The organism is Microbacterium sp. CH-015 (genome assembly GCF_049707015.1).
Taxonomy (GTDB): Bacteria; Actinomycetota; Actinomycetes; order Actinomycetales; family Microbacteriaceae; genus Microbacterium; species Microbacterium aurum.
Window position 1 is genome coordinate 54962 of the sequence record NZ_JBNAFJ010000005.1, and the last position, 57072, is coordinate 112033.

The window sequence follows — 57072 nt, forward strand, 5'->3', positions numbered from 1 at the left end:
CTCTGCCAACATCGCGCTGGACGACGCCCATGTCGCCGATACGGTGCGCGCGCTGAGCCCCTTGCGGCGTCGGGTTCGGCAGCTCACGCGGGAGGGTGTCGAGTTGGGTGCCTTCCGCCGGGACATCGCCCCACCCCTGCTCGCCGTCCTGGTGGAGGAGACCGCACGGGCCACCCTTCGTTCGCCTGACCTCTCGGCGGACGGCGCGGCGCCGGTCGTCGTTCGCGTCGTGCTGAGCGTTGTCGGCCTCTCGTGGATCGAGCAGGTCGCGGTGATCTCCGAGCACGCCGAGTTGGCGGTGGCGCTGACGGCGACCACTCCCTGAGGCGTTCGCGCTCTTCTGGACCGGCGCCGTCGCCGCGGCGACGCGGACGGGCGCGGCCCGGGTGGTCGTGGTCGACGCGCGCCGCGCGGTCTCGACGACGGTGCACACTGCACCTTCACCGCCCGCGAGGTGATGTTCCAGGTCGAGGACTCACGAGCCGCGGTGCTCGTCGGCGGTCCGATCGACGGGGTGCGGATCCCCACGATCGGGGCGGCGCACATGCGGCGCGTACCGGCCCAGCCGGTCGTCGACCCCGTCGTCGACTCCTCCCGCCTCGCGCTCCTCGTGTACACGAGCGGATCGACGGGCAGGCCCGAGGGCGTCATGCTCGATCACGCGAACCTCGAGGCGATGGCGACCCAGATGGCATCCCACTTCCAGCTCACTCCGGCCGACCACGCCCTGCTCGTGCTGCCGCCGTTCCACGTCAACTCGCTGTGCGTCAGCTTCCTCGCCCCGGTGGTCGCGGGCGCCCAGGTGACCGTGCTCGACCGCTTGATGTCGTGTGGATACGCGAGGGGCGCGTGATCGGCGTTGTGACGCTCCAGCCGTGCTCGTCCGATCCATGCCCCCGCGAAGCGTCCCCGGACGTCGTAGACGCGATTCTCGAGGCCCCTGCCGGCACGTTCGCTGACGTCGCCCCCGGCGCTGCCGTCGACGTGACCAGGAGCGCACCATGACCCGCCGCCCGCCCGCCGTCGCCGGCTACCCGGATGCCCGCCCGATCCGCGACGGCATCCGCCTGGCCGTATGGACCCTCCGCGGATTCGCGCACGGCGCAGCGAGGCGCAAGAGCAGGGCGGGTGCCCGTTTCTTCTCGGCTTGGATGCTTTTCATCGGTATCTGTCTGTTCCCGGTGATCGTCGTGTCAAACCTGGCCGGTATCACGCTGCGGCGCGGCACCCGGTATTACATGACGCCCGAGCGCGGGTAGGGCGGTTCGACGTGATCGGTGTGCGGTGACGTGCCGCGGGCAGGGGCGTGTTCCGGGCATCGCATCCCGGTCGTCCACTGGGTCCTCGGTCGTGCCGCTGGTTGCGGCGGTGGTCAGCTGGTTGCTGCCGGTGGTGGTGCGTGCGTGACCGTGAACAGGCGGTCGAACGCGGCCTGCCAGGGCCAGGCCTCGGGCAGGTGCAACGTGATCCGACGCGCGGACCGTGCGACGCGCGCTGGGATCGTGATCAGGGTGCGGCGGATCGTCGCGGTCGTCGCCCTCGCAAGCCGACCAGCGTGATCGGCGATGAGCCCGGCGGTGCGGGCGAGGTTGAATGCGATCACTGCGAGTACGAGCCAGGCGCTGTTCGCGGTGAACACCCCAGAGGGTAGGTGAGCGAGCGGCCCGCCCTTCAAGTCGGCATGGACTTGCTCGATGATCGCGTGGCCGCGGTGGGTCTTGTCCGCTCCGACGGTTCCCATCGACTGCTTGTCGGTGGTGGTGAAGAACGCGTGATGCCGGAACGTGTCGAACAGGGTCGGCTGGTCCATCTTGTTCGGGTTCAGGTCCGGGATGCGCCGCACCACGAGTCGTCCTTCGACCCGTTCGGCGATCTTCCGTGATCGGAACGCGACGAAGGGCACCTCGGCGACTTCGGCGTTCGAGATCCACCGGCCGGTGGCCTCGTCACGGATCGCGTCGGTGTATTCGATCGTCTCCCATCCGTCGTCGGGGATCGACGCGATCGCGGCCTTCACGGCAGGGTCCATTCGGACGGTGACCGATACGTCAGCGCCGGCGGTGATCGCGGTGCCGATGGTGGCGTGTCCGTAGAACGCGGAGTCGGCCCGCAGCAACGGGCGGGCATCGCTTCCGACGCTCAGGCGGCGGAGGGTCGCGAGAGCGTCGCCGACGATCCTGGCGGCACCTTTCGGGGAACCGGTCTTGCCCTGCCGGAGCCGCTGGGCCAGGACCACCGGTGCCGAGGTTGAGGTGCTAGCGGTGGCAAGCAACGCATTGAGTCCGCGGACGCCGGAATACCCGAACGAAGCGCCTTGCTTCTTGTACCCATGAACCTCGATGATCGTGTCGTCGATGTCGACCATCACCCGCTCGTGGGGCGAGACCTGCAGCAGGGGCGCGTCGCCGGTGAGGTTCACAAGGACACGGGAGGCGACAGCGTCGAGTTGACGAACATGCCCGAACCGGAACTCCCGCAGGAACGATCCCAGCGTCGACGGCGCATACGTTCGTTCGAACAACCGGCCCATCCCGCCGTGACGGAGCAGGTTCATGTCATCGAGCGAGTCCGCACCGGCCAGCATCCCCGCCACCAGCGCCATCACCTTGCCGCCGGCGTTGGCGCCCTTGTCCGTCGGAACGCTCAACCGCGACTGCGACAGCTGATCGAGGCCCGCGGAACGGGCGAGGCGGAGCATCGGGACCAGGCCCGCGGCCGACACAAGATTCGGATCATCGAACATCGCTGACACAGCAGCGGGAGCATGCTTGAATTGCACCTACGAGATGCCTCTCAGATCAGTAGAACAGAACCCTTAGCAAGTTCCATTCTCCCTGATCAGAGGGGCATTTCTGCGTCACGACACCCCCTCAACCTCCACTTGAATCCGTGGATCCAGGTTTAGATCGCGTCGGTGTCGTCGTAGTTGGGGGGTGAGGCGGGAGCAGCATGTTTGCGACCGCGGATGACGCCTATCTCGTAGGCGGTGACGGCGATCAGTGTCACTGCGAGCAGGGGCAGGGTGAAGTAGAGCATGACGATTGTGAAGCCTTGGAGCGCTTGGTGTTGCGTGGCCGCGAGCACGAGATAGACCGTGTAGGCGACGTAAAGGGCGATGAACACGGCGCCTTCCCATCGCCGGATGGTGAAGCCGGTGAACGCGATCGGCAGAAGCGCAACGGCGGCCGCGATCATGAGGGGGATGTCCAGCGCAATTGCGGGCTGCGCCACCGGGATTCCGGCCGGGACGAAGAGTGCGGTAAGGCCTAGGACGAATCCGAGATTGAAGATGTTGCTGCCGACGATGTTGCCCACAGCGATGTCCCGTTCCCCCCGTCGCACGGCGATGAGGGAGGTGGCAAGTTCCGGAAGCGACGTGCCGATCGCGACCACGGTGAGGCCGATGATCAGGCTCGAGACACCGAGGCTGGACGCAATGTTTGTCGCGCCGGAAACGAGCAGTCGCGCCCCCAGGACCAGCAGCGCGATCCCCAGCGCGATCAGCGCTGCCCCGATGAGGACTCCCTGCCACCGAGGGCGCACCTTCCTGTTCGGCGGCGAAGGGCTCTCCACCGCCGGGGGCCCATTCGGCTCTCCCCTGCTCACGGTGAAGCTCAGCACGATGTGACCGACGGCGGCGAGCAGCAGCACTCCGCCATCCAGCTGGGTGATCTCGCCGTCAAATCCGAGAAGAAGCAGCAGGATGGTGATCCCCACCATCACCGGGATGTCGAACCGAACCAGTCGCCGCTTCACCGCGAGGGGGAGCAGAAGCGCCGAGGCGCCGAGGATCAGCAGCACGTTGACGATGTTGCTTCCCACGGCGTTGCCGACCGCGAGATCGGGTTCGTTGTCGAGCACCGCTCCGATCGTCACGGAGAGCTCGGGTGCGCTCGTCGACGCGGACACGATGACGAGGCCGATGACGAGCGACGGGACGCCCAGCCTCGTGGCCAGCCCTGAGGCACCGCGCACGAGTGCCTCGCCGCCGCCGATGAGCACGACCAGTCCCAGCACGACGGACCCGATGTCAAGAGCATTCACGGGGGGCATCCTATAGTCTTGGCCCGGTCGGCGAGCTCACCGGTCATCCGTTCCATCCTTCATGTCGAGGTCGGCTTCGTCGCGTGCGAGGTCGTCGTAGCGAGCGTTCGGCGCCAGCGGCGCTCCGGAATGGTAAGCGGCCCGCCCGAGCGCGTATCCGCCGACGGGGGAGGTGATGAGCTGAAGCACGGCGGCGAGGATCACGGCGATCGCCGTCGGCCACGACGGTTCGACGAGGAACACCCCGGCGAGCACGAGGCACAATCCGAGCGTCGCCGCCTTCGTCACCGCACTCAGCCGCGAATACACGTCGGGGAAGCGCACCAGGCCCAGGGCCGCGACGACGAACAGCAGCACGCCCGCGCCGAGGACGATGTAGCCGACGACTTCGATGATGCCGGTGAGGTCGGTCATACGCGACTCCGATCGACCAGCCGGGCGAGCGCCACGGTCGCGAGGAACCCGGTGAGGGTGGCGACGATCACCGCGTCGAGGAGCGACGGGTCCTCCAGGCGCAGCGACAGCAACGCCACCGCCGCGATGAACGCGAAGAACACGAAATCCGCCGCCGCTGCCCGATCGACATCGCTCGGCCCGACGATCATCCGCCAGACGGCCGGGACGAACGTCGCCAGCATGACGAACAGCAGAACGTCCACGATCGTCACGGTCGCCCCCCATTCAGACGAACGGCACGGAGGAACCGCGCCTCGAGGTGCCTGAGTTCACGGTCCAGCGTCCGCGGGTCGGGCGCATACATCGCGTGCACGTACACCGTCACCTGCTGGGCGTCGCGCAACGCGACGACGAGCGTTCCCGGCGTGAGGTTCACCAGAGCCGCGAACACCGCGAGCTCGGCGGGCGTCCGGCTGTCTGCGGCGTACGCCAGGATGCCGGTTGCGAGACGACTGCGCGGAGTGAGGACATCGACGGCGACCTCGACGCTGGCGAGGACAACGAGCCAGGCGAACCACAGCGAGAACCAGAGCAGCCGGATGACGCGGCGAAGCTGTCGGAGGAGCGCAGTCATGGCGTCCGCACCGCCTCGATATAGGGGCCGAGGTCGACCAGGTTCCCGGCGGCGGTGGTGGACAGCGCGATCAGCCCCTCGCCGCCGACGCCCAGCACGACCGTCAGCGAGGCCAGGGCCACGGCGGGGAGCACCAGCCGATGCGGGATGCGGGCGGTGGCTGCGCCCGCGGGCGGATCGCCCCAGAACGCGCCGTTCCAGATCTTCAGCATCGACAGCAGCGTGAAAAGGCTCACCGCCACCACCGCCGCTGCCGCCAGGAATGCCGCGACATCCACCGCCGCCACGACGAGGAGGAACTTCGCGACGAAGCCGGACAGCGGCGGGATCCCCGCGAGCGACAGCGCCGGCACGAGGAAGGCCGCCGCGAGAAGGGGGGAGCGCCGAGCCATCCCTCCGACATCCCGCAGATCGCCGCTGCCGCTCTCGCGCTGCACGACCCCGACGGCCAGGAACAGCGCGGCTTTGGCCATCATGTACTGGATGAGGTAGAAGATGCTCGCGGCGAGTCCGGCGACGCCGAAGATCCCGAGTCCGAGCAGGATGTAGCCCACCTGACTGGACATGTGAAACGACAGGATGGCCCGCATGTCGCTCGAGCCGAGGGCGCCGAGGACGCCCACGACCATGCCGATCACGAGGATCGCTTGAATGATGCCCTCGAGTCGCTCGTCCGCACCGAAGGTGACGGCGTACACACGGAAGAGCGCGTAGACGCCGATCTTGGTCAGAAGTCCCGAGAACATCGCGCTCAACGAGGTCGACAGGTGGGGGTAGGACCGTGGCAGCCAGCCGTGCAGCGGGACCATCGCCGCTTTGCCGGCGAGGGCCACCAGCACTACGGCCAGCGCGGCTGCCGCTGTCGACGAGCGCTCCGCCGCGCCGGCGAGCTCGCCGAGGTTCACCGTGCCGGTCGCTCCGTAGACGAGGGCGATGCCGAACAGGAGCGTGGTGGAGATGAACAGATTGACGGTGACATAGACGCCTGCCGCCCGCAGCGACGGCCGGGAGGCCGTGCGGGTCATGAGCACATAGGAGGGCACGAGTGCCACCTCGACCATGACGAACAGGTTGAACAGGTCTGCGGTGGCGAATGCGCCGTACACGCCCCCCGACATCACCAGCACAAGCGATGCGAAGTACCGGTCGGTGTCCTCTCGAGCCGCGGCGGCGTAGAGCGAGCACACCAGGACCAGGAAGGAGGTGGCGGTGATCAGGAGCGCGCTCAGGGTATCGAGCGCGAACGGAATCGCCACTCCGGGTGCCCAGCCCGACACCTGGTGAGCCACCACCGATCCGTCCGCCGTGACCGACAGGCCCCAGGTCCCGTAGGCGAGCACGGCGAGCGAAGCGAGCCACAGCACCGCGCGGCGCGCCGGAAGGCTCGGCAGTGTCAGGCACAGGCCGGCGGCGGCGATCGGCATGCCGAGCAGGAGGGGGAGCAGCTCAGCCATCGTCACCACCGGGAGTGGCCGACGGATGCGCGTCGCGGTCGCGGTCGAGAGGCGGCGAGTCGTCGGCGGACTCGCCGGCCCCTTCCGTCACCGAGTCACGCGAAGCGCGCTCATCCGTCCCTGCAGCGCGTGGCGGCGTGTCGATGTCGGCGTCGCCGGACCCCTCCGCACCGGCGAGGGCGATGAGGTACACCGTGATCGCGAACGCGATCACGATGGCGGTCAGCACGAACGCCTGCACCAGGGGATCAGCGGTCGCCGCGGCATCCGCCCCCGGCCGCATGAACGGCGGCTCGCGCCGATCGGTTCCTCCCGCGGCGAGAAGCGCCAGGTTGGCGGCATGGCCGAGGAGGACGAACCCCAGGATGACCCGCAGCAGGCCCTTCTGCAGGACGAGGTAGATGCCGCCGGCGACCAGCACGGCGACGGCGAGGGCGGAAGTCATCGGCGGGCCTCCGTCGGAGCGAGTCGCTGGCCGACGGCCCGGTCGTCGAGGCGATCGAGGGCGGCGACCACGAGGCCGAGGACGCAGAGGTAGATGCCGACGTCGAAGATCAGGGAGGTGGTCAGCGTCTGGGAGAAGTCTCCGAGGACAAGTGTCGTCTTCAGCGGCCGGAGGAACGACCCGTCGATGAGGCCCACCAGCCCGGAGCCGACGCAGACGAGAAGGCCGCCCGCGAGCAGGGGACGCGAGAGCAGACGGGACGGCCGGCGTTCGGAGAGGGCGAGGCGCGCGAGCGCGACACCGGCGCCGCCGACGAGGGAGGCGATGAAGCCGCCGCCGGGATCGTTGTGTCCCCGCCACAGCAGGAAAAGCGACAGCGCGATCACCACGGGCCCGAGGACCACCGCGGCAAAGTGGAACGGCGTCGCGTTCCCGAGTTGCTCGGCGGCGAGCGGCAGCGCGGTGAGGCGGGGCGCCGGCTCGTCGAGGGCGGAGGGCGCCGGCCGGCGGGCGCCCAGCGCACCGAGCAGACTGAGAGCGGCGACCGCGATCACGGTCGCCTCGCCGAACGTGTCGAGTCCGCGGAAGTCCACCAGTATCGTGTTGACCACGTTGGTACCGCCCGAGAGTTCCGGCCCCTGCTCGAGAAGGAACTGCGCGGCGGGGGAGATCTCCCGTCGACCGGTGAAGGCGTACGTCGCGGCGAAGGCGGCGACAGCGGCGAGGGCGGCGATGACGACGGCACCCGCCCGGCGCCTCGCCGAGCTGCGCGGCAGATCGGGGGACATCCGCCGCAGCACCAGGATCGCCACCACGGCGGTCAGCACCTCCACGAGAACCTGCGTGAGAACGAGGTCGATGCCGCCGATCGCGACGAACCACAGCGCGATCCCGAGCCCCACGACGCCGAGGAGTGCGATGGCCGCGAGTCGGGAGCGCACCAGACACAGACCCACGACCCCGACGGCGAGCACGGCGATGACGCCGATGTCGATCGCCTGTGCCGTGCCGGGAAGCTCGGGACCGACGAAGCCTACGACGGGGGCGACCAGGGCCCCGGCGACGACGAGCGTCCCGATCGGGAAGATCAGGTGCGCCCCGGGGGAGGAGCTGCGCGACGGGGACGCGATCGTCGCGCCCACCGCCAGCACTCCGCCGTAGATTCCGTCGTAGACGGCCCTGCCGCGGACGGGAAGCGCCCATCGGTGCAGGAATCGATCGACGCGGTCGCGCTGCACGAACAGTGCGATACCGCCGCTGATCGTCACAGCGGAGAGCACGACGGGGACGGAGAACCCGTGCCACAGTGCCAGGTCAGAGTCCGCAACCTGACCGAGGGTCACCAGCACCGTGGCGTCGACGAGGGAGTTGAGGGCGCTCACACCGATTCCCAGCACGAGCCCGGCGACGGCGGGAATCGCGGCCGGGGCGAGGAAGCGCCAGTTCGGTTCGTAGAGTCGGGTTTGCAGGAGCGGCCCCGCGAACGCCCCCCAGAGCAGGCGGAAGCCGTACGCGAAGGTGAAGGTGGCCGCGACCACGGCGGTGAGGGCGAGCACCCAGCCGATCCCGGGCGGGACGCTGTACTCGAAGAAGGCGTAGTACGCCTCCTCCTTCGACACAAAACCGAGAAAGGGCGGGATCCCCGCCATGGAGAGCGCCGCGAGAGCGGTGAGCGTCGCCGTGACCGGCATGACCCGGTACAGGCCGGAGAGTTCACGGATGTCCCGGCTGCCGGCCTCGCGGTCGATGATGCCCACCAGCATAAACAGGGTCGCCTTGAACAGCGCGTGCGCGAAGGTGTGCAGTGCCGCGACCGCAAGACCGGCACTGTTGCCCAAGCCGATGAGCGCGATGATCCACCCCAGCTGGCTCACGGTCGAGTACGCCAGCAGGGCCTTCAGGTCGTGCTGCTTCAACGCGACGAGCGCACCGTAGACGGCGCTGACGAGCCCCACGGTGAGCAGCGTCACCGTCCAGCCCGTCGTGCCGGCGAAGACCGGCGAAAATCGCATGAGAAGGTAGATGCCGCCCTTCACGAGCGTCGCAGCGTGAAGGTATGCACTGACCGGAGTCACCGCCACCATCGCGTCCGGCAGCCAGAAATGGAACGGGAACTGCGCCGACTTCGTGAACGCCGCGATCATCACCAGAGCCGCGATCCATGGGGCGGCGGGCGAATCTCGGATGTCGTCCGCGCGATCCAGCACGCTCTCGAGCGACGTCGATCCGATCGTGAAGAAGACGAGCGCCACCGCCATGAGGAGGGCGAGTCCCCCCGCCGCCGTCACCACGAGGGCGCGCGTCGCCTGGCGCCGGCCTCGACCCGTTCCCCCGATCAGCAGGAAGGAGCAGATGGTGGTTGCCTCCCACGCCACGTACAGCAGCACCAGGTCGGCGGCCAGCACCAGCGCGAGCATGGCGGTGGCGAAGAGCGTGAGGATGAGGAAGAGGCGCCCGTGGCCCTGATCGTCGGACAGATATCGCGCGGCATAGGCCATGACGAGGGCCCCGACGCCGAGGACGAGCACCGCGAACAGCAGGCTGAGTCCATCCATGCGAAGGCGGATCGCGACGTCGAGAGCGGGAAGCCAGGGGATCTCGGCGGAGACGCTGCCGGTGAGCGCCTGGGGTGCGAGGAGGAGCAGAATCGCCAGGGCTGCGAGGAATGCGCCGGAGAGGGGATAACCGGCGTTGCGGCCGAACCGGCGGGCGAGAGGCATCGCGGTAAGCGCGGCGACCGTCATGATCGAGAAAGCGGCGAGGAGCAGCATCGCGGCGGCATCCTCCACTTCCGGTCGGCCACGGCACCCGCGAACACGTCACGGGAAGGTTATTGTATGAGAGGCGGGCAACTAAACGGGGGCAGTACCAGCGTTTCCCGGATTATCGCGCCCGACTCGTGACCAGTTCCGCTCCCGCGCGGCGGTGAGTTCTGCCGCCCACTGTTCGAGCACAGAGTCATCGGTGTACCGCTCAGCTGTTCGTCGTGCCGCGGTCCGCATGTCAGCGATTCGTTCCCGGGGCAGCCGCTGCAACCGGAGGATAGCGCGAGCGAGTCCCATCACGTGTCCGCTGCGGATGAGGAAGCCGTTGCGGCCGTGGTCGATCAGGTCGCGGGGACCGTACCGGATGTCGTACGCGATGGGGATGCATCCAGCACTCATCGCTTCAAGCAGCGCCAGCCCGAACCCTTCCGAGCGTGAAGTCATAAGGAGGAAGGATGTCTCGGCAAGACGCTCTCTTGCATCAGCCTGACCAACCAACCACCTGTCCGGGATTCGGGGGCAACCTCACGGTCATCAGGCGAGGGTTTCCATGTGTGCCACTCCGGTCTGAACTACGGGTGTGGGGCTGTTGAGTCTTGTCTAACCCAGTGGATGGCTGCGGACAAGAGGATGAACGCGAACACGCTGCAGTCGCTTCCGGGTCTGTGGACGACGGACAGCCGACCCCCAACATTGCGATCGACGAGCCTCAGCGCACGGATTTCGGCCTCGGTGCCGAATGGCGACCAGGTCATGCTGGCGAAGATGCCGTGACGTCGGCACGATGGAGTGGCGGCGGCGTGAGCCATCATCTCTTCCGGGCGAGTGCGTCTCAGGGTTGCTCCTCACTCGGGGGTTCGCGGCCAACGAACTCCTCGAGTCGAGCGGTGTCGGCGTCGGTCCAGCCGTCGGGCGGGATGACACTCCCCCACCCCTCTACATATTCCGTGGCGTAGACGTGCCCGAAGCCGGGCGGCGTGTCTAGCTGGAAGATCAAGTCGACCGCGGCATGCACGCCGGTCACGATCGGGTACCAACTCGCCGCCTCTGGTACGTCGAAACCGCGAGGTTGGTCCATCCATTCCGGGGGCCGCCAGAGTGCGTCGATGCCCCAGAATGGCACCGGGTCCGACGGATGCTGCAAGTACACGATCCTGGGGAGGGCCCACTGGCCCAGGTCTGGCTGGTCGGGGTCTTGGCTCAGGAACCGGACGGATCGCCCGCCGTCGACGATGGGTTGCCAGACCGGAGAACCCGGATCCCGCTCTTGGGTGAGTTGGGAGTGGATCGGGTTGGTGCGCTTGGCGCCGACGATCAAAGCCCCGTCGGCGCCGGAAAGGAGGTTGGCGATCGATGCCGACGCGTCCGCTCCGACGAAGGGAGTCTCGACCCCGACGGTCCCGAGGCTCTTGCCGAAGAGGACCAGCTGCGGCCTCTGATCCGGTGGGAGGCCCAACCAGTGCGAGTGGACTGCGCTGTACAGCGCAGACCCGGCCTCGATCTCCCGGCCGGGTTCCATGAAGACCGCGAGCAAACTGGGTAGAAACGAGTACTGAGTGGCCACGATGGCCGTGTCGCCGCGGTGCAACAGTTCAAGGGCGTCCGCCGCTTCGGGGATCATCCAACCCGTACCCGTCGGCACCCAGACGACCAGGACCTCACGATCGAACCCTCCGGCACGATCCAGCTCGCGGACCGCCAGCTCAGCCCGCTCAGACGCCGAGCCTGCAGAATCCAGACCCACGTACACCCGCACCGGTTCCGAAAGCTCGGCCACTGCGCCGTGGAACGCCTCGAGATCCTCAGCGGTTGTCGCCGATGCGACGAAATTGCGCCCCCAACGCCCCAAGGTATCCCAGGCAACTAACGACTCGCTGCTGCCGGACACCGATGCGGAGTCAGGCTGCTCTATCCCCTCGTCGGTACTCGCATTCGCCGACCCGTAGGTCGCATTCGCAAAGGCGACGATGCCCTGCCAGGCGGCCCAGCCAACGAGCCCGACCCCAACCAGGAGAATGGTCAGCCCCACCGCGGGTGCCACCGGAACCGACGGCAGCAAGCGGCGGCTGAGTCGCACAACGGCGAGCACGAGCCTGCTGATCAACCGCCCAACGACGACGAGCCCCGCTCCGCCGACGACGGACAACGACACCATCAGCACCGCGTCGAACGCGTCGACGGTCTCCATCCCCATGAAACTGCGCTGATCGTTCTGCCAATTCACCCACAACACAGCTCCGAACAACCCGCCGACCAGCCAACCGACCCCGAGGACGATCCAACCGATACGGCGAACGCCTGGCCCGGCTGAGCGGCCTCCGCCAAGGAACAGCAACCGGATGCAGAGTCCGACAAGCGCGCCGATCCCGTAGGCGATGGCAAGAATGACGGCATTGATCCCGACCTGCGCCGTCGGCGTCCGCGGGATGAGTGTCGGTGTCAAAGCCGGCAACCAGAACAAGAGCGCGATCAGCAAACCCCCGAATGCCGGCCGCCCCAGCACCCGGATTCGCCGCGCGACGACGTCGATGTCAGTGCTGCGCGACACCGTCTCCTCCTCGATCAAGGTCGGCCGTCGCACCCGGAATGGAGGGCCCGGTCTTGCCCGCCCGTGGGTGTCCGGTGAGCACGATCGGGGTGACGTCGGTATCGCCGTCGGTTAGAGAGGAAGGATGTCCGGTAGCGGAGGTCGTGAGTGCGAGCGGAGAGCGCACGGTCTCCCAGCAGATCTCTCAAGCCGTCATCAGACATGAGCGCGCTTGGCCGATTGCGAGTTCCACGTGCGCATCGCAACGACCTCCCATCCGTCTGATCGCCTTGACGACGCTGTCCGTTCGGACGCTACGAGCAACGGATTGAGTGCATCGTACCCGGCCGCGATCGGTCCACGCAGCTACGCAGGGATACAGGATTCGGACCCGACTACACCCGGAACGCGTTGAGTCACGAACCCTCATCTGACGACGGAGCACGCTACGTCGCGTTCGAGAACGCGGCCTGACGTCAGTGCGGCATGACCGCCGAGGAGTTGAGCGATGTCTGCGCCGCCGTCAACGACCGTAGGGCACTCGGCAGGGAGACGAGACCCCGCGTCACTAGGATTGCGCTCAGTCCCACCCACGCGGGGCTCCGTGATCATCCCAGCGATCGGGCGCTAATGGCTTCACGACGAGCGGCCGCCCAAAGGCGCCTTCGACAGACCCGGCGCTCGTTGGAGGCGATGGTCTCCGGTGAGCCACAGCTTCGCCTCGTTCAACCGCGATCGCTGCCGGCTATGTCGCCGCGGATCAGCCGCCTGGGCATACTCACCGGCGGGGTTGTGGCCCAGGGCATTGCCCAACTCGCGGCCTTCAGCGTGGCGTACTTCGGTGTGGTGCCGTCGCTGGTGAACGCCGTGATCCACCCCTACGAGGAGGCCGCCACGACAGAGGAGGTCGCCGTCGCGGTGTTTTGGTTCGGACTCCTCATGATCTCCCTCGGTTTCGTCGTCGTGATGAATCGCTTCGCCCGATACATGCATCAATGGTGGCTGGGCGAGGTCGCCAGTCGCGTCGCCGAGCACTACGACATCCCCTGGCCATTGATCGCGAAGGCGACCCGGTACAAGCCGCTAGCTAGAGGCCACTCGTCTTCTTTCCTGCGACCGCAGGATATGAGCGCCCCGTTCTTGTTGCTGACGCGCCATGCCAGCTATACCTGCCGTAATCGATCGTTTTCGGCGGCCTCGTCGACGTCGACGACCAGGTGCACGACACGCCGAAGAATGATCCGCCGAAACCCCCTGCCGAAACCGAATCGCGCCGGAACATCGGCAGTACCGTTTTCGGCATGGCACACGAAGTCGGCTACGCCCGAGTCTCCAAGCGTGAGCAGAACCCTGACGCGCAGGAGGCCGAGCTGCGGGCCGCCGGCTGCGAACGAGTGTTCATCGACCACGGCGAGCCCAGCCGCGTCGCGGACCGCCCGCAGTGGCTCGCCTGCCTCGACTACCTCCGGCCGGGGGACACCCTCAAAGTGCGACGGCTCGACCGCCTCGCCGGCAGTGAGCGCATCCTGATCGAGACGTTGCAGGACCTCGACGCCCGACAGGTGAACATCGTCAGCCTCACCGAGCCCATGATCGACACCACGACCCCGATGGGCCGCGCGCTCTACGGCATCGTCGCCGTGTTCGCGCAGCTCCGCGTCGACACGATCCGGGAGAACACGATTCGCGGCCTGGACTACGCCCGCAGCCAGGGCCGCGTCGGTGGCCGGCCGAGCGTGATGACGCCTGAGCGGATCGCGACGGCCAAGCGGATGCGGGCCGAGCAGCAGAGCTGGGAGAGCATCGCCCGGGTGCTCGGAGTCGGAGCCACGAGCGTGCGCCGAGCCCTCGACCGATAGTGGTATCTATCAGCCCCCTGATAGAATGGTCTATAGGAGGTGGTCGCCATGACGATCGCAGAGGTTCCGGCCGAGGCGCGTGCGGCAGTGCTCGCGCGTCGCCGGAAGGAGATGGACGAGCTGGACTACCGGCGCGAGCTGCGCCGCCTGGATCAGCACGGATACAGCCAGCGGGAGATTGCCAAGTGGCTCGGGATCGCGCAGCCCTCCGTACTCAGCGCGCTCCGCACCGCAGCGAAGGTGACGATGCCGGTCGACGGATTCTCCGGCGCGACGCCCTACGAGATTTGCCAGCGCTACGCCGCCGGCTTCATCGACCGGGCGAAGCTCGTCGACGAGCTCACGCGATTCCCGTACGCGAAGGGCGGCCAGACGGACGGGTATGACTCGCTGATCGTTGACCCTCCCGGTACGTGGTCGGAGGTCAGCGACGCCGTGCGTCGCGGGCTCATCGAGGATGACGTCTACGAGGAAGTGTTCAACCGCCGGCATGGCATCGAGCCGGCCGCTGCGCCGCACGCCGACACCAAGGCCGTCGCGGTTGACCGTGCTCGAGAAGTGGTCGCGAAGTCGGGCGGGGGAGAGATCCACGTGCACGGTCGCAGTGGCGGGGAGGTCAACGTACGCAGCCGCAACGGCGGCGCGGAGCACCTGACACACGGGACGGACGGCCGCATCGTCGACCGCAGCTCGACGACTTCCGACGCCCGCACCGCACGGAGGCTCTAGCGCGTGGTTTCCGATGCAGTCGCTCGCCACATGGACACGGTGCGCGAGCTGTCCAAGCCTGGACAGGCGCTCGCGCCCAATGCGGCCACAGCGACGACGAATAACCCCGCGTGGTGGATCGACGGCGAAGTCACCCCGTCGCGTCGACGGCTGCACACGCGCCTTCGCCCCGCAGACGTTCGTCGCGGCGATCGAGCGACACCGGCCGACGTGCATCGGCTCGCGGTCTTCTCCCAGCCCGCAGGCAAAGCTTCAGATAGGCTGAAGCTATGTTCTCGACCCCCAGAACCCTCTTCCGCACACTCGCCCTCGCCGAAGTCGTGTCATGGACGCTGCTCATCGCCGGAATCATCGTGCGGGCCACGACCGGGTGGGCGCCGGCGGTCACGATCGGCGGCGGCATCCACGGCTTCGTCTTCCTCTCGTACGGGGCGACAGTGGTGCTCGTCGCTCTCAACAACCGCTGGAAGGCCGGCCCGACGGCGGTCGCGCTCATCTCGGCGGTCGTGCCCTACGCGACCATTCCCGCGGAGCTGTGGGCCGACCGCCGCGGGCTTCTCGCCGGCTCTTGGCGCACCGATGCGACGGCGGATGCCGGAGTGCCGGCGTGCTGGTACGACCGGCCGCTCGCCTGGTTCCTCGCGCGCCCCGCGCTGCTGATCGGCGGGATCGCCGTCGCGGTCGTCGCCGTCTACTCCGTGCTGCTGATCGTCGGACCTCCCGGCGGCACCAAGGCCTGACGTCTCACTCGCGAGCGGGCAGCTGCTGCAGCGTCCAGGTGTTCCCATCGGGGTCGTCGAACGTCACGAATCGACCCCACCCCAGGTCCGCCACGCCCTCCGCGTCGACTCCCGCCTCGCGCAACTGCGCGAGCGCGGCATCCGCATCGGGAACGACCACCTGAATGGTGCTCTGCTGCCCCGGCTCGAGTCGGACCCGCGTCACGGTACGCCGGTCCTCGGACATCGCAGACCGGCGTCAGCGCGCGCGATCGGCGATCAGGCGGCGCGCTCGCGCACGGCGCGGGCGCTCGCCTCGGGCGTCAGATCGAGGCGGCGCAGCAGCTGAGCGTTGAGGGCGACGACGATGGTCGACAGCGACATCAGGATCGCCCCGACCGACATCGGCAGCACGAACCCGATCGGTGCGAGCACCCCGGCCGCGAGCGGCACCGAGATCAGGTTGTACCCGGCGGCCCACCACAGGTTCTGCGTCATCTTCCGATATGCGGCCCGCGACAGCTCGATCACCGACAGCACGCTGCGCGGGTCGGAGCCGGCCAGGATGACCCCGGCCGACGCGATCGCGACATCCGTCCCGGCACCGATCGCGATCCCCACATCGGCCTGCGCGAGCGCGGGAGCATCGTTCACGCCGTCGCCGACCATGGCGACCCGCAGCCCCTCGGCCTGCAGCTCGCCGATCTTCGTGGCCTTGTCCTCCGGCCGCACCCCGGCGTACACCCGATCGATGCCGAGCTCCGCTCCGACGGTCTGCGCGACGGCATCCGCGTCGCCGGTGATCATCACCACCTGAACGCCGGCGGCGTGCAGCGCATCGACGGCGTCGCGAGACTCCGGCCGCACCTCGTCCGCGAGCGCCAGCCCGCCGATCACGGTGCCGTCGACGGCGACGTGCAGGATGATCGCGCCCTCCGTGCGCCAGCCCTCTGCTTCGGTGACCTCGGCAGCCCCGAGTTCATCGAGCAGGCGCGGCCCGCCCACCCGCACCTCGCGGCCGCCGACGGTCGCCGTCACTCCGACGGCGGGGGAGGAGGAGAAGCTCGACGAGGCGGGAACGGTCAGGCCGCGCTCCTCGGCGGCACGGACGATCGCGCGCGCGAGCGGGTGCTCGCTGTCGGTCTCGGCTGCCGCGGCGAGCGCCAGCAGCTCGTCCGCATCCGCCGTCCCCGCGACAGCGACGTGCGTGACCGTCGGCTCGCCGCGCGTGAGGGTGCCGGTCTTGTCGAACACGACCACATCGACCGTGCGCATGCTCTCCAGCGCGAGGCGGTCCTTCACGAGCACGCCGCCCTTCGCCGCGCGCTCGGTGGCAATGGACACGACCAGCGGAATCGCGAGGCCGAGCGCGTGCGGGCACGCGATCACCAGCACCGTGATCGCCCGGACGACCGCGTCATCCGGCATCCCGACGACGGTCCACACGACCGCGGTGACCACGGCTGCGCCGAGTGCGAACCAGAACAGCAGCGCCGCGGCGCGATCCGCGATCCGCTGCGCCCGTGATGACGACGCCTGCGCCGCGGCGACGAGGCGCCCGATCCCCGCCAGCGCCGTGTCGTCGCCCGTTGCGGTGACCTCGACGCGCAGCCCGGAATCGGTGGCGACCGTGCCGGCGGTGACGGGGTCACCGACACTCCGTGCGACGGTGCGGGACTCACCCGTGACCATCGACTCGTCCATCTCGGCGCGGCCGTCCACGATCCGACCGTCCGCCGGCACGCTGCCACCGGGCCGCACGACCACCACATCGCCGACGCGCAGGTCGATCGGCGCCACCGTGACGACGCGGTCTCCCTCGACGCGCTCCGCTTCGTCCGGCAGCAGCGCCGCCAGCGAATCGAGGGCGGAGGTGGTCTGCGCGAGCGAGCGCATCTCGATCCAATGCCCGAGCAGCATGATCACGATGAGCAGCGCGAGCTCCCACCAGAACTCGAGTGCGTGATCGAGCAGGCCCAGCGTCGCCCCCCACGACGCGGCGAACGCGACGGAGATCGCGAGCCCGATGAGCAGCATCATGCCGGGCCTGCGCGTGCGAAGCTCGTCGACCGCCCCGGTGAGGAACGGCCAGCCGCCCCAGAAGAACATCACGGTGCCCAGCAGCGGCGCGATCCACATCGCCCAGCCAGGCACGGTGTAGCCCAGGATCATCGCGAACATGGGCGAGAACGCCACGACCGGCACCGCGAGCAGCAGGTTGATCCAGAACAGCCGCCGGAACCGTTCGACGTGCCCGGCGTGGCCGGCGTGGTCGCCGTGGCCGGCGTGGTCCGGGTGCTCGGTGTTGTCGGGGTGCCCGGTGTGGTCGGGGTGCCCGGCGTGCGCAGCGTGGTCCCCGTGATCGCCGGGATGTGACGTCATCGTGGGGGAGTGATGGTGTACGTGCGGGTCGCTCATGATCTCGCTCCTTGGTCCGGACGCCCCGGGTGAGAGCGCCTCGCCGACACGAACATAATACCCCCGGGGGGTATTTCCGGCGCGGCCTGACGCCCGGGGCGCGGGCGGATCGCTAGCATGGTGCCCATGACACAGCAGCCGCAGCGCTTCAGCCCCGTCATCGCGCTGCTGGCCGTGTCGGCTGCCTGGGAAGGCCAGCTCTCGGCGATCCTCAAGGACCTCGGCATCACGACCCGCAAGTTCGGCCTGCTGGGCCACATCTACGCCGAGCCGGGCATCTCGTTCTCCGAGCTCGCCCGCCGCTCGCACATCACGGTGCAGTCCGCGCACACCGCCGTCCGCACGCTCGTCGACGAGGGGCTCGTCGAAGACGCCACCTCGCACGCCGGCGCCGCCAGCGACCTGCACGTCACCCCGAAGGGGGCGCGGGTGCTGCAGGACGCCCGCGATCGCCTCGCCGAACTCGACGGCGCCCTCGCTCAGCGGCTGCCCAAAGTCGCGGCATCCCTCGACGGCATCCGCGCCGGCATCGTCTGATGCGTGCGCTCGCACGCTGGAGCCTGGCAGCGCTCCTCGTCGCGGCGGGCGTCGGGCACCTGACGACCCTGCGCCGAGGATTTCGCATCGCCGTCCCCGACTGGGCGACGCGACTGCTCCGCACCGACAAGGACACCATCGTCGTCGTCTCGGGCGTCGTCGAGGTCATGCTCGGCCTCGCTCTCGCCCTGCTTCCCCGCGAGCGCCGTCGGGTCGGGCTCGCGATCGCGGTCTTCTTCGTCGCGGTCTTCCCCGGCAACGTCCACCAGTGGCAGCAGGGCACCTCGGCGCCCGGCCTCGACACCGATGCCAAGCGCCTCGCGCGGCTGTTCCTGCAGCCCGTGCTCGTCGCCTGGGCCGTCTGGGCGGGTTCGGGCGCCGGCGTCAGCGCCGCGTCGACACCGTCACGGTGAACTTCGGGTCGCGCGCCACCTGGCGGGTCGGACCGACCAGGCGCTCCAGCGCCGGACGGTAGCGCAGCGGCGAGTTCCACACGCACCACAGCTCGGCGCCCGGCCGCAGCACGCGCGCCGCGTCGGTGAAGAGCCGCTCGGCGATGCCCGTCGTCAGCGCCGCGCCGGAGTGGAACGGCGGGTTCAGCGCGATGAACGACGCGCTCGCATCACGGCGCGCGGACAGCCCGTCGTCGCGCGCGACGACCACCCGGTCGGAGACCCCGTTCGCCCGCATCGTCGCCCGCGCCGATGCGACGGCCGCCGCCGACTGGTCGGTCGCGTACACCGCGGCTGCCGGATGCCGCAGGGCCAAGGATGCCGCGACGATCCCCGTCCCGCACGCGAGGTCGATCCACGGGTCGCCGCCCGTGCCGCCCGGCAGTTCCGGCGCCTCGGCCAGCGCTGTCAGCAGCATCCGGGTGCCGATGTCGAGCCGCGCGCCCGCGAACGCTCCGCCGAAGGCCCGCACCTCGAGGCCGCCGGGCACGCCCGGCACCTCGACCCGCGCCGCCCGCGGCGCGGGGTCGCCGCCGCCGTGCGGGCCGCGCGCGATCAGCACGCGCGACTTCTGCCGGGCGTGCGACACGTCGACGCGGTCGAACACCTCGCGCAGCACGTCGTTCATCGCGACCGTCATGTGCTTGAGCCGGCCGCCCGCGACGACCACGACGTCGGGATGCGCGTGCGCGGCGATGACCCCTGCGACGTCGCGCAGTGCGTCGAGCGATCGCGGCAGACGCAGCAGCACGACCCGCGCGCCGCGCACGAGCTCCGCGTCGAGTTCGGCATGCGACACGACCGCGTCGGCGAGCCCGAGCTCTGCGGCGTTCGCCGCGAGCGCGCGCTCGCCGGAGAGCGCGTCCTGGTGCACGCGGATGCCGCGGCATCCGTCCCCCGCCGAACCCAGCGCCAGCGCGCCGTACGTGTCGCCGATCACGACCACGTCGCCCGTCGCGGCGCCGGCGCGCGCGGCGGCCGACTCGTCGAGGATCAGCCGGTCCGCGGCATCCGCGGCGACGAGGCCCTCGCCCTCGATGTCGGGCCGGCGACGCAAGGCATCGAACGGGAAGCTCACGGCGCATCCGCGTAGCGCAGCTGCGCATCGGTGGGCGCGCACTCGTCGCCGATGCGGATGCCCGCGGCGATCACGCCCTCGTCGCGCAGCCGCAGTAGCGTCTCGACCGCGCGACGGCGCAGCTCCCACGGGTCGATCGTATTGACGTGGATCTTCGTGCCGCCCTCGAAGCCCGCCGGGTTCGAGATGCGCCACTTCAGCACGATGCGCCAGGGCATGGGCCACGGGGCGCCGGGCGGCCGATAGTGCCACTCCTCGTTCGTCGGCACGTGCACGCCCGTCGCCGCGTGCAGCGCGTGCAGCAGGTCGGAGACCGCACGGATGCCGGCGGCGGAATGCTCCTGCGGCAGATTCGCCTCGGAGGTCGAGAACACCTCAAACGCGGGGTAGCGATGCCCGACACCGGCGAACGCGACGGCGCCGTCGGTCGCCGCGACGACGAGCCCCTCCGCGACGGCGAGGTCGGCGATCTCCCGCTGGTACAGGTCGCGGCTGTGTGCGAGCAGCCGCAGCTCGTGGTCGACCTGCGGGCCGTACTCGTCGATCGCGACGAGCTGCTTGTGCAGGTGCTCGAACGACGCGCCCGCGGGGCGCAGCCAGTTCTGGAAGACGGCCACGTACGCGGCGTACGGCTGCGCGGCCTGGATCTCTGCGAGCGAACGCACCGTGAACGCGACGTACGCGGCGTGCTCGTCGGGGGTGAGCGTGCCCGACGACGCCAGCTCGGCGTCGGTCGTCGCGCCGTCGACGACGTGCCGGCGCGCGACGACGACGTCGTGCGACCCACCGAGGAGGTCGAGCGCGGCCTCCTCCAGGCTGACCGCGGTGCCCGTCGCCGCGGCGCGGATCTCGGCGAGCTTCTCGATGTGCACGCGCCCGACGGGGTCGGACAGGTACTCCTGCGCCCACTCGAACACCGCGGCCGGCTGGCGGAATCCGTGGTTCTCGCGCCAGTACTCGGCCGACACGATCTCGAAGAGGTTCCCGAACCGGCGGAACTCGGCGCTCGTGTCGGTCAGGTCGGATGCCGCCACGTGCCGGGTCTCGGTGAAGTCCGGCCCGACGAGGCGCGCCTTCTCGGGGGTGGTCTCGAGGTAGCGGTCGCTGCAGAAGGCGCACAGGCGTCCCTCTTCGCCGGGCGCGAGGGCACGGGCGTGCTCCGGCGGCGTCGCCAGCGGGCGGTTCGCGCGCCCCGGCACCGTCCACACCCGGGTCCCGGTGAGGGGGCCGATCTGCTTGACGGTCCCGTCGGGAAGTCGCCTGATCGCAGAATTCGCCCCGTCGCCCACCCCTCCAGCCTACCGACGGCCCCCGGGGCGCCGATCGCGGGCATACTGGCCCGATGAGGACGTTCACACGCTGGCTACTGGCGGCGGCCATGGTCTTCGCCGGACTCTCCCACCTGTTCTGGGCGCGGAAGGAGTTCCAGGCGCAGGTCCCCGACGTCGTGACCGAGGTTCTGCCCATCGACAAGGACGGCGTCGTCGTGGCGTCGGGAGCAGTCGAGATGATGCTGGGAGCAGCGCTGGTCGTGCTGCCGAAGGAGCGGCGGCGCATCGGCGGCATCCTCGCCGCGTTCTTCGTCGCGATCTTCCCCGGCAACATCGCGCAGGCCGTCGGCAAGCGCAAGGGCTTCGGCCTCGACGACGACCGCGCCCGCTACCTGCGGCTGCTGTTCCAGCCGGTGCTCGTCGCCTGGGCGATCTGGGCGACGCGCGACTGATGCCCGCGGGAATGACCGCCGTCCTGCAGTTCCTCCGCTGACACGCGACGAGGGGCGGATGCCGCGGCATCCGCCCCTCCTGACGACGCGGGTCAGCGTGTCGTCGGCACCTTCACGGCACCGGTCTCGGCGATGAGGCGCTCCCGGTCGACCCGGTCGACGTCGTGCAGCGAGATGCCGTTGGTCTCGCGCAGCGAGATCACCGCGACGAGTGTGATCGCTGCGGCGATCGCGAGATACACCGCCACCGGGATGTAGGTGCCGTACGCCGACAGCAGCGCCGTCGCGATGATCGGGGCGAGCGATCCGGCGACGATCGAGGTCACCTGATACCCCAGGGAGACGCCGGAGTAGCGCATGCGCGTGGGGAACATCTCCGACATGATCGCCGGCTGCGGCGCGTACATGAACGAGTGGATCACCAGGCCCAGGCACACGGCCAGGATGATGATCAGCGGGTCCTTCGTATTGAACATCGGGAACGCGATGAAGCCCCACGCGGCGGCTCCCACGGCGCCGATCGCGTAGACGGGCTTACGGCCCAGCCGGTCGGCGAGGGCACCGACGAGCGGCACGACGATCATGTGGACGACGTGGGCGATCAGCAGCCACGTGAGGATCGCGGCGACATCCATCTCGAGGTAGACGCGAAGGTACGTGATCGAGAACGTGACGACGAGGTAGTACATGATGTTCTCGGCGAAGCGCAGGCCCATCGCGGTGATGACGCCGCGCGGGTACCGCTTGAGCACCTCGAGCACGCCGTAACGCACCTGCTCCTGCTGCTCGACCTCCTTCTGGGCGTCGACGAAGATTTTCGCGTCGGTGATGCGGGTGCGCACGTAGTAGCCGATCGCGACGATGACGATCGACAGCCAGAAGCCGATGCGCCACCCCCACGCGAGGAACGCCTCCTGCGACAGCGTCGACGACAGCACGAGGAGCACGATCGTCGCGATCAGGTTGCCGATGGGCACCGCGGCCTGCGGGAATGAGGCCCAGAAGCCACGGGTCTTGTCGGGGGAGTGCTCCGCGACGAGCAAGACGCCGCCGCCCCATTCGCCGCCGACGGCGAAGCCCTGCACGAAGCGCAGGAAGATCAGCAGCGCCACGGCCCAGTAGCCGATCTGGTCGAAGGTCGGCAGGCAGCCCATGAGGAAGGTCGCCGCACCGACGAGGATGATCGCGAGCTGCAGCAGCTTCTTGCGGCCGTACTTGTCGCCGAAGTGGCCGAACACGATGCCGCCGAGCGGGCGGGCGATGAAGCCGACGGCGTAGGTGAGGAACGCCTGGATGATCGGGGTGTACGGATCGTCCGACGGCGGGAACATGATGATGTTGAAGACGAGCGTCGCGGCGGTGGCGTAGAGGAAGAACTCATACCACTCGACGACAGTGCCCGCCATGGATGCGGTGACGACCCGGCGAAGGCTGGATTCCTTGTACGGGGCGCCGGATGCGGTGGCTGAAGCCATGCGCTGATACCTCCTTGTAGAGCGCTGCGCGGCGAGGGGATGCCGCGGTCAGCGACGTTACCTGAGAGGTGGTTCAGGTACAAGGGTCAGCTGTGCACAGTCGGTGTGCGACCACGCACGCCGATCAGACGGTGTCGGAATCCTGCGGGGCGGCGGCGTCCTCTGCGTTGTGCAGGCGCACGCGCACGATGTTGGTCGTCTCGTCAATGTCGGCGATCGTCGGATGCGCCTTGACGAAGTCGGAGAACGACCGGTGCCCGAGCGCCTTCTCGCTGAAGGACGGGTCCATGCGCTTGAGCAGGTTCTTCACCGCGGACAGGTGCACCCACTCGTCGTCGGTGCGCTCGCGATCGAGGATGAGGGCACGGCGCAACAGCTCGGCGGTCGGGTCTTCGGGCTTCTTGCGGCGACGCGAGCCGGTCGTGGCGGGCGCGGCCACGGCATCCGTCGTCTTCTTCGCGACGGGCTTCTCGGGAGGTGTCACACCCGGCAGGGAGTCGTACGCGTCGAACTGGTCGCACGCGGCGGCGAGCGATTTCGCGGTCGATCCCGCCACCCCGACGCCCACGACGACGCGGCCGAGACGCTTGCAGCGCTGCGCGAGCGGGACGTAGTCGCTGTCGCCGGCGACGATCACGACGTGGGTGAGGTCGGGCAGGCGGAACATGTCCTCGACGGTGTCGACGGCGAGACGGATATCAGCGCCGTTCTTCGCGTAGGCGGCGGCGGGGAACAGCTGCACGAGGTCGACGGCGCGCGCGACGAGCTGCGTGCGGTAGAACGCGTTGACCGGGGAGGACCAGTCGGCATATGCCCGGGTGAGAACGAGGGTGCCGAAGGATGCCGCATAGTCGATGATCGCGCCGACATCGATCGTCGCGTCCTTCAGCTTCTGGGCGATCTCGGGCTGGTCGGGGTCGGCGATGATCTTCTGCCGGTCGGCGGCATAGGCGTTGCGCCCGTGCACGCGGTCGTACCAGCTCATGACGATGTTGTCGAAGTCCAGGTAGACGGCGACGCGGGGGTTCTGCAGGTCGGGCATATCCCCAGTGTGACAGGCGCGGGTGGGCTCGACGACGCTCAGCGGTGCGTCGGGTAGGACACGCCCAGCTGGGCGCGCATGTCGTCGAGGGCGGCCATGATCGCGACCGACTCGTCGAAGGGGAGCAGGTCGCTGTCGGTCCGGCCCTCCGCGATGAGCTGCTCGGCATAGCGGGCCTGGTAATGCATGCCGCGGCCCTCGACCTCGGAGCGGTACTCCTCGATCACGGTGCCGTCGGTCGCGGTGACGCGGAACGCGGTCGGCGTGTACCAGATCCGGTCGATGTCGATGCGGGCCTCGGTGCCGATGACGGATGCCGTGTTGGGTCCCGCGGCGCGCGAACTCACCACGAGGGACGACACGGCCCCGCCGGTGTGGCTCGCGGCGATCGCGACCTCGGTATCGGCGCCGGTCTCGCCGAGACGGCCGATCGCGCGGATGCCGGTCATCGGGCCGAGGACGTCCCACGCGAACGACACCGGGTAGATGCCGAGGTCGAGCAGGGCGCCGCCGCCGAGCTCCAGGGCGTTGAGACGGTGCTCCGGGTCGGTGGGAAGCGATTGAGTGTGGTCGGCGATCACCGCCCGCACCTCGCCCAGCGCGCCGTCGGCGATGATCTCGCGGATGCGGATCATGTGCGGCAGGTACCGGGTCCACATGGCCTCCATCGCGAGAAGGCCGCGGCCTGCGGCGATATCGCGGATCGCGATCGCCTCGTCGGCATCCAGCGTCACCGCCTTCTCGATCAGGACGTGTTTGCCGGCCTCGAGCGCCAGGATCGCGTGGTCACGGTGATGGCTGTGCGGGGAGGCGATGTAGACGATGTCGACGTCCGGATCGGCGACGAGCTCCTCGTACGAGCCGTGCGCGTGCGGGATGTCGTACTCGGCGGCGAAGGCACGGGCCGAGTCGGCGTTTCGTGACCCGACCGCGGTGACGGTGCGACCCGCCGTGCGGAGGTCCTGCGTGAAGGCGTGGGCGATGCCGCCCGTGGCGAGGATTCCCCAGCGGATCTCAGTCATGGACCGAGCCTAGTGGCGCGTGCGCGCGGCGTAGGCTCGACGCGTGATGCCCGACAACGACGCCGCCGTCGCGCGGTTCCGCGAGCTGCTGCAGCTCCCGACCGTGTCGCACGCCGACGAGACCGAGATCGAGTGGGAGCCGTTCGACGCGTTCGTCGCAGCGCTGCCACGCCTGTACCCGCGGACGCACGAGCGCCTCGAGCGCGAGATCGTCGACGGGCACTCGCTCCTGTACCGGTGGCCGGGCGCCGCCGCATCCGACCCCCTCGTGCTCATGGCGCACTACGACGTCGTGCCGGTGGTCGAGGAAGAGTGGGACCGGCTGCCGTTCGCGGCGGAGATCGTGGGCGACGGGGTGGATGCCGCGATCCACGCGCGGGGAGCGATCGACGACAAGGGCTCGCTCGTGGCGATCCTCGAAGCCGTCGAGCAGCTCGCCGGGTCGGACTTCCGCCCCATCCGCGATGTGTATCTCTCGTTCGGGCACAACGAGGAGACGGCCGGCGGCGGGGCGCGCGCCGTGGTGGACCTGCTGCGGGAGCGCGGCGTGCGCCCCGGACTCGTCATCGACGAGGGCGGCGCGGTCGTCGAGGGTGTCGTCCCGGGCGTCACGGTGCCGACGGCGATGGTCGGGGTCGCCGAGCGCGGTGTCATGACGGCGCTGCTGACGGCGCGCGAAGGCGGCGGCCACGCGTCCACGCCGCCCGCGTTCCCCGCGACGGCGCGGCTCGCGCGCGCGATCGGGCGACTGCACCGGCATCCGTTCCCGGTGCGCATCGCGCCGCCCGTGCGCGCCCTGTTCGCGACCCTCGCGCCGCACGCCCCGCAGCCGCTGCGGTGGGTGTTCGGCAACCTTGCGCTGACCGGTCCGCTGCTCGCACGGGTGTTCCCGCGGCTCGGGCCCGAGATGAACGCCCTCGTCCGCACGACCGCGGTGGCGACGGAGCTCTCCGGCGCGCCGGGCGAGAACGTGCTCGCCACGACGGCGCGCGCCGCGGTCAACATCCGTCTGCTGACGGGCGACACTGTGGCATCCGCCACCGACTACGTGCGCCGCGTGATCGCCGACCCGGAGGTCGAGGTCGAGGTGCGTCACGGCTCCGACCCGTCACCCGTCTCGCCGTGGCGTGGGGAGCCGTGGCGGCGCGTCGCCGGCGCGGTCGCCTCGGCGCTGAGTGATTCGAGCTCGGGTGAGAACATCGTGACGACGCCGTACATCCAGCTCGGCGCGAGTGACAGCCGCTGGTTCACGGCGATCAGCGCGCACGTCTACCGCTTCACCCCGTTCCACCTCACCCGCGCCGAGCGCGACGCGCTGCACTCGCACAACGAGCGCATCCGGGTGCAGGTGTGGCTGCGGGGGATCGGCTTCTACCGCGACCTCATCGCCGCCAGCTGAGAGCCTTTCGCCGCTGGCGGGGCGCGAGGTCAGGGGACGAGCACGACCTTGCCGTCGGCGCCGGCCTCCACGAGGCGGTGCGCCTCGGCGGCGTCGGCCAGCGGCAGCTGCTCGGCGAGCTCGACGCTGAAGCGGCCCGCGGCGAGGAGGGCGACCGTGACCGGGATGGCCTCGGCGCGCCACGCCTGCTCCTGGTCGGTCAGCGGCACCGGGTTGCCGCCGCTGAAGGCACGGATGCCGAGGCCCGCGGCATCCTTGCCCCGCACCAGTGTGGCGATGCGGCTCTTGTCGGCGACGAGTTCGATCGACTGCGCGAGCGCCTCGTCGGTTCCGGCGAGGTCGATCGCGACGGTGACGCCCTGCGGGGCGAGCTCGCGCACCCGCGCCACGACGCCCTCGCCGTAGGGCAGGGGCGTTGCGCCCAGTGCGCGCACCCGGTCGGCGCGACGGTCGCTGGTCGTCGCGAGCACCGTCGCCCCGAAGAGCACCGCGTACTGGATCGCGGCCTGGCCGACCGCGCCCGAACCGCCGTGGATGAGGACCGTGTCGCCGGCGCCGACGGCGAGCGAACGCAGCGTCTGGTACGCCGTGCCGACGGGGATGCCGAGGGCAGCGCCCTCGGAGGCGGAGACCTGCGGCGGCCGCGGCACGAGATTCTCCGCCCGCACCACGATGTCGGAGGCGTACGCTCCGCTCGCGCCGAACACGACGACCGGCTGGCCGACACGGTAGCCCTCGACGCCGTCGCCGACGGCGGTGACGATGCCCGCGGCATCCGACCCGACACGGCGCGGTTCGGTGATCGGCGCCGACACGCGCAGCCCCGCGCGCAGCTTGTAGTCGATGGGGTTCACGCCGGCCGCCTCGACGCGGACGGCGACCTCGCCGGCGGCCGGAGCGGGCACGGCGATCTCGGTGGCGGTGAGGACCTCGGGTCCTCCGAACTCGGTGTACACGATGGCGGTGCTCATATCGGGTGCAACCGCGGCCGTGGCGGAACCTATTCCTTGCCGGCGAGCGCCTTCGTCACGCGCTGCAGCGACACCTGCTCTGCCGTGCCCAGCTGCTGGGCGAACAGGCTCACCCGGTACTCCTCGAGCAGCCACCGCGCGCGGGCGAGGTGCGCCGCGGCATCCGGCGCGAGCGGCAGCGTGCCCCCGGCCTCGGCGTAGAGCGTCGCCGCGCGCTCGAACTCGGTCATCCGCTGACGGTCGCGGCCGGGATTGTCGGCGAGACGCTGCACCCGCTCCAGGGCGCCCTGCAGGTACCGGGGGAGGTGCGCCAGCCGCGCGAGGCCCGTGCGGGAGATGAACCCGCCGAAGACGAGACCCGCCAGCTGCGCCTTGACGTCGCCGAGGGCGGCGAGCAGCGTCATCGAGTTCTGCGCCTTGATCGCCCGCTCGACGTCGCGCTGCAGCGTGAGGATGCGGGCGGTCAGCGACACCGCCTGGAACAGCTCGTCGACGACCGCGGCCGAGAAGGCATCGCGGGCGGCGGCGAACTGCTCCGGAGTGCGGACGCCGCCCGGCGCCGTCCGCGCGAGGACCGCGTCGGCGACGGCGATGCGGGCGTCTTCGATGAGCGCCTTCGCCGACGGGTACGGCGATGCCGCGAGCGAGAGCTTCTCGGCGGCGGTGAGGTGATCCAGGACGTACGCGCTGGGCGAGGGCACCGCGAGCAGCAGCAGACGGCGCACCCCCGCGTGGGTCAGCCGGGCGGCGCGCTCGGGCGTTGCCTCGATCCGCAGGGCCACGCTCTCCTTCTCGTCCACCAGGGCCGGGTAGCCGCGCACGACGCCGCCGGCGACCTTCGTGTCGACGACCTCGGGGAGCGTGCCGATGTCCCACGTGAGAAGGCCGGTCCGTTCGACGACGGATGCCGCGGGCACGCCTCCCGGTGCCGCCCCCGCCCCGGCATCCCGCGCGATGGCGCCGCCGGCCGGCCCGGGACCGGACCGTGCCGAGGCGCCGGGACGGGCGAGCGTGCGGGCGACCTGCTCGCGCGCACGGCCGGCGAGACGGGACTGCAAGTCGGCGAGGTCGCGGGAGGTGCCGACGGTGCGGCCGCGGTGGTCGACGGCGCGGAAGGTCATGCCGAGGTGCGCCGGGACGCGGTCGAGGTCGAAGTCCGCCGGCGTGACCGGCTGGTTCGCGACCCGCTGGATGCGCTGGGCCAGAGCGGCCCGCAGCGACTGGGCGGGGAGGCCGTCGTGGTGCTCGGGGCCGTCGCCGGCGATCTCCTCACCGAGCTTCGCGGCCCAGTCCGCCGCCGGCACGACATGACGGCGGATCGCTTTGGGGAGCGCCTTCAGCAGCGCGGTGACGAGCTCGGCGCGCAGGCCCGGCACCTGCCAGTCGAAGCCGTCGGGCCGCAGGCCCGCCAGCAGCGGCAGCGGGACGACGACGCTGACGCCGTCCTCGGGGCTGCCGGGCTCGAAGCGGTAGGCGAGCGAGAGCACCTGGTCGCCCTGCGTCCACCGGCCCGGGAAGTCCCGCTCGTCCGAGCGCGCGGCGTCATCGAGCAGGTCGGCCTCGGTCAGATCGAGCAGATGCGGGGTGCGGGTCGACGCCTCGCGCCACCACGTCTCGAACGACCGCACGTCGAAGACGTCCTGCGGGATGCGCGCGTCGTAGAACGCGAACACCGCTTCGTCGCCGACGAGGATGTCGCGGCGACGCTCCCGCTCCTCGACCTTCTCGAGCCGCCGGCGCAGCTCCAGGTTCCGCCGCTCGAACGCCGTCAGCTTCTTGTCCAGGTGCGCGACGCTCCACTCGCCCTCGACGAGGGCGTGCCGCAGGAACAGCTCGCGGGCCTGCTCGCGGTCGATGCGCGCCAGCTGCACGCGCCGGCGCGGGATGATCTCCACTCCGAACAGGGTGACCTTCTCGGCCGCCACGGCGGCACCGGCATCCTTCGACCAGTGCGGGTCGCTGAGCTGCCGGTGCGCCAGATCGCCGGCGAGCTCCTCGGCCCACGCCGGGTCGATGACGGCGACGGTGCGCGCGTACAACCGCGAGGTCTCCACGAGCTCGGCTGCCATCACGGCGTCGGGCGAGGCCTTGCGCAGGGCGGAGCCGGGGAAGATCGAGAACTTCGCGCCGCGCGCGCCGCGGTACTCGGCGATCGGCTTCTTGCGCTTGTCGGGCACCGTCCGGGAGACCGAGCGGGTGTCGAGGATCCCGATGTGCGAGAGGAGCCCGGCCAGGATCGCGCGGTGCACGAGCGCCGGATCGGCGGCGCCCTCGGGCGCGCCTGTCGACGGGCCGGTGAGCTGACGGAGCTGACGGTGCACGTCGAACCACTCGCGCACCCGCACGTAGTTGAGGTACTCGGCGCGGCACATGCGGCGGAACGCGCTCGAGCCGAGCTCGCGCTGCTGATCCTGCAGGTGATTCCAGAGATTCAGGATGCTGAGGAAGTCGCTCGTCGGGTCGGCGAACCGGGCGTGCAGCCGGTCGGCCTGCTCGCGTGCGGCACCGTCGTCGGCCGAGGGGCGCTCGCGGACGTCCTGGATCGACAGACCCGCGACGATCGCGAGCACGTCGCGAGTGACGCCGAGCCGACGGGCCTCGATGAGCATGCGCGCGAAGCGCGGGTCGATCGGCAGCCGCGCGATCTCGCGGCCGAGCTTGGTGAGCCGCCGCGAGGCGGTGACGGCCCGCAGCTCGGTGAGCAGCTCGAACGCCGCCTTGACGCCCCGGCTGTCGGGCATGGTGAGGAACGGGAACTCCTCGATGTCTCCGAAGCCGAGCGCGAGCATCTGCAGGATCACCGATGCGAGCGAGGTCCGCAGGATCTCGGGCTCGGTGTACTCCGGGCGGGCGAGGAAATCCTCCTCGCCGTACAGCCGGATCGCGATGCCGTCGGAGGTGCGGCCGGCGCGGCCGGAGCGCTGCTGCGCCGACGCCTGCGAGATGGCCTCGATCGGCAGGCGCTGCACCTTCGAGCGCACGCTGTAGCGCGAGATGCGCGCCGTCCCTGCATCGACGACGTAGCGGATGCCGGGCACGGTGAGGCTCGTCTCGGCGACGTTCGTGGCGAGGATCACCCGGCGGCGGACGCCCGCAATGCGCGAGGGCTCGAAGACGCGGTGCTGCTCGGCTGCGGACAGGCGGCCGTACAGCGGGAGGACCTCGGTCGGCCGGGCATCCTTCGCGTACATGCCGCGCACGGCATCCGCCGCGTCGCGGATCTCGGCCTCGCCGGGGAGGAAGACGAGCACATCGCCGTCGGGTTCGCGGTCGAGCTCGCGGAGGGCCGCGAGGAGCGTGTCGACGTCGTCCGGGTCCTCGTCAGGACTGCGGTAGCGGATCTCGACGGGATACGTGCGCCCCGACACCTCGACGATGGGGGCGGGGTCGCCGCCGGGCGCGGCGAAGTGCCGGGCGAAGCTCTCCGGGTCGATCGTCGCCGACGTGATGATGACCTTGAGGTCGGGGCGCTCCGGCAGGATGCGGGCGAGGTAGCCGAGCAGGAAGTCGATGTTCAGCGACCGCTCGTGCGCTTCGTCGACGATGATCGTGTCGTAGCGGCGCAGCAGCCGGTCGCGGTGGATCTCGTTCAGCAGGATGCCGTCGGTGACGAGCGCGATCTTCGTGTCGGCCGAGACCTGATCGGTGAAGCGCACCTTGTAGCCGACGGCGCCGCCGAGCGGCACCTGCAGTTCCTCGGCGATGCGCTCCGCGATCGTGCGGGCGGCGATGCGGCGCGGCTGCGTGTGCGCGATCCGGGTGCGGCCGAGCTCGAGGCAGATCTTCGGCAGCTGCGTCGTCTTGCCCGACCCGGTGGCGCCCGCGACGATCACCACCTGGTGCCCGTCGATCGCGCGCCCGATCTCGTCCCGCGCGGCGCTGACGGGCAGCTCCGGGGGATAGGAGATGACGGGATCGGGAGAAGGCATAGCCCTCCATCCTACGAGCGGGCGGTGCCGTCGCGGTACGACCGGGCGACGGCGCTCCGGGCGTGCGTACCCTGGAGGCATGACGATTCCCACGCTCACCCTCAACGACGGCCACACGATCCCCCAGCTCGGCTTCGGCGTGTTCAAGGTCGACCCCGCCGAGACCGAGCGGATCGTCGCCGACGCGCTCGAGGCCGGCTACCGGCACATCGACACCGCCGCGATCTACGGCAACGAGGAGGGGGTGGGGCGCGCGCTCGCCGCGAGCGGCATCCCGCGTGACGAGCTGTTCATCACGACGAAGCTGTGGAACGACCGGCAGGGCGAGAACGAGCCGCTCGCGGCGATCGACGAGAGCCTGGAGAAGCTGGGCCTCGAGGCAGTCGACCTCTACCTCGTGCACTGGCCGGCGCCGGCGCGGGGCACGTACATCAACGCGTGGGAGAAGCTCGTGCAGATCCGGGATGCCGGAAAGGCCCGCTCGATCGGCGTCTCCAACCACCTTCCGCGACACCTCGACGAGATCATCGCCGCGACCGGCGTGACGCCCGCCGTCGACCAGATCGAGCTGCACCCCGCCTACCAGCAGCGCGACGTCACGCAGTATGCCGCCGACCACGGCATCCTGATCGAGGCCTGGGGTCCGCTCGGCCAGGGCAAGTACCCGCTGTTCGAGGAGCAGCCCGTCGCGGCGGCCGCCGCCGCGCACGGCAAGACGCCGGCGCAGGTCGTGCTGCGGTGGCACCTGCAGCAGGGCTACATTGTGTTCCCGAAGTCGACGAGCTCCGCGCGCATCCGCGAGAACCTCGACGTGTTCGACTTCGAGCTCACCGCCGACGAGCAGGCCGCGATCACCGCTCTCGAGCGCGGCGGCCGGGTGTCGGCGCACCCCGACGACGTGAACTGACGGGCGGCGTGACGGTCGGCGGCGACGCGGCCTGCGATCTCTACACCCAGCCCTGCATCCAATTGTGCAGGCGGTAGAAGTCGTACGGCACCTGGGTCGCCGACCACAGCGGGTACCAGAACAGCGACAGCACGACGGCGACCCCGAGGAAGACGAGGGCGACCCGCTGACCGGCCGTCCGCCGGTCCACGCTCGCATGGACAGGACCGGCGATCTCACGCAGCGCGAAGGTCAGCGCGAGCAGCAGGAACGGCCAGATCACGATCGTGTAGAACTGGAACACCGTCCGCTCGGGGTACGCCAGCCACGGCAGCCACGTCGCGGCGATGCCCACGAGCACGACGGCGTGCCGCCAGTCGCGGCTCACGACGAACCGGTAGACGAGGTACCCGGCCGCGGCCACCGACGCGTACCACAGCAGCGGGTTCGGCATGCTGTAGAGGATCTGCAGGCAGCCGTTCTGCCCGACGCAGCCGCCCTGACCGTCCGGCGTCGCCTGGGCGTACATCGATGTGGGACGCCACAGCAGCGGCCACTGCCACGCCGGGCTCTGATAGCTGTGCGGCGAGGTCATCCCCGTCATCGAGTTGTAGATCGTGACGTGATAGCGCCACAGGCTCTGCAGGGCCAGCGGCACCCACGAGAAGACACCCGTCGCGGGGTTCGCGTCGGCGGCGTGGCGGTCGTAGCCGCCGTCGCTGAGGAGCCATCCCGTCCACGAGCCGAGGTAGACGACGAACGCGACCGGCACGAGCAGGATGAAGGACACGAGGCCCTGACGCACGGCATCCATCGGCCAGAACACCACCCCGAGGCGCCGCCGCTCCAGCGCGTCGGTGACGACGAGGTAGAGGCCGATCGCCGCGAGCACCCAGACGCCGGACCACTTGACGGCCGAGGCCGCGCCCGCCGCCGCGCCGGCCGCGATCACCCATGGCCGGTTCCACAGCACGGCGCCCCACGCCGGCGGCTCGTCGCCGCGCATGCGCGCGACGGTCGCAGCCGCCAGCCGATCGAGGTGCCGGCGCCGGTCGAGGATGACGAACCAGAAAGCCAGCAGGATGAAGAACGCCAGGAACACATCCAGGAGCGAGACCCGGCTCATAACGATGCCGAGACCGTCGATCGCGAGCATGCCCGAGGCGACGGCGGCGAACACCGTCGAGTTCGTCAGCGCCTTGGCGACGAGGTACAGCAGCAGCACGAGCGCGGTGCCGAACAGGGCGGTCATGATCCGCCAGCCGAACGAGCTGTCGGGGCCGAACAGCCACATGCCGACGCCGATGAGGTACTTGCCGAGCGGCGGGTGGACGACGAAGCTCGGGGCGGTGGTGAAGATGTCGGTCTCACCCGCCGCGAAGCGAGCGTCGGCGCCGTCGGGCCAGGTCGCCGCGTAGCCGAGGTTCCACTGGCTCCAGGCATCCTTCACGTAGTACGTCTCGTCGAAGACGAGCGCGTGCGGGTGACCGAGGTTCCACAGACGCAGGATGCCGGCGACGACCGTGATGAGAAGGGGCGCGAGCCAGCCGTACAGGCGCTGCAGTCGCGGCTCTGCGGCGACCCGCTCGCGCCACCGGTCGTAGGACGACGGGCGCTGGGTCGGCAGCAGCGGCTCGGCGGTCATCGTCACGGCGACAAGCCTATGCTGGGGCGGTGATCATCCTCGCCGCGACGCCGATCGGAAACCTCGGCGACGCCTCGCCGCGACTGGTCGCGGCGCTCGAGGAGGCGGCCACGATCGCCGCGGAGGACACCCGCACGGCGCAGCGGCTGCTGCAGGCGCTCGGCGTCGCGAACCGGCCGCGCCTGGTCGCGCTGCACGACCACAACGAGCGGCAGCGGTCGGCCGACCTCGTCGAACGCGCCCGCGACGAAGATCTGCTCGTCCTCTCCGACGCCGGCATGCCGACCGTGAGCGATCCCGGGTACGCGCTCGTCGCCGCGGCGGCGGCCGCCGGGGTCACCGTGACGGCGATCCCGGGACCGAGCGCTGTCGTCACGGCGCTCGCGGTCGCCGGGCTGCCGACCGACCGGTTCACGTTCGAGGGGTTCCTGCCGCGCAAGAGCGGCGACCGGCGCCGCGCGCTGGAACAGCTGGCGAGCGAGCCGCGCACGATGGTGTTCTTCGAGGCGCCCTCGCGCCTGGCGGAGACCCTGACCGCCATGGCTGCGGCGTTCGGCGCCGACCGTTCCGCCGCCGTCTGCCGGGAGTTGACGAAGCTGCATGAAGAGGTCGTGCGCGGCGGTCTCGCCGAGCTCGCCGCCTGGGCCTCGGGCGGGGTGCGCGGCGAGATCGTCGTCGTCGTGGGCGGTGCGCCCGCGCGTCAGGTCAGCGCCGACGACGCCGTCGCCCAGGTGCAGCAGCTCGTCGGCGACGGCATCCGCTTGAAGGATGCCGCCGCCGAGGTCGCCGCAGCGACGGGGCTGAGCGCGCGCGATCTGTACCAGGCGGTGCTCGCCGCGCGCTGAGCGGTTACCGGGCGGGCCCGCCGAGCTGGGCGAAGGCCTCCGGGGTCGCCTCCGTCTCCGCCGCGCGCGACGGCGGCGCCGTCACACCGGGCAGCGCCCAGGCCGCGAACGCGGTGCCCGCGGCCCGGACGCGCACGTCGCCGGCATCCGTCACGGTCACCGTCGCATCGCCGTACAGCGCCGTCGCCGCCTCGGCGCCCGGCAGCAGCACCGCCGGGATCGTGGCGTCGGCCGCGCCGCGCGTCGCGAGCACCAGCACGCTCTCCTCGGCGCTCTCGCGGACGAACACCGCCGCCGCGTCGTCGACGTACAGCCACCGCAGGCCCCCCGTCGCCAGCACCGGGTGCTCACGGCGCAGCCGCAGCATGTCGCGGTACAGCGCGAGACGCGCGGCGTACGCCGGCTCGGCGGCACGGTCCCACGGCATCGGCGCGCGACTCATCTCGCCGTCGACGGCGTCCAGGCCGAACTCGTCCCCGGCGTAGACGACGGGCAGTCCCGGCAGGCTCACCGACAGGCCCAGAGCGACCGGCACGGCGCCGTCCGCGGCGTACGTCGCGAACCGCGCCGTGTCGTGCGTGTCGAGTGCCGACATCGTTCCCAGCTGCACGCGCCACGGGATCTGGCTCGTGAACCGCTGCAGCTGTGCGACGAACTGCCGGGCGGTGTACCGCGGCATCCCGGTGGGGATGCCGAAGAACCACATGTCGTCCGTCTCCTCGCCGTCCCAGCCGTAGTGCGGAATGCGGCGCGCCTCGCCCAGCCACGCCCACACCCCGCGCGTGAACGCCGGGTAGGTCATGCCGCCGTGCCAGGCGTCGCCCTGCAGGTCGGTCGCGGCGTCGTTGGTCGACTCCGCCACGAGCAGTGTGTCGGGAGCGACATCGATCATCGTCCGCCGCAGCGCCTGACGCACCTCGGCGTTGAGGTCCTCCGCGCCGAGCCTCCCGGTCATGTTCGCGACGTCGATGCGCCAGCCGTCGATCGAGTACGGCGGCTTCAGCCACCGTGCGACGACCGAGTCGGGCCCGTCGATGAAACGGCGGCGCAGCTCGTCGGAGTTCCAGTTGAACTTCGGCAGTGTCGGCGCATCGAGCCACGTCTCGTACGTCGTGTTGTCGTCGTCGGAGAAGTAGTAGAACGCGCTCTCCGGCGCATCCGGATTGCCGTGGGCGGTGCGGAACCACTCGTGGGCGATGCCCGAGTGATTCGTCGTGAGATCGCCGATGACGCGGATGCCGCGGGCGTGCGCCGCCTCGATCATCCGGCGGTACGCGTCGTCGCCGCCGAGGACGGGATCGATCCGGTCGAAGCTCGACGCGTCGTAGCGGTGGTTGGACTCCGCCGGGAAGACCGGCGTGTGGTACAGCACGGTGACACCCAGGTCGACGAGATGGTCGAGCTTCTCGACGACGCCGTCGAGGTCGCCGCCATAGAACTGCCGCCCGCGCCCGGGGTGCACCGGGTCGAGCGGTTCGTCCCATGCGGCGGGGAGCGCCCACGCCGGCGCGGGGCGCTCGTCGGCCGCCGCCGACCGGGCGAAGCGGTCGGGGAAGATCTGGTACATGATGGCGTCGGCGAGCCACGACGGCGGCGGGTTGCCCGCGACGAGGGCGAAGTCCTGCCCGTCGAGGGCATCGATGTCGCTGAGGCCGCCCTGGTTCAGCACTTCGACGCGGCCGTCGGCGTGGACCAGGTGGAATCGGTAGCCGTGCCGGGGGTTGGCGACGGTGATGCGGGCGGTCCACCATTCCCAGCCGTCGGCGGCGCCGTCACGGACCGCGTCGACCCACGCCGGCTCGTGATCGGGATTGGAGCGCACGAGCACGCGGATGACCGGACCGTACCCGTCGGGAATGCGGATGCGGACATCGACCTCGTCGCCGAGGACCGGCGCGGGATGCGACACGTACAGCGGGGAGCCGTCGTGGTGGGGACGCAGGGCAGGGGTTGTCATGATGACCTCCAGGAGACGCCGACACCGACGTCGGCACGGATGCGACGTGGTTGCACAGCGGGAGCCATGACAGAGCCCTTGAGTTGTGCCTCGATCCTATGACAGACGCGCACCGATGTGGAGAGCGATCGCGCCCTCCGCGGGGACGTCTGCGGTGACCGTTCCGCCGCTCACCGTGACGGTCGTGCCGCCGCACGCGCCGGCCGAGATCCCGCCGCCGGCGCCGCCGGAGATCACGTCGCAGTACCGGCCGTCGGGCAGTCCGACCGGGACGGTGGCCGCGGCATCCGCCTCGGAGGGGTTCACCAGCAGCAGCGCGCGCCCGTCGCGTTCGAAGCCGTAGACGTCGCCGTCGCCGACACCGGGCAGCCGCGGCGCGTCGGCCGCGACCCGGCGCAGCTCCAGCAGCCCCGCGATCGCGGTCCACGCTTCGGTGCAGACGCCCTCGCCATCGGCGTACTGCACCTTCGGGCCGGTGACGCCGGCGCAGTCCCAGCCGATGACCCGGCCGTCGGCGTCCTGCGGGGCGCCCGCGTCACGGTCGCTGAAGGCGTAGCCCGAGTAGACCACCGGCGTGCCGTAGTCGTCGGCGAGCATGAGCGCGTTCGCGATGAGATAGCGTCCGCCGTCGCGGTAGGTGACGGATGCCTCGCCGCGCTCGGTGTCGTGGTTGTCGACGAACACGACGGCATCCGCGCTCGGCACGTGCAGCGGCCGCGCGGAGGCCGGCCCGACACCGAGCGCGGGGTCGGTGATGACGCCCGCCTTCAGCCCGGGCCCGAGGTCCCGCGCGTACTGGAACTCGAACACCTTCCCGGCGCCGGTGTACTCCTCGGGCTGCACGGGCTCCGACCCCGAACCGCGGATGACCTCGCTCATGATGACGGTGTCCTCCGGCAGCAGGTCGACGATCGCCTGCACGTCGCCGGCGGCCATGTGCTTGGCGGCGTCGATGCGGAAACCGGCCACACCGAGGTCCCGCAGATGCCGGAGGGAGCGGGCGATCGTCTCGCGCACGGTAGCCGACCCGGTGTCGAGGTCGGCGAGGTTCGACAGCTCGCACGTCTGCACCTGCTCGCGCGAGCTGTAGTCGGCGATGTCGTCATCCGCGGTCAGGCCGCAGTGGTGGAAGTCGCCCTCGTCGTACAGGCCCGGGTAGTCATAGTGGGTGAACGCCGTCCCGGCGACGCCCGTGCCGGCGTCGATGCCCGCCATGTGGTTGACGACGGCATCCGCGATCACTGCGACACCCACGGCGGCGCACCGCGACACCATGTCGGCGAATTCCGCCTCGGTGCCGAGCTTCGAGTCCACCCGGTACGAGACCGGCTGGTAGCTGGTCCACCAGTGCGCGCCCGCGATGTGCTCCTGCGGGGGCGAGGTGAGCACCCATGCGAAGCCCGCCGGGCCGATCGTGCTCTCGCAGTCCTCGGCGATCGATGTCCACGGCCGCTGGAAGAGCTGCACACCCACGTCCGCCGGCTTCTCTCGCTCCTCGGCGACGGGCGCCGAGCACGCGGCGAGGCCGGATGCCGCGAGCACGGCGATCATCGCCGCCGCGGCGGCGCGGCGCCCCGGCATCCGACTACTTCACCGAACCGGCCGTCAGGCCGCCCACGATGAACCGCTGCAGCGAGAGGAACAGCGCCATCGGCAGGATCGCCGCGAGCACGGCGCCCGCCGCGAACACGCTCCAGTTTCGGGCGGTCTCCTGCGAGACGAACTGGTAGAGACCGACGGCGAGGGTCTGCTTGTCGGGGTCGACCAGGATGACAGACGCGATCAGGAAGTCGTTCATCGTGCCGATGAAGCTCAGCAGACCGATGACGGCGAGCACCGGCGCGACCAGGCGCAGGATGATCGTGAAGAAGATGCGCGCATGGCCGGCGCCGTCGATCTTGGCCGCCTCGTCGATGGATGCCGGGACGGTGTTGAAGAACCCGTACATGAGGAACGTGTTCACACCCAGCGCGCCACCGAGATAGACCATGATCAGGCCGATCTGCGAGTTCAGTCCGAGTGCGGGGAAGATGTCGCCGATCGCCGACATCAGCAGGAAGATCGCGACGACCGCCAGCAGCTGCGGGAACATCTGCACGAGCAGCAGCGTCAGCAGGCCGAACCGGCGCCCCGTGAAGCGCAGGCGTGAGAACGCGTACGCCGCCAGGGCGCACAGCACGACGGTGAAGAACGACGTCGTGAGCCCGATGAAGATCGAGTTCACGAACCACGCACCGTAGGGGCGCAGCGGATCCTGGAACAGGGCGATGTACGCGCCGAGGTCGACGTTGGAGAACAGGCTGTTCGCCGTCAGCAGCGTGCCCCCGGGGTTTAGCGAGGCCGACAGCACGTACACGAGCGGGAAGCCCGCGAACACGAGCATGACGATGCCGATGATGTGGCGCCAGCCGGTCTCGCGGAACCAGCGGCCGAAGGGGCGTCGCGGCTCCTTCGCTCCGCGGACGCCCGCGTCGCCGGCGCCGCCGGACCCGTCCGATGCCGCCGCGGCGACGCCGTCCAGCGCGTCGGGAGAGGGGAGGGTTTCCTGGATGCTCATGTCAGTTCAGCTCCTCGAGGACCTTGGTCTGGCGGAAGCTCAGATACGAGATGACCGCAACGAGCACGAAGATGATGATCGAGAACGCGCTCGCCAGGCCGTAGTCGCGCTCGGCTCCGACGAACGCCACCTTGTAGACCATCGAGATGAGGATGTCGCTCGCGCCGACGTTGATCGAGGCATCCGCGAACCGCGGGCCGCCGCCGGTGAGCATGTAGATCAGGTTGAAGTTGTTGAAGTTGAACGCGAACGACGAGATCAGCAGCGGCGCCACCGACACCAGCAGCAGCGGGAACTTGATGTGCCGGAAGATCTGCCAGACTCCGGCGCCGTCGACCTTGCCGGCCTCCTGGATGTCTTCCGGGATCGCCTGGATGGCACCGGTGGTGACCAGGAACATGTACGGGAAGCCGAGCCAGAGGTTCACGATCAGGATCGACAGCTTGGCCAGCCACGGATCCTGCAGCCAGGGGATGGATGCCCCGCCGAACAGCGTCTGGTTGATGAAGCCGAAGTCCTGGTTGAACATGCCCTGCCACACGAGCGCGGACAGGAAGGCGGGGAAGGCGTACGGCAGGATCATGATGACCCGGTAGTACTTCTTGCTCTTCATCCGCGGATCGTTGAAGACGATCGCCAGGAACAGGCCCAGGGCGAACGTCGTCGCCACCGACAGGATCGCGAACGCGAACGTCCACAGGGTGACGGCGATGAACGGGCCGCGGATCGACTCCGTGGTGAACGCGCGGACGAAGTTGTCCAGCCCGACCCACACCTGCCAGCCCGTCGCGAGGCTCTGCCCGTCGTCCGATTCGAAGGAGCCGTTGCCGTTGTCGTGGTAGACCACGCCGGTGTCGCTGTTCGTCATCGTGTCGGCGGCGGGGTCCCAGACGAGCGTCGAGATGAACTGGTAGGCCGTCGATCCGTCGCGCGTCTGCAGCGTGCCGTCGTTGGGGTCGTCGGAGAACGGGACCGCCATCGCGCTGATCGCGGCCTGGTTCGAGACGAGCTGGCCGAAGTCGAGCGTCGTGTAGCCGGGGAGGGAGACGGCGCGGTCGCCGGAGAACTCGGCGTCGGCCGCCGGCTCGAGCGGTCGGTCGGTGCCGCCCACCTCGGCGCCGCCGTCGGGGGTGGTCACGAGGAAGAAGAACTGGCCGTTCTGCTCGAGCACCGACAGGGGGTAGGCGGCGGAGTCCTCGACGCGCTGCTGATTCTGGATGAGGAGCGCATTGACGGCGTCGTCCTTCGTGGACACGTGTCCGGAGCCGTAGTTGGTGAAGGCGATGTAGACGCAGTAAAGGACGACGAAGATCTGGAAGACGAAGAGGAAGACCAGGCCCGGCGTGAGGTACTTCGCCGGGAGCATGCCCGGCACCAGGTAGACGACGTTGATCGCGAGGACGGCGAGGGCCACGATCGCGGCGATCAGGACGTTGCCCTGCGTCAGGAGCACGAGGATCGCGTAGATCGCGAGGGCGTCGATGATGCCCAGGCACACGATCTTGACGAGCCACACCTTCCAGCCGGCCCCGGCGGCCTCCGCCCAGCGCTCGGCGCGCTTCGCGCGACGGGCTGCGGCACGGTCCTCGGGCGTGCGGACGGGGGGTGGATCAGTGATCGCGGATCCGGTCATCGTAGACTCCAGACGTCGTTCTAGGGGGAGCATAGGAGTCGGGGCGGCGTCTGGTCCAGACGCCGCCCCGAACTCGCGGGATCAGCCGAGCTTGCTCTTGATCGAATCGGCCATCTTGACCCAGTCGCCGGCCGGGTCGGACGAGCCCTTGATCAGGGCCGCCTCGGTCTTGCCCCAGTCATCCCAGACCGAGCCCATCTGCGGGACGCTCGGCATCGGGACGGCGTTCGCGCCGACCTTCGCGAAGCCCGCGATCAGCGGGTCGGACTGCGCGGCCTCGAACGACTCGGTCAGCGCCGGCGGGCGGCCGCCGGCCTCGAACAGAGCGGTCTGCACGTCGGGGGTGGCGATGTAGTTGACCAGGAACTCGTTCGCGATCAGGGCATTGCTGCTCTTCGCACTCAGGAAGAAGGTCTGCACGCCGGCGAACGGCTGGGCCGCCTCGCCGCCCGCGCTCGGGATGGCGTCGACCGACACGTCGATGCCGGCCTTCTGCGCGTCCGCGACGTTCCAGGGACCTGTCAGGAAGTACGGCGACTTGCCCGCGTTGAAGGCCTCCTTGGCGAGGTCGCCGGAGAGGTTGAGGTTGAGCACCTTGGTGCCGGTGTCACCCTGCGCCGTCAGCCAGCCCGCGAACTTCTGGCCTGCCTCGTCGCCGATGGTGAGCTGGCTCGCGTCGTACGAGCCGTCGTCGTTCTGCGCGAAGACCGTGCTGCCGAACGACGTCTGGAACGGGTACAGGTGGTACGGGTCCGAGGCCTGCGGGTCGAGGCCTACGACGAACGGGTACTCGGTGCCGGCCGCCTGGCCCTTGGCGATCATCTCGTCGTAGGTGCCGGGCGTGGAGTCGGCGAGGGCGGTGTTGCGCAGGATCGCGATGTTCTCGATCGCGTAGGGCAGCCCGTAGGTCTTGCCGTCGTAGGTCACGGCCTGGATGGCGACCTTCTCGAAGTCGGCGGTCTTGTCGCCGAGCTCGACCGGGGCGACGATGCCGTCCTTGACGAACGCGCCGATCCAGTCGTGGCCGCCGATCGTGATGTCGGGGCCCTTGCCGGTGGGGACCTGCGCCGTGAACTCGTCGCGGATCTTGCCGTAGTCCTTGACGACCAGGTTGACCTTGACGCCCTTCTCCTGCTCGAACGTCTTCGCGACGTCTTCGAGCGCGCGGGCGCGGTCGGCGTCGACCCAGACGGTCAGCGCGCCGGCGCTGGCCGCGTCGTCGCTGCTGGTCGGCTCTGCGGTCGTGCCGCCGGCGCAGCCGGCAAGCGCGAGGATGCTCGTCGCGACGAGCATTCCGACGGCGACGGCGCCCTTCTTCTTCACCTTCATTGGTGTGCCTCTCTGTTGTGACGGGGCCAGGGGAACAGGTGTCCCGCTGCGCCCACGCGCTGTTGCCGCGCGAGTCGCCGGCGGGGCCATTCTTACTCCCGACGCCGTCTCGCAAGGCGTTTCGTTATGCAACTGTGACCGGTCACAGGGTACGCGGTTCGATCACGTTATCACAGCGCCGGAACGATGTAGAGTCTGCTCTCGTGGCATCCACCGAGAGCTCCCGAAAACCGACGATCCGCGACGTCGCGGCGGTCGCCGGTGTGTCCCACGGCACGGTCTCGCGCGTGATCAACGGCGGCCACTGGGTGTCGCCGGAAGCGCGCGCCGCGGTGGAGGAGGCCATCCGTACGACGGGGTACACGGCCAACCATGCCGCCCGGAGCCTTGCGACCGGCCGCTCCGGCTCGATCGCGTTCCTCCTCACCGAACCGCAGCACCTGCTGTTCTCCGACCCGATCTTCTCGCTGCTGCTGCGCGGTGCCACCGAGGCGCTGGCCGAGCGGTCTATGACGCTGGTGCTCCTCATCGCCGACAGCGCCGACAAGCAGGCCGGCGTGGAGCGCTACGTCCGGGCCGGCCACGTCGACGGCGTGCTGCTCGTCTCCTCCCACGCCTCCGACGCCCTCCTCGCGTCGCTGGTGTCGGCGGGCGTCGCGACGGTGTGCACCGGCATCCCCACCGGTGCTGCGGCGTCGGTGCCGAACGTCGCCGTCGACGAGGTGGGATCGGCGCGCATGATGACCCGGTATCTCATGGACCAGGGGCACCGCCGCATCGCGCTCATCGCCGGACCCGCCGACACCCCGGGCGGCAAGTTCCGTCTCGAGGGGTTCCAGGCGGAGCTCGGCCCGCGGTTCGATCCGCAGCTCGTCGAGCACGGCAGCTACGAGAGCGCGAGCGGGGATGCCGCCATGACCCGGCTGCTGGAGCGGGCCCCCGACGTCGACGCGGTGTTCGCGGCCAGTGACATCATGGCCGTCGGTGCGATCGCCGCGCTGCGGCGTGCCGGCCGGCGGGTGCCCGAGGACGTCGCCGTCGCCGGCTTCGATGACTCCGGCCTCGCCGCCACGCACCAGCCGCCGCTGACGACGATCCGTCAGCCCTGGGCGGAGATCAGCTCGACGATGGTGGACATGGTGCTCGACATCGTCGCCGGGGTGCCGCGGGAGCCCCTCGTCCTGCCGACGACCCTCGTCGTGCGCGAGAGCGCCTGACGGCGCGGCTGCGCGAGGGCGCCGGCCGGTGCTCGTCACAGAGCAGGAGCGCCCCGGGGGTGCCGCCTAGAATCGTCGAGTGAGCACCGGTCAGTCCTTCTACATCACGACGCCGATCTACTACCCGAGCGATCTGCCGCACATCGGCCACGGGTACACGACGGTCGCCGTCGACGCGCTCGCGCGCTGGCACCGCCAGGCGGGAGACGACACCTGGATGCTCACCGGCACCGACGAGCACGGTCAGAAGATGCTCCGCGCTGCCGCCGCTAACGGCGTGACGCCGCAGGAGTGGGTGGACAAGCTCGTCACCGAGAGCTGGTTCCCGCTGCTGCGGACCCTCGACGTCGCCAACGACGACTTCATCCGCACGACGCAGCCGCGCCACGAGGAGCGGGTCCAGCAGTTCGTGCAGGCCCTGTACGACCGCGGCTACATCTACGCGGGGGAGTACGAGGCGCTGTACTGCGTCGGCTGCGAGGAGTTCAAGCCCGAGGCCGAGATCGTCGACGGAACGGGCGCGTTCGAAGGCCTGAAGGTCTGCGCGATTCACTCGAAGCCGCTCGAGCTGCTGCAGGAGAAGAACTACTTCTTCAAGCTGAGCGAGTTCCAGGACAAGCTGCTCGAGCTCTACAAGACCGAGCCCGATTTCGTGCGCCCCGAGTCCGCGCGCAACGAGGTGGTGTCGTTCGTCCGCTCGGGCCTGAAGGACCTGTCGATCTCGCGCTCGGCCTTCGACTGGGGCATCACGGTGCCGTGGGATCCGTCGCACGTCATCTACGTGTGGGTCGATGCGCTCCTCAACTACGCGACGGCGGTCGGCTACGGCACCGACCCCGCGCAGTTCGAGCGCCGCTGGCCCGCCTACCACGTCGTCGGCAAGGACATCCTCCGCTTCCACGCCGTCATCTGGCCCGCGATGCTCATGGCCGCCGGTCTCGACGTGCCGCGCGGCGTCTTCGCGCACGGCTGGCTGCTCGTGGGCGGCGAGAAGATGTCGAAGTCGAAGCTCACCGGCATCGCGCCGACCGAGATCACCGACGTCTTCGGGTCGGACGCCTACCGGTTCTACTTCCTGTCGGCGATCGCCTTCGGCCAGGACGGGTCGTTCTCGTGGGAGGACCTCTCCGCCCGCTACCAGGCCGAGCTCGCCAACGGCTTCGGCAACCTCGCCTCCCGCACCACCGCCATGATCGAGAAGTACTTCGAGGGCGTCGTCCCGCCGGCATCCGACTACTCCGAGGGCGACCGGGAGATCCAGCAGATCGTGGCGGATGCCGCGGCATCCGCCGACGCGGCCATGGAGCGTTTCCGTCCCGACGAGGCCATCGCCGCCATCTGGACCATCGTGGACGCGCTGAACGGCTACATCACCGACAACGAGCCGTGGGCGCTCGCGAAGGCGGGTGAGCGCGAACGCCTCGGCACCGTGCTGTACACCGCGGCGGAGGGCCTCCGGGCGCTGGCGGTGCTGCTGAGTCCGTTCATGCCGGAGGCGACGCAGAAGCTGTGGGAGGCGCTCGGCCACAGCGGGCGCCTGCAGGATCAGCCGCTGCGCGAGGCGGGCGCGTGGGGCGTCCTTCGGCCGGGGACGTCGGTGAACGGCCTCGCACCGCTGTTCCCGCGCATCGAGCAGTGACGCCGGCGCGCCGCGCCGCATGCGCGGTCGAAAGTGGCATCCGCGGCAGAGAGTTTCCGCCGCGCGTGCCGGAATCGGCCGCGCGAACCCGAGGAGGTGACACGCCGTGACCGACCCGTCGACCGACCCGTCGAGCTACGTGCGCGTGCGCGAGAAGAGCGCGCGCGACGTGTCGTACCCGCCGGCGCCGGAGCCCCTCCCCGTCGCGGTGTACGACAACCACTGCCACCTGGAGATCGAGGACGGCGCAGAGGAGGGCGGCCTCTCGCTCGACGAGCAGCTCGACCGCGCCGCGGCGGTGGGCGTGGTGGGGGTCGTGCAGGCCGGTGGCGACATCGAGTCGAGCAGGTGGTCGGCGTGGGCCGCGGCATCCCACCCCCGCGTTCTCGCGGCCGTGGCGATCCATCCCAACGAAGCGCCGGCATATGCCGAACAAGGCATGCTCGATGGGGCCATCGCCGTCATCGACGAGCTCGCCGCGCAGCCGCGCGTGCGGGCGATCGGTGAGACGGGGCTCGACTTCTTCCGCACCGGTGAGGAGGGACTGCCCGCGCAGTACGAGAGCTTCGAGGCGCACATCGCCCTCGCCAAGAAGCACGACATCGCGATGCAGATTCACGACCGCGACGCGCACGACGCCGTCCTCGACACGCTCGAGCGCGTCGGGGCGCCGGAGCGCACGGTGTTCCACTGCTTCTCCGGCGGCGCCGACATGGCCCGCATCGCCGCTGACCGCGGCTACTGGCTGAGCTTCGCGGGGAACGTCACCTTCAAGAACGCGCAGAACCTGCGCGATGCGCTGGCCGTCACCCCGCGCGAGCGGATCCTCGTCGAGACCGACGCGCCGTTCCTCACGCCCACGCCGCTGCGCGGCCGGCCGAACGCGCCGTACCTCGTTCCCGTGACGGTGCGGTTCATGGCTGCGGAGCTGGGGATGCCGGTGGACGAGCTGTGCGCGCAGCTCGCCGCCAACACGCTCGAGGTCTACGGCTCCTTCACGTCCTGATCGTCCGCGAGCACCGGCTTCGCCGCGGCGATGTGCGCGATCGAGCGCCACATGACGATGAGCGTCACCGCCGAACCGCCGAACGCGAACCACCACGGCGCCGTCAGCCCCCACGTCTGGGCGATCAGCCCGCCGAGGAACTGGCCGATGACGAGTCCGGCGAAGATGCCGACCATGTTCACCGAGGAGATCCGGCCCTGCAGCGGCAGCGGCACGAGGCGCTGGCGGACCGTCGTGGAGATCGTGCTCCACACGAACGCGTAGGCGCCGAACCCGAACATGATGACGAACGCGACGACGGCGTGCGTCGTCAGCGCGAACGCGAGGTGCATGAGCACTTCGAGCGTGAGGCACACCCGCATGAGCGTCGCGAAGGAGATGTGCTTCTCGAGCCAGCCGAAGCTCGCGATGCCGACGAGACCGCCCAGCGCGGATGCCGTGGTCAGCGCACCGTATCCGACGGCGCCCATGCCGAGGTGCTCGGTGGCGTACAGCACGAGGATGCCCCAGGGTGCGGCCCACGTGATGTTGAACACCAGGATGATGACGACGAGCGTCCGCACCGGGGCGTTGTGCCGCAGCCAGCGCAGTCCCTCGCGGATGGGGTGCGGCTTCGCTCCGGGCTCCACGTCGCCGTGGTCGGGGACCGGAGTGCGCGCGATCCGGGAGATGAGGACGACGGCCATCGCGACGCACAGGATCTGGACCAGGAACGGCCAAAACGACCCGATGGCGAAGAGGAAGGCCCCGAGGGGCGGTCCGCCGAGCTGGTTGGCGACGAGGTAGCCGGCCTGCAGCCGCGCGTTGCCGATGCCGAGGTCGCCCGGCCGCACGAGCATCGGCAGCAGGGTGCTCCCGGCCGAATCGGCGAATACCTCGGCGGTGCCGTACAGGAAGGCCGTCGCCAGCACGATCCACACGGTCGCGTGGCCAGTGACGAGAAAGGCCACGAGCCCCGCGACGACGACCGCGCGCGAGGCGTTCGCGATCATCACCATGCGGCGCCGGTCGTGATGGTCGGCGACGGAGCCCGCGAACAGGCCGAACAGCAGCCACGGCAGGAACTGCATCATGGCGCCCGCCGCCACGAGGAGGGGCGAGGTCGTCATCGAGGCGATGAGCAGGGGAGCGGCCGACAGGGCGATGCCGTCGCCGATGTTGCTCGTCCACGACGATGCCAGCAGCCACCGGAAGTCCCGGCCGAGGCGACGCGGCGCGACGATCTCACCCAGCGATGGCACCTCGCCATCCTAGACGCCACCCCCGCCCCTGCGCGGCCTCCCCTCGCCACGCCCCGGGCCCCGGCCAGTACGCCGAGTGGGCCCGTTGCGCGCGAGAGGGCCCCGTGTTGTCGGGCCAGAGTGGGCGCGCTCGGCGGAAAGGGGCGCACTCGGCATCCGTCGTGGACGGGGAGGACGGGGAGGACGGGGAGGGGGGAGGGAGGGAGGAGGGAGGGGAGGGAGGGAGGGAGGGAGGGAGGGAGGGAGCGGGGGGTCAGCGGGTGGTGGTGCCCCGCACGACCTCGAAGGGGAGGTCGATCGCGCGCGACGGGGCGGTGCCGGCGGGGGAGGCGTCCGGGGCGTCGAGGGCGTCGAGCGAGCCGAGGACGATCTCGGCGGCGCGCTCCGGGTACAGGCACACGTGGGTGACGCCGAGGCGCTCGTTCAGCTCGCAGTCGATCGTGCACAGCGCCATCAGCTGCAGATCGCGCGGCATGACCAGGCCGATCTGCTCCAGGTGGAGGTAGATCTCCGGCCCCTCCTCGCAGAACGCGAAGACGGCGTCGGCGCCCGCGTCGAGCAGCGTGTGCAGCGCGGGGATGAGGCGTCGCCGCCCCGCGTCGACCCGCGCCACGAGCGGCGTGCGGCCGCCGAGCGCGCTCCATGCCAGGTACGCGCTCTCGCCCTGCTGATCGCGCGGCACCTCGCTCTCGTCGACGAGGAAACCGATCCGCTCGGCGCCGGCGGCGGCGAGGTGCGCGAGCCCCGCGCGCACCGCGGCCGCGTATCCGGTGCGGATGGTCAGCCCGCCCGGCACCGTCAGGTCGCTGGCCGCGACCGGGATGCCGCGGGCCTGCGCCGCGCGCAGCACGGTGCGGTCGTCGGCGGGGTCGGGGAAGTACAGCGCGTCGATCTGGGCGCCGGCGACGAGGTCGGGCCGGCTGTCGGGCAGCACGGTCACGGTGAAGCCGCGCACCGCCCCGGCCTGCACGAGCGCGTCGAGCTGGCGCGCCCGCTGCAGCGCGCGCCGGCCGTCCTGCAGCGACCCCTGCGCCATGACGAAGCCGATCGACATCGTCCGCCCGCTGCGCAGGGCCGCGGCGTGCTTGTTGGGCGCGTAGCCGAGTTCGGCCGCGAGCATCTTGATCCGTTCGCGGGTCTCGGGACGCAGGTTGCCGCGGTCGTTGAGCGCCTGACTGATCGCCGCCGTGGACATGCCCGCCCGCGCGGCGACGTCGCGGAGCGTGACCCGGCTCATGCGGGGCCGGGTCCCGTCGGGGCGGATGCCGCGGCATCCGGCTCATCGGCCGCGACTCCGGCGGGGGTGGCCTCGACGGAGGGGGCCGTCCGCGGGAAGACCGTCCGCACCGCGTCGACCCAGGCTTCGCCGGAACCGGCGGCGGCCAGGCCGTGGCCCTGTGCGATGAGGGTGTGCAGCAGCGCGCCCGAGAAGTGGCGCAGGGCGGCCTCGGTCGCCGCGACCGTGTCGGCGTCGCCGCCGCGCGCACGCGTGCGGGCGATCTCCTGCTCGAGCACGCTGTGCACGTGGGCGCGCATGTCGACGACCGCGGGAGCCACCTCGTGCACGCGGCGGGCCATCGCGTGCCGCTGCGCAGCGGTCTGCACGATCATCCGCGCCTGGCCGATCGCCTGGAACTCGTCGATGGGCGCGTGGACCCGGATCGTGTCGAGGTCGAGCACGTCGATGCCGGGGAGCGAGCGGAGCCCGGGGTCGACGTTGCGCGGCATGCCGAGGTCGATCACGAGCTGCGGCGTCGTGAGCCCCGCGCGGGCGGCGCTGTGATGCTCGGTGTCCAGTGCGTAGGAGTCCGTCGTCGTGGTGCAGGTGACGATGACGTCGGCGTGGGCGGCCTCGGCGGCGAAGTCGGCCGCGGTTACCGGTGTCAGATGCTCGCGCCGCGCGAAGCGGTCGCGGCCGGAACGGGAGTGCACGCGGATGTCGACGGCGCCGACGGCGCGGAGCGCCGCGAGCGAGGCCGCTGCGTAGCGCCCCGTGCCCACGAGCAGCACGCGAGCGCTGTCCCATGATTCGATCCGGGAGCCGGCGAGCTCGACCGCGAGACGCACGAGCGAGCGGCCCGACTCGCCGAGCCGGGTGGAGTTCTTCACGGCGCGGGAGGTCTCGGTCGCCCGCTGGAACAGGTGCTCCAGCGGCGCGGTGGTGGCCCCGGCCTCGCGCGCGGCGTCGAGGGCACGGCGCACCTGACCGGCGATCTCGTCCTCGCCCACGGCGACGGAGTCCAGACCCGACGCGACGGCGAACAGGTGCTGGGCGACGCGGTTGCCGTGCGCGAAGTCGACGGTCTCGCGCACGTCGCGGAAGGGCAGCGCGGAAAGGTCCGCGAGGCGCTCCATCACGGCATCCATCGCCGGCACCGGCGACGCCTCGTCCGGCCCGTCGGCGAGGTCGAAGTACGCCTCGAAGCGGTTGCAGGTCGCGAGGACCACGGCGCCGCGGATCGTCTCGTGGGCCGCGGTCAGGTCCGTCGCAACGCCGTCGCCCACGACGGACAGGCGCTCCAGCGCCTCGAGGGGCGTGGTGCGCTGATGGGCGGACAGGCAGACGAGCACGCGGGTTAGTATAACGATTAACCGCCGTTGAAAACGTGCGCGAACCTGCTGCCTGGAGCCCATCATCCTTCCTGCCACCCCGTCTCACCCGCTCGTCGCCCACGGCACCGCCAACTCCCGCCTCGTGCGGGCGCTGCGCGGGGATCGGCCCGAGATCACGCCCGTCTGGTTCATGCGACAGGCGGGCCGCTCGCTGCCGGAATACCGCGCGCTGCGGCAGACCGGCACCATGCTCGACGCGTGCCTGGATCCGGCGATGGCGAGCGAGATCACGCTGCAGCCGGTGCGCCGTCACGGCGTAGATGCGGCGGTGTTCTTCAGCGACATCATCGTGCCGCTGCACCTCGTCGGCGTGGAGGTGGAGATCGCCGCCGGGCGCGGCCCCGTCTTCGCTCGCCCGGTGCGGACGGCCGCCGACATCGCCCGGCTCGTGCAGACCGACCCCGCGCTGGTCGAGGAGCGCGGCGAGGCCGTGGCGGATGCCGTGGCGCGCACCACCGCGATGCTCGCCGAGGAGGGCGAACGCCGCGGCGAGGCGATTCCGCTGATCGGCTTCGCCGGGGCGCCCTTCACGCTCGCCGCCTACCTCGTCGAGGGCGGTCCGTCGAAGGACCACCTGGCCGCGCGCAGCCTCATCCACTCCGATCCGGCGGCGTGGGCGGACCTGACCGCCTGGCTCGCGGAGGTCACCGGGCGCTTCCTCGCGCTGCAGGTGCGCGCGGGCGCCAGCGCGGCGCAGCTGTTCGACTCGTGGGCTGGAGCGCTCGCGCCGGCCGATTACCGCCGCGCGGTGCTCCCGGCCTCGGCCGCGGCGCTGGAGCCGGTGCGGGCCCTGGACGTCGAGGTCCCCCTCATCCACTTCGGCGTCGGCACCGGTGAGCTGCTGGCCGACATGGCGTCGCTGCAGATCGACGCGCTGGGGGTGGATTACCGCGTGCCGCTGGATGCCGCCGCCGCCCGCATCGGGCGCGACCTGACCCTGCAGGGCAATCTCGATCCCGCGCTCCTGTTCGCGCCCGCCGAGGTGCGGGAAGCCGCCGCGCACGCGGTGCTCGACGCGGGGACGGCGGCCCGCGCGCACGTGTTCAACCTCGGTCACGGCGTGCCGATGGACACCGACCCCGCTGTGCTCACCGCGCTCGTGCAGACCGTGCACGACTGGCGCCCGGCGGCCGGCCGCAGGGAGCTCGCGTGAGCGCTGACGCCGGCGTCGTCGTCGTCGGCGGGGGCATCGCGGGACTCGTCGTCGCGCACGAGGTCGCCCGCGCCGGGAGATCCGTCGTCCTCTGCGAGGCGTCCGGCGCGCTCGGCGGCCTGCTGCAGCGCGGCACGGTCGGCGGCGTCGCGATCGACCTCGGCGCGGAGTCGTTCGCGACGCGCACCGACGCCGTCGCGCGGCTCGTCGCCGACGCGGGCCTCGATCTCGAGCTGGTGAGCCCCGAGCCCGCCGGCGCCTGGCTGGCCGTGGCGACCGGCGACGGCCCGATGCGCGCGCGCCTGCCGCGCCGGACGGTCCTCGGCATCCCCGCCGATCCGCTCGCGCCCGACGTCGTGGCGATCCTCGGCGAGACCGCCGCCCGTCGCGCGGCGGACGAGCCCACCGGCGCGATCCCGACCGCGGACGGGACGGCCGCCCCGGCCTCGCTGCACGCGCTGGTGGCCGAGCGCCTCGGCCCGCTCGTCGCGGACCGTCTCGTCGAGCCGCTCTGCCGGAGCGTCTACTCGCGGCCCGCGACGGAGGTGACCCTCGAGGCGGTGCACCCCGCGCTCTGGCGCGCGTTCCGCCAGCACGGCTCGCTGCTGCGGGCGGCGGATGCCGTGGCCACGACCGCCCGTGCCGGCGCCGCGGTCGGCGGGATCGACGGCGGCATGTGGCGACTGCCGGTGGCCCTGGCGGACGCCGCCGCCCGCCACGGCGCCGACCTCCGCACCGACACGGCGGTCACCGCGCTCACGGCGGACGCCGCCGGCGTCACGGTGCGCACCGCCGCCGGCGCGATCCGCGCGCGCGACGTCGTCGTCGCGACCGGACCGGCCGCGACCGACCGGCTGCTCGCCGCCCTGCCGAACGCCGCCGCGCTGCCGAACGCCGCCGCCGTGCCCGCCGTCGCCGACCCGCCGAGCCCCGCCCGCGACGCGGCGACCGGCGACGTGCACCTCGTCGCGGCCGCGATCACCCACCCCGGTTTGGACGCCGACCCGGTGGGGTCGGGCGTCATCGTCGACCCGGCACTGGCCACCGCGGCCAAGGCGCTCACCCACGTCACCGCGAAGTGGGGGTGGGCGCGCCGGGCGGCCGGCGCCGCCGGCATCCATCTCGTGCGGCTCTCGGCTCGCGACGGCGCCGCCGCGCGGCTGCGCACATCCGACGACATCGCCCGCGAGCTGCGACTGCTCACCGGCGTCGCCGTCACGGCGCGCGACATCGCCGATGTCGTCGTGCAGCGCTGGACGGATGCCGTCGACATCGCCCCCGCCGGCAGCGCGGCCGCTCGTCTCGCGCGCGCGAGCGCGTGCGGCGGCATCCACCTCACCGGCGCCGCCGTCGCCGGCACCGGCCTCGCTTCGGTCATCCCGCACGCGCGCGACCTCGCCGCCCGGCTCACCGCAGACACCCCCGCCGTTCCCCGCCCCCTCGCCTCAGACAGGAGCACCGCATGACCGACACCATCCCGCTCGGCTACACCCTGTTCGCCGTCCTCGCCCTGCCCCGGCCGCGCCACGGCGCGCCGGATGCGGCGGCGCTCGAGGACCTCACGGCCGCCGTCGCCGCCATCGAGGCGGACGGCGTGACGCTGCGGGGGCTCTACGACGTGACCGGCATGCGCGGCGAGGCCGATCTCCTGGTGTGGCTGCACACGGGTGAGCAGACCCCCCTCGAGAGCCCGGCGGTCCTCCAGCAGGCGCTGCGCACCCTGCGCCGCACCGCGGTGCTCGCGAGCGCCACGGCGGTGTGGACCGCCGTGGGCGTGCACCGCGAGGCGGAGTTCAACAAGCGGCACGTGCCGGGCTACCTGCGCGGCGAGCATGCCCGCGGCTGGCTCTGCGTCTACCCGTTCGTCCGGAGCTACGAGTGGTACCTGCTGCCCGACGAGGAGCGCTCCGCGATGCTCGCCGAGCACGGCCGCAAGGGGGCGCGGTTCACCGATGTCGTCGCCAACACGGTCTCCACGTTCGGGCTCAGCGACTACGAGTGGCTGCTGCCACTGGAGAGCGACGACCCCATCCACCTCGTCGACATGATGCGCGACCTGCGCGCGACCGGCGCCCGCCGCCACGTGCGCGAGGAGGTGCCGTTCTACACCGGCCGCCGCATCGAGGTCGCCGATCTCGCGGAGGTGCTGAGCTGATGGCGGAGAACCTCACCGAGTTCCGCCCGAAGCCGCCGCGCGCGAGCGCCGCGCCGGTGTGCGGCGACGGATGCCGGGTGCCCGCCGCCACGACGGCGACGTGCGCCGGCGACCGGTTCGCGACGACCCCGGTCGCCTACGATGCCGTGCTGCTGCTCGGCTTCGGCGGTCCCGAGGGGCAGGACGATGTCATCCCGTTCCTCCGCAACGTCACGGCCGGTCGCGGCATCCCCGACGAACGGCTCGAGGAGGTCGCGCATCACTACCGCCACTTCGGCGGCGTGTCGCCGATCAACGATCACAACCGCGAGCTGAAGGCCGCCCTGGACGCCGAGCTCGCCGCCCGGGGGCTCGACCTGCCGGTGTACTGGGGCAACCGCAACTGGATGCCGTACGTCGCCGACGCCCTGCAGGCCGCGCACGACGCCGGTCACACGCGGCTCCTCGCCATTGCGACGAGCGCGTACAGCTCGTACTCGTCGTGCCGGCAGTATCGCGAGGATCTCGCCGACGCGGTCGAGGCGACCGGGCTGAGCGGGCGGGTCGAGATCGACAAGGTGCGCCAGTTCTTCGACCACCCCGGCTTCGTCGCCCCGTTCGCCGAGGGGGTCGCCGCGGGCTTGGAGCGGCTCCACGCCGACGGGTTCGGTGACGACGAGATCGAGATCCTGTTCTCGACCCATTCCATCCCGAACAGCGACGCCGATCGCTCCGGCCCGCCCGAGCGCGACCTCGGCGCCGGGGGCGCCTACGTCGCGCAGCACACCGCCGTCGCCGAGGCCATCATGGCGCGGCTCGGGTCGGCCTGTGCGTGGCAGCTGGTGTACCAGAGCCGGTCCGGTCCGCCGCAGGTGCCGTGGCTCGAGCCCGACATCAACGACGCGATGGCGGAGCTCCCCGGTCGCGGCCGCAGGGCCGTGCTCATTGTGCCGCTGGGGTTCGTCAGCGACCATATGGAGGTGCTCTGGGATCTCGACACCGAAGCGCTCGAGACCGCGGGCGAGCTCGGCCTCACCGCGATCCGCACGCCGACGCCCGGCACCCATCCCGCCTACGTCGCGGGCCTCGTCGACCTCATCACGGAGCGACTCGACGGGACCGACCCCGCGGACCGTCCGCACGAGACCGCGCTCGGCCCCTGGGACGACGTCTGCCGGCCCGGATGCTGCGAGAACAAGCGGCTTGGCTTCCAGCCCGCTCTCGCCGGGGTCGCACCGTGACGGCAGCCGGCACCCCGGCATCCGCCCCGCCGCTGCGGCTCGGCACCCGGGCGAGCCTGCTCGCCACGACGCAGTCCGGTCACGTCGCCGACGCGCTGCGCGCGGCGACCGGGCGCGAGGTGGAGCTCGTTCCGATCACGACCGCCGGCGACGTGCTGACCGGGCCGCTGGCGCAGCTGGGCGGCACCGGCGTGTTCGTCGCGGCGCTGCGCGAAGCCCTGCTGCGGGGGGAGTGCGATCTCGTCGTGCACTCGATGAAGGATCTGCCGACCGCCGATGTCGCGGGGCTGCGCATCGGCGCCGTCCCCCCGCGCGCGCCCGTCCGTGACGCGCTGTGCACCCGGCAGCGCGCCGGCGCCGGTGTCAGCCTGGCGGACCTCCCCGAAGGCGCCGTCGTCGGCAGCGGGTCGCCGCGCCGCGTCGCGCAGCTGCTGCGCCGTAGGCCCGACCTGCAGGTCCGCGGCATCCGCGGCAACGTGGACACGCGGCTCCGCAAGGTCGACGAGGGCGAGTACGACGCGATCGTCCTCGCCGAAGCGGGGCTCGTGCGCATCGGCCGCGCCGACCGCATCGCCGAGGTGTTCGACGCGACCGCGTGGCCGACGTCGGCCGGTCAGGGGGCGCTCGCCGTCGAGGTGCGGGACGACGACGCGTCGGCGGCGCTGGTGGCGGCCATCACCGATCCGGATGCCGAGACCACCGCCCTCGCCGAGCGCGCCGTGCTGCGGCGCCTGGAAGCCGGCTGCGCCGCGCCGGTGGGGATCTCCGCACGCCTGACCGACGCGCCGCAGCCCGTCGTGGCGGTGATCGCCGAGGTGTATGCCCTCGACGGATCGCGCACCGTCCGGGTGGAGCGCCGCACGCCGCGCCCGGAGCTGGCCGACGCGGCCGGCCGCGACCGGTTCGCCGCTGTCGTCGTGGATGACCTCATGGCGTCCGGAGCCGGCGACCTGGCCGACCTGGGGCCGCGCAGCGCGGACGGCGCGGGCAGCGGCGCCGGCCCGCGCAGCGCGGGCGATCGCCCGTGACCGGCGCGCTGCAGGGCGCCCGGGTGCTCGTCCCGCGCGCGGGCGCCTGGGGGGAGCGGGTCGCGGCGGAGCTGCGCCGCCGCGGCGCCGATCCCGTCGTCGCACCGCTCATCCAGACTGCGCCGCCGCGCGACCCGAGCGTGCGCGACGGCATGTTCGCCGAGCTCGCCGCGGGCCGCTACGACTGGCTCTTCGTCACGAGCGCGGCGAGCATCGAGCAGCTGGCGGCGTTCCTCACCCCGCGTGGCCTCACTCTCCCCGCGACGACGCAGGTCGCGGCCGTCGGCCAGGCCACCGCGCGGGCGGTCGCCGATCTGGGTGCGGACGTCGCGTTCGTGCCCGTCGGCCAGTCCTCGGCGCGCGCCATGATCGCGCAGTGGTCCGCCGGGCGCGCGGCGGCATCCACCGGCCGGTGCCTCGTCGTGCGCTCCGACCTCGCCGCCGCCGTCATCAGCGACGAGCTCGAGCTGCAGGGGTACACCGTCGACGTGTGCATCGGCTACCGGACAGTCGGCGTCGATCTGCCGGACGCCGTCGCCCGCGACCTCGCCGACGGGCGCATCGACGTCGTGCTGCTGACCTCGCTCAGCGTCGGTCGCGAGCTGCGCCGTCAGGTGCCGCAGCTGGCGGCATCCGTCCTCGTCGCCTCGATCGGCCCCGGCACGACGCGCGACGCCGAGCGCCTCGGCTTCACCGTCGGCCATACCGCCCACACCCAGAGCGTCGATGCCCTGCTGGCAGAGCTCGACTCCCGTCCCCGATCCCCGGAGGTCACCCCATGACCGCGTATCCCGTCCGGCGCCTGCGCCGCCTGCGGCACAGTCCCGCCCTGCGGCGCCTCGTCGCCGAGACCCGGCTGCACCCGGCGCAGCTCGTGCTGCCCGTGTTCGTGAAGGAGGGCCTCGACGCGCCGCAGCCCATCGCGAGCATGCCGGGGGTGTCGCAGCATCCGCTCAGCGGGCTGGCGGCTGTCGTCGACGACGCCGTCGCGGCCGGCATCGGCGGCGTCATGCTGTTCGGCGTGCCCGCGACCCGCGACGCCGTCGGGTCGGGCGCGATCGACCCCGACGGCATCCTCAACCGCGCCATCCGCGTGGCCGCCGACGTAGCCGCCGGCCGGCTCACCGTGCAGGCCGACCTGTGCCTCGACGAGTTCACCGACCACGGGCACTGCGGCGTGCTCGCCGCCGACGGCAGCGTCGACAACGACGCCACCCTTGAGGTGTACGCGCGGATGGCGCTCGCGCAGGCCGACGCGGGCGCGGAGATCCTCGGCCTGTCGGGGATGATGGACGGCCAGGTCGCCGCGTGCCGGGCGGCCCTCGACGCT

General features: G+C 71.0%; 51 protein-coding genes (2 of these 51 only partly in view). 22 read left to right on the forward strand and 29 right to left on the reverse strand.

Annotated features, from left to right (window positions below; all coding sequences use genetic code 11):
* From ACPYN4_RS09325 to ACPYN4_RS09335, 3 genes are all read left to right on the forward strand, one after another.
* Positions 1-325: the 3' portion of a TetR/AcrR family transcriptional regulator gene (locus ACPYN4_RS09325; protein ID WP_281651783.1), read on the forward strand. 338 nt of this gene lie to the left of the window's left edge; 325 of the gene's 663 nt are visible here — the last part of the coding sequence; its start codon lies off the left edge, out of view; it ends in the stop codon at positions 323-325.
* 15 nt (positions 326-340) lie between these two features.
* A complete protein-coding gene (locus ACPYN4_RS09330; RefSeq protein WP_396656182.1) occupies positions 341-853 on the forward strand; it encodes an AMP-binding protein in 513 nt (170 codons plus the stop codon).
* 148 nt (positions 854-1001) lie between these two features.
* On the forward strand, positions 1002-1259 hold the full coding sequence (locus ACPYN4_RS09335) for a hypothetical protein (protein ID WP_281651850.1): 258 nt from the start codon (positions 1002-1004) through the stop codon (positions 1257-1259).
* Between the two features lie 113 nt (positions 1260-1372).
* Here ACPYN4_RS09335 and ACPYN4_RS09340 read toward each other — a convergent pair whose 3' ends face one another.
* From ACPYN4_RS09340 to ACPYN4_RS09390, 11 genes are all read right to left on the reverse strand, one after another.
* Positions 1373-2779 carry an IS1380 family transposase gene (locus ACPYN4_RS09340; RefSeq protein ID WP_281651851.1) on the reverse strand — a complete coding sequence of 469 codons (1407 nt, stop codon included), beginning with the start codon at positions 2777-2779 and terminating at the stop codon, positions 1373-1375.
* Positions 2780-2901: 122 nt separating this feature from the next.
* Complete coding sequence (locus tag ACPYN4_RS09345; RefSeq protein WP_424446216.1) at positions 2902-4044, reverse strand: calcium/sodium antiporter; 1143 nt, start codon at positions 4042-4044, stop codon at positions 2902-2904.
* A gap of 36 nt (positions 4045-4080) precedes the next feature.
* Entirely contained in the window at positions 4081-4458 is a 378-nt protein-coding gene (mnhG, locus tag ACPYN4_RS09350; RefSeq protein ID WP_281651853.1) for a monovalent cation/H(+) antiporter subunit G, read from the reverse strand.
* Positions 4455-4712 carry a monovalent cation/H+ antiporter complex subunit F gene (locus ACPYN4_RS09355; protein ID WP_281651854.1) on the reverse strand — a complete coding sequence of 86 codons (258 nt, stop codon included), beginning with the start codon at positions 4710-4712 and terminating at the stop codon, positions 4455-4457. The genes mnhG and ACPYN4_RS09355 overlap by 4 nt, the downstream gene beginning before the upstream one ends.
* Positions 4709-5074, reverse strand: a complete 366-nt coding sequence (locus ACPYN4_RS09360) for a Na+/H+ antiporter subunit E (RefSeq protein WP_281651855.1) — start codon at positions 5072-5074, stop codon at positions 4709-4711. Before ACPYN4_RS09360 ends, ACPYN4_RS09355 begins: the two co-directional genes overlap by 4 nt.
* Positions 5071-6528: a monovalent cation/H+ antiporter subunit D family protein gene (locus tag ACPYN4_RS09365; RefSeq protein WP_281651856.1), complete on the reverse strand. Its 1458-nt coding sequence runs from the start codon at positions 6526-6528 to the stop codon at positions 5071-5073. The genes ACPYN4_RS09360 and ACPYN4_RS09365 overlap by 4 nt, the downstream gene beginning before the upstream one ends.
* The gene (locus tag ACPYN4_RS09370) at positions 6521-6973 is read right to left on the reverse strand and encodes a sodium:proton antiporter (protein ID WP_281651857.1); all 453 of its coding nucleotides are present in this window, start codon (positions 6971-6973) and stop codon (positions 6521-6523) included. The genes ACPYN4_RS09365 and ACPYN4_RS09370 overlap by 8 nt, the downstream gene beginning before the upstream one ends.
* Entirely contained in the window at positions 6970-9744 is a 2775-nt protein-coding gene (gene mbhE, locus ACPYN4_RS09375; RefSeq protein ID WP_281651858.1) for a hydrogen gas-evolving membrane-bound hydrogenase subunit E, read from the reverse strand. Before mbhE ends, ACPYN4_RS09370 begins: the two co-directional genes overlap by 4 nt.
* Before the next feature lie 81 nt (positions 9745-9825).
* Positions 9826-10236 carry a glycosyltransferase gene (locus ACPYN4_RS09380; protein WP_281651859.1) on the reverse strand — a complete coding sequence of 137 codons (411 nt, stop codon included), beginning with the start codon at positions 10234-10236 and terminating at the stop codon, positions 9826-9828.
* Positions 10237-10570: 334 nt separating this feature from the next.
* Positions 10571-12286: an alpha/beta-hydrolase family protein gene (locus ACPYN4_RS09385; RefSeq protein ID WP_281651860.1), complete on the reverse strand. Its 1716-nt coding sequence runs from the start codon at positions 12284-12286 to the stop codon at positions 10571-10573.
* Between the two features lie 615 nt (positions 12287-12901).
* On the reverse strand, positions 12902-13300 hold the full coding sequence (locus ACPYN4_RS09390; RefSeq protein ID WP_281651861.1) for a hypothetical protein: 399 nt from the start codon (positions 13298-13300) through the stop codon (positions 12902-12904).
* 266 nt (positions 13301-13566) lie between these two features.
* Between ACPYN4_RS09390 and ACPYN4_RS09395 the strand changes: the two genes are divergently transcribed.
* From ACPYN4_RS09395 to ACPYN4_RS09405, 3 genes are all read left to right on the forward strand, one after another.
* On the forward strand, positions 13567-14124 hold the full coding sequence (locus tag ACPYN4_RS09395; protein WP_281651862.1) for a recombinase family protein: 558 nt from the start codon (positions 13567-13569) through the stop codon (positions 14122-14124).
* Positions 14125-14172: 48 nt separating this feature from the next.
* Complete coding sequence (locus ACPYN4_RS09400; RefSeq protein ID WP_424446217.1) at positions 14173-14853, forward strand: DUF2188 domain-containing protein; 681 nt, start codon at positions 14173-14175, stop codon at positions 14851-14853.
* A gap of 269 nt (positions 14854-15122) precedes the next feature.
* Positions 15123-15593 carry a DUF3817 domain-containing protein gene (locus tag ACPYN4_RS09405; RefSeq protein WP_239279608.1) on the forward strand — a complete coding sequence of 157 codons (471 nt, stop codon included), beginning with the start codon at positions 15123-15125 and terminating at the stop codon, positions 15591-15593.
* Positions 15594-15597: 4 nt separating this feature from the next.
* On the opposite strand, the gene ACPYN4_RS09410 is transcribed toward ACPYN4_RS09405, so the two are convergent.
* A complete protein-coding gene (locus ACPYN4_RS09410) occupies positions 15598-15798 on the reverse strand; it encodes a VOC family protein (RefSeq protein WP_396656150.1) in 201 nt (66 codons plus the stop codon).
* 53 nt (positions 15799-15851) lie between these two features.
* Positions 15852-17990, reverse strand: coding sequence for a heavy metal translocating P-type ATPase (locus ACPYN4_RS09415; RefSeq protein WP_424446218.1), 2139 nt, complete (start codon positions 17988-17990; stop codon positions 15852-15854).
* Positions 17991-18116: 126 nt separating this feature from the next.
* Here ACPYN4_RS09415 and ACPYN4_RS09420 point away from each other — a divergent pair, with 126 nt between their 5' ends.
* The gene (locus ACPYN4_RS09420) at positions 18117-18527 is read left to right on the forward strand and encodes a MarR family winged helix-turn-helix transcriptional regulator (RefSeq protein ID WP_232321731.1); all 411 of its coding nucleotides are present in this window, start codon (positions 18117-18119) and stop codon (positions 18525-18527) included.
* The gene (locus tag ACPYN4_RS09425; RefSeq protein WP_281651865.1) at positions 18527-18940 is read left to right on the forward strand and encodes a DoxX family protein; all 414 of its coding nucleotides are present in this window, start codon (positions 18527-18529) and stop codon (positions 18938-18940) included. Before ACPYN4_RS09420 ends, ACPYN4_RS09425 begins: the two co-directional genes overlap by 1 nt.
* Here ACPYN4_RS09425 and ACPYN4_RS09430 read toward each other — a convergent pair.
* Together ACPYN4_RS09430 and ACPYN4_RS09435 are read right to left on the reverse strand one after the other, a co-directional pair.
* The gene (locus ACPYN4_RS09430; protein WP_281651866.1) at positions 18912-20057 is read right to left on the reverse strand and encodes a class I SAM-dependent methyltransferase; all 1146 of its coding nucleotides are present in this window, start codon (positions 20055-20057) and stop codon (positions 18912-18914) included. The two genes, ACPYN4_RS09425 and ACPYN4_RS09430, sit on opposite strands and share 29 nt — an antisense overlap.
* Positions 20054-21346, reverse strand: coding sequence for a DUF4921 family protein (locus ACPYN4_RS09435; protein ID WP_281651867.1), 1293 nt, complete (start codon positions 21344-21346; stop codon positions 20054-20056). Before ACPYN4_RS09435 ends, ACPYN4_RS09430 begins: the two co-directional genes overlap by 4 nt.
* Before the next feature lie 53 nt (positions 21347-21399).
* Between ACPYN4_RS09435 and ACPYN4_RS09440 the strand changes: the two genes are divergently transcribed.
* Positions 21400-21780: a DoxX family protein gene (locus ACPYN4_RS09440; protein ID WP_281651868.1), complete on the forward strand. Its 381-nt coding sequence runs from the start codon at positions 21400-21402 to the stop codon at positions 21778-21780.
* Positions 21781-21872: 92 nt separating this feature from the next.
* Here the strand turns inward: ACPYN4_RS09440 and ACPYN4_RS09445 are convergent, their stop codons facing one another.
* From ACPYN4_RS09445 to ACPYN4_RS09455, 3 genes are all read right to left on the reverse strand, one after another.
* Positions 21873-23255, reverse strand: coding sequence for an MFS transporter (locus ACPYN4_RS09445; RefSeq protein ID WP_424446219.1), 1383 nt, complete (start codon positions 23253-23255; stop codon positions 21873-21875).
* Positions 23256-23379: 124 nt separating this feature from the next.
* Positions 23380-24297, reverse strand: coding sequence for an NYN domain-containing protein (locus ACPYN4_RS09450; protein ID WP_424446220.1), 918 nt, complete (start codon positions 24295-24297; stop codon positions 23380-23382).
* A 38-nt stretch (positions 24298-24335) separates the two neighbouring features.
* Positions 24336-25319 (reverse strand): Gfo/Idh/MocA family protein, encoded by a 984-nt coding sequence (locus ACPYN4_RS09455; protein ID WP_424446221.1) that lies wholly within the window; start codon positions 25317-25319, stop codon positions 24336-24338.
* Between the two features lie 46 nt (positions 25320-25365).
* On the opposite strand from ACPYN4_RS09455, the gene ACPYN4_RS09460 reads away from it, so the two are divergent.
* Positions 25366-26718, forward strand: coding sequence for a M20/M25/M40 family metallo-hydrolase (locus tag ACPYN4_RS09460; protein WP_424446222.1), 1353 nt, complete (start codon positions 25366-25368; stop codon positions 26716-26718).
* 29 nt (positions 26719-26747) lie between these two features.
* Here ACPYN4_RS09460 and ACPYN4_RS09465 read toward each other — a convergent pair whose 3' ends face one another.
* Together ACPYN4_RS09465 and hrpA are read right to left on the reverse strand one after the other, a co-directional pair.
* Entirely contained in the window at positions 26748-27689 is a 942-nt protein-coding gene (locus tag ACPYN4_RS09465; protein ID WP_239279618.1) for a quinone oxidoreductase family protein, read from the reverse strand.
* A gap of 29 nt (positions 27690-27718) precedes the next feature.
* Positions 27719-31618 carry an ATP-dependent RNA helicase HrpA gene (hrpA, locus tag ACPYN4_RS09470; protein ID WP_424446223.1) on the reverse strand — a complete coding sequence of 1300 codons (3900 nt, stop codon included), beginning with the start codon at positions 31616-31618 and terminating at the stop codon, positions 27719-27721.
* A 79-nt stretch (positions 31619-31697) separates the two neighbouring features.
* On the opposite strand from hrpA, the gene ACPYN4_RS09475 reads away from it, so the two are divergent.
* Positions 31698-32525 carry an aldo/keto reductase gene (locus ACPYN4_RS09475; RefSeq protein WP_287270553.1) on the forward strand — a complete coding sequence of 276 codons (828 nt, stop codon included), beginning with the start codon at positions 31698-31700 and terminating at the stop codon, positions 32523-32525.
* A gap of 40 nt (positions 32526-32565) precedes the next feature.
* On the opposite strand, the gene ACPYN4_RS09480 is transcribed toward ACPYN4_RS09475, so the two are convergent.
* A complete protein-coding gene (locus tag ACPYN4_RS09480; RefSeq protein WP_424446224.1) occupies positions 32566-34155 on the reverse strand; it encodes a dolichyl-phosphate-mannose--protein mannosyltransferase in 1590 nt (529 codons plus the stop codon).
* Positions 34156-34178: 23 nt separating this feature from the next.
* Between ACPYN4_RS09480 and rsmI the strand changes: the two genes are divergently transcribed.
* Positions 34179-34994, forward strand: a complete 816-nt coding sequence (gene rsmI / locus ACPYN4_RS09485) for a 16S rRNA (cytidine(1402)-2'-O)-methyltransferase (RefSeq protein WP_424446225.1) — start codon at positions 34179-34181, stop codon at positions 34992-34994.
* Between the two features lie 4 nt (positions 34995-34998).
* Here rsmI and ACPYN4_RS09490 read toward each other — a convergent pair whose 3' ends face one another.
* The 5 genes from ACPYN4_RS09490 to ACPYN4_RS09510 form a co-directional block, all read right to left on the reverse strand.
* Entirely contained in the window at positions 34999-36951 is a 1953-nt protein-coding gene (locus tag ACPYN4_RS09490; RefSeq protein ID WP_424446226.1) for a glycoside hydrolase family 13 protein, read from the reverse strand.
* 96 nt (positions 36952-37047) lie between these two features.
* Positions 37048-38532, reverse strand: a complete 1485-nt coding sequence (locus ACPYN4_RS09495) for an alpha-amylase (protein ID WP_424446227.1) — start codon at positions 38530-38532, stop codon at positions 37048-37050.
* Between the two features lie 4 nt (positions 38533-38536).
* The gene (locus tag ACPYN4_RS09500; protein ID WP_239279625.1) at positions 38537-39508 is read right to left on the reverse strand and encodes a sugar ABC transporter permease; all 972 of its coding nucleotides are present in this window, start codon (positions 39506-39508) and stop codon (positions 38537-38539) included.
* A gap of 1 nt (position 39509) precedes the next feature.
* Positions 39510-41141, reverse strand: coding sequence for an ABC transporter permease subunit (locus tag ACPYN4_RS09505; protein ID WP_239279626.1), 1632 nt, complete (start codon positions 41139-41141; stop codon positions 39510-39512).
* 81 nt (positions 41142-41222) lie between these two features.
* Complete coding sequence (locus tag ACPYN4_RS09510) at positions 41223-42470, reverse strand: sugar ABC transporter substrate-binding protein (RefSeq protein ID WP_239279627.1); 1248 nt, start codon at positions 42468-42470, stop codon at positions 41223-41225.
* A gap of 203 nt (positions 42471-42673) precedes the next feature.
* On the opposite strand from ACPYN4_RS09510, the gene ACPYN4_RS09515 reads away from it, so the two are divergent.
* From ACPYN4_RS09515 to ACPYN4_RS09525, 3 genes are all read left to right on the forward strand, one after another.
* On the forward strand, positions 42674-43687 hold the full coding sequence (locus ACPYN4_RS09515) for a LacI family DNA-binding transcriptional regulator (RefSeq protein WP_239279628.1): 1014 nt from the start codon (positions 42674-42676) through the stop codon (positions 43685-43687).
* A 79-nt stretch (positions 43688-43766) separates the two neighbouring features.
* Entirely contained in the window at positions 43767-45326 is a 1560-nt protein-coding gene (gene metG / locus ACPYN4_RS09520) for a methionine--tRNA ligase (protein WP_281651882.1), read from the forward strand.
* A 106-nt stretch (positions 45327-45432) separates the two neighbouring features.
* On the forward strand, positions 45433-46332 hold the full coding sequence (locus ACPYN4_RS09525; RefSeq protein ID WP_281651883.1) for a TatD family hydrolase: 900 nt from the start codon (positions 45433-45435) through the stop codon (positions 46330-46332).
* Here ACPYN4_RS09525 and ACPYN4_RS09530 read toward each other — a convergent pair.
* The 3 genes from ACPYN4_RS09530 to ACPYN4_RS09540 all read right to left on the reverse strand — a co-directional run bounded on the left by ACPYN4_RS09530 (position 46311) and on the right by ACPYN4_RS09540 (position 50144).
* A complete protein-coding gene (locus tag ACPYN4_RS09530; protein WP_424446228.1) occupies positions 46311-47573 on the reverse strand; it encodes an MFS transporter in 1263 nt (420 codons plus the stop codon). The genes ACPYN4_RS09525 and ACPYN4_RS09530 overlap by 22 nt on opposite strands.
* 253 nt (positions 47574-47826) lie before the next feature.
* The gene (locus ACPYN4_RS09535) at positions 47827-48810 is read right to left on the reverse strand and encodes a LacI family DNA-binding transcriptional regulator (protein WP_424446229.1); all 984 of its coding nucleotides are present in this window, start codon (positions 48808-48810) and stop codon (positions 47827-47829) included.
* The gene (locus ACPYN4_RS09540; RefSeq protein ID WP_424446230.1) at positions 48807-50144 is read right to left on the reverse strand and encodes a glutamyl-tRNA reductase; all 1338 of its coding nucleotides are present in this window, start codon (positions 50142-50144) and stop codon (positions 48807-48809) included. Before ACPYN4_RS09540 ends, ACPYN4_RS09535 begins: the two co-directional genes overlap by 4 nt.
* A 52-nt stretch (positions 50145-50196) precedes the next feature.
* Between ACPYN4_RS09540 and hemE the strand changes: the two genes are divergently transcribed.
* The 7 genes in view from hemE to hemB are tightly spaced (each overlapping or abutting the next) and all read left to right on the forward strand, a layout consistent with a single transcriptional unit that may run on beyond the window.
* Positions 50197-51339, forward strand: coding sequence for a uroporphyrinogen decarboxylase (gene hemE / locus ACPYN4_RS09545; protein ID WP_396655511.1), 1143 nt, complete (start codon positions 50197-50199; stop codon positions 51337-51339).
* A complete protein-coding gene (locus ACPYN4_RS09550) occupies positions 51336-52805 on the forward strand; it encodes a protoporphyrinogen/coproporphyrinogen oxidase (protein WP_424446231.1) in 1470 nt (489 codons plus the stop codon). Before hemE ends, ACPYN4_RS09550 begins: the two co-directional genes overlap by 4 nt.
* Complete coding sequence (hemQ, locus tag ACPYN4_RS09555) at positions 52802-53494, forward strand: hydrogen peroxide-dependent heme synthase (protein ID WP_239281692.1); 693 nt, start codon at positions 52802-52804, stop codon at positions 53492-53494. Before ACPYN4_RS09550 ends, hemQ begins: the two co-directional genes overlap by 4 nt.
* A complete protein-coding gene (locus ACPYN4_RS09560; RefSeq protein ID WP_424446232.1) occupies positions 53494-54714 on the forward strand; it encodes a ferrochelatase in 1221 nt (406 codons plus the stop codon). The genes hemQ and ACPYN4_RS09560 overlap by 1 nt, the downstream gene beginning before the upstream one ends.
* Positions 54711-55742 carry a hydroxymethylbilane synthase gene (hemC, locus tag ACPYN4_RS09565; RefSeq protein WP_424446233.1) on the forward strand — a complete coding sequence of 344 codons (1032 nt, stop codon included), beginning with the start codon at positions 54711-54713 and terminating at the stop codon, positions 55740-55742. Before ACPYN4_RS09560 ends, hemC begins: the two co-directional genes overlap by 4 nt.
* The gene (locus ACPYN4_RS09570; RefSeq protein WP_424446234.1) at positions 55739-56524 is read left to right on the forward strand and encodes a uroporphyrinogen-III synthase; all 786 of its coding nucleotides are present in this window, start codon (positions 55739-55741) and stop codon (positions 56522-56524) included. Before hemC ends, ACPYN4_RS09570 begins: the two co-directional genes overlap by 4 nt.
* A protein-coding gene (hemB, locus tag ACPYN4_RS09575; protein WP_424446235.1) for a porphobilinogen synthase crosses the window boundary here: on the forward strand, positions 56521-57072 show its 5' portion. 444 nt of this gene lie beyond the right edge of the window; 552 of the gene's 996 nt are visible here — the first part of the coding sequence; the start codon lies at positions 56521-56523; its stop codon lies off the right edge, out of view. The genes ACPYN4_RS09570 and hemB overlap by 4 nt, the downstream gene beginning before the upstream one ends.

What these genes read in the sequence shown, in the direction of transcription:
- ACPYN4_RS09335 (WP_281651850.1), top strand. Translation starts at nt 1,002, where the DNA reads ATGACCCGCCGCCCGCCCGCCGTCGCCGGCTACCCGGATGCCCGCCCG.
- mnhG (WP_281651853.1), bottom strand. Translation starts at nt 4,458, where the DNA reads ATGACCGACCTCACCGGCATCATCGAAGTCGTCGGCTACATCGTCCTC.
- ACPYN4_RS09360 (WP_281651855.1), bottom strand. Translation starts at nt 5,074, where the DNA reads ATGACTGCGCTCCTCCGACAGCTTCGCCGCGTCATCCGGCTGCTCTGG.
- ACPYN4_RS09365 (WP_281651856.1), bottom strand. Translation starts at nt 6,528, where the DNA reads ATGGCTGAGCTGCTCCCCCTCCTGCTCGGCATGCCGATCGCCGCCGCC.
- ACPYN4_RS09370 (WP_281651857.1), bottom strand. Translation starts at nt 6,973, where the DNA reads ATGACTTCCGCCCTCGCCGTCGCCGTGCTGGTCGCCGGCGGCATCTAC.
- mbhE (WP_281651858.1), bottom strand. Translation starts at nt 9,744, where the DNA reads ATGCTGCTCCTCGCCGCTTTCTCGATCATGACGGTCGCCGCGCTTACC.
- ACPYN4_RS09395 (WP_281651862.1), top strand. Translation starts at nt 13,567, where the DNA reads ATGGCACACGAAGTCGGCTACGCCCGAGTCTCCAAGCGTGAGCAGAAC.
- ACPYN4_RS09400 (WP_424446217.1), top strand. Translation starts at nt 14,173, where the DNA reads ATGACGATCGCAGAGGTTCCGGCCGAGGCGCGTGCGGCAGTGCTCGCG.
- ACPYN4_RS09405 (WP_239279608.1), top strand. Translation starts at nt 15,123, where the DNA reads ATGTTCTCGACCCCCAGAACCCTCTTCCGCACACTCGCCCTCGCCGAA.
- ACPYN4_RS09415 (WP_424446218.1), bottom strand. Translation starts at nt 17,990, where the DNA reads ATGAGCGACCCGCACGTACACCATCACTCCCCCACGATGACGTCACAT.
- ACPYN4_RS09420 (WP_232321731.1), top strand. Translation starts at nt 18,117, where the DNA reads ATGACACAGCAGCCGCAGCGCTTCAGCCCCGTCATCGCGCTGCTGGCC.
- ACPYN4_RS09425 (WP_281651865.1), top strand. Translation starts at nt 18,527, where the DNA reads ATGCGTGCGCTCGCACGCTGGAGCCTGGCAGCGCTCCTCGTCGCGGCG.
- ACPYN4_RS09440 (WP_281651868.1), top strand. Translation starts at nt 21,400, where the DNA reads ATGAGGACGTTCACACGCTGGCTACTGGCGGCGGCCATGGTCTTCGCC.
- ACPYN4_RS09445 (WP_424446219.1), bottom strand. Translation starts at nt 23,255, where the DNA reads ATGGCTTCAGCCACCGCATCCGGCGCCCCGTACAAGGAATCCAGCCTT.
- ACPYN4_RS09450 (WP_424446220.1), bottom strand. Translation starts at nt 24,297, where the DNA reads ATGCCCGACCTGCAGAACCCCCGCGTCGCCGTCTACCTGGACTTCGAC.
- ACPYN4_RS09455 (WP_424446221.1), bottom strand. Translation starts at nt 25,319, where the DNA reads ATGACTGAGATCCGCTGGGGAATCCTCGCCACGGGCGGCATCGCCCAC.
- ACPYN4_RS09460 (WP_424446222.1), top strand. Translation starts at nt 25,366, where the DNA reads ATGCCCGACAACGACGCCGCCGTCGCGCGGTTCCGCGAGCTGCTGCAG.
- ACPYN4_RS09465 (WP_239279618.1), bottom strand. Translation starts at nt 27,689, where the DNA reads ATGAGCACCGCCATCGTGTACACCGAGTTCGGAGGACCCGAGGTCCTC.
- hrpA (WP_424446223.1), bottom strand. Translation starts at nt 31,618, where the DNA reads ATGCCTTCTCCCGATCCCGTCATCTCCTATCCCCCGGAGCTGCCCGTC.
- ACPYN4_RS09475 (WP_287270553.1), top strand. Translation starts at nt 31,698, where the DNA reads ATGACGATTCCCACGCTCACCCTCAACGACGGCCACACGATCCCCCAG.
- ACPYN4_RS09490 (WP_424446226.1), bottom strand. Translation starts at nt 36,951, where the DNA reads ATGACAACCCCTGCCCTGCGTCCCCACCACGACGGCTCCCCGCTGTAC.
- ACPYN4_RS09495 (WP_424446227.1), bottom strand. Translation starts at nt 38,532, where the DNA reads ATGCCGGGGCGCCGCGCCGCCGCGGCGGCGATGATCGCCGTGCTCGCG.
- ACPYN4_RS09500 (WP_239279625.1), bottom strand. Translation starts at nt 39,508, where the DNA reads ATGAGCATCCAGGAAACCCTCCCCTCTCCCGACGCGCTGGACGGCGTC.
- ACPYN4_RS09505 (WP_239279626.1), bottom strand. Translation starts at nt 41,141, where the DNA reads ATGACCGGATCCGCGATCACTGATCCACCCCCCGTCCGCACGCCCGAG.
- ACPYN4_RS09510 (WP_239279627.1), bottom strand. Translation starts at nt 42,470, where the DNA reads ATGAAGGTGAAGAAGAAGGGCGCCGTCGCCGTCGGAATGCTCGTCGCG.
- ACPYN4_RS09535 (WP_424446229.1), bottom strand. Translation starts at nt 48,810, where the DNA reads ATGAGCCGGGTCACGCTCCGCGACGTCGCCGCGCGGGCGGGCATGTCC.
- hemQ (WP_239281692.1), top strand. Translation starts at nt 52,802, where the DNA reads ATGACCGACACCATCCCGCTCGGCTACACCCTGTTCGCCGTCCTCGCC.
- ACPYN4_RS09560 (WP_424446232.1), top strand. Translation starts at nt 53,494, where the DNA reads ATGGCGGAGAACCTCACCGAGTTCCGCCCGAAGCCGCCGCGCGCGAGC.